55 protein-coding genes and 1 tRNA gene (2 of these 56 only partly in view) are annotated in these 55,586 nt (G+C 63.4%); 33 read left to right on the top strand and 23 right to left on the bottom strand.

Going from position 1 to position 55,586, the window contains the following annotated elements; translation table 11 throughout:
- The 3 genes in view from D6B98_RS10675 to D6B98_RS10665 are tightly spaced (each overlapping or abutting the next) and all read left to right on the top strand, a layout consistent with a single transcriptional unit that may run on beyond the window.
- Nucleotides 1-61: the final stretch of a TetR/AcrR family transcriptional regulator gene (locus D6B98_RS10675; protein WP_245481331.1), read on the top strand. 602 nt of this gene lie to the left of the window's left edge; only the last 61 of its 663 coding nucleotides appear in the window; its start codon lies beyond the left edge, outside the window; it ends in the stop codon at nt 59-61.
- Entirely contained in the window at nt 58-2,745 is a 2,688-nt protein-coding gene (locus tag D6B98_RS10670) for a molybdopterin-dependent oxidoreductase (RefSeq protein ID WP_126256956.1), read from the top strand. Before D6B98_RS10675 ends, D6B98_RS10670 begins: the two co-directional genes overlap by 4 nt.
- A complete protein-coding gene (locus D6B98_RS10665; RefSeq protein WP_126256955.1) occupies nt 2,742-3,662 on the top strand; it encodes an FAD binding domain-containing protein in 921 nt (306 codons plus the stop codon). The genes D6B98_RS10670 and D6B98_RS10665 overlap by 4 nt, the downstream gene beginning before the upstream one ends.
- Before the next feature lie 252 nt (nt 3,663-3,914).
- On the opposite strand, the gene ptsN is transcribed toward D6B98_RS10665, so the two are convergent.
- The 9 genes from ptsN to D6B98_RS10620 all read right to left on the bottom strand — a co-directional run bounded on the left by ptsN (nt 3,915) and on the right by D6B98_RS10620 (nt 12,848).
- Nucleotides 3,915-4,376 (bottom strand): PTS IIA-like nitrogen regulatory protein PtsN, encoded by a 462-nt coding sequence (gene ptsN / locus D6B98_RS10660; RefSeq protein ID WP_014438750.1) that lies wholly within the window; start codon nt 4,374-4,376, stop codon nt 3,915-3,917.
- A gap of 217 nt (nt 4,377-4,593) precedes the next feature.
- Nucleotides 4,594-5,211: a ribosome hibernation-promoting factor, HPF/YfiA family gene (gene hpf / locus D6B98_RS10655; protein WP_126256954.1), complete on the bottom strand. Its 618-nt coding sequence runs from the start codon at nt 5,209-5,211 to the stop codon at nt 4,594-4,596.
- 196 nt (nt 5,212-5,407) lie between these two features.
- The gene (gene rpoN / locus D6B98_RS10650) at nt 5,408-7,039 is read right to left on the bottom strand and encodes an RNA polymerase factor sigma-54 (RefSeq protein ID WP_126256953.1); all 1,632 of its coding nucleotides are present in this window, start codon (nt 7,037-7,039) and stop codon (nt 5,408-5,410) included.
- Nucleotides 7,040-7,130: 91 nt separating this feature from the next.
- A complete protein-coding gene (gene lptB / locus D6B98_RS10645) occupies nt 7,131-8,150 on the bottom strand; it encodes an LPS export ABC transporter ATP-binding protein (RefSeq protein WP_126256952.1) in 1,020 nt (339 codons plus the stop codon).
- Between the two features lie 219 nt (nt 8,151-8,369).
- Nucleotides 8,370-9,098, bottom strand: coding sequence for an LptA/OstA family protein (locus tag D6B98_RS10640; protein WP_164718515.1), 729 nt, complete (start codon nt 9,096-9,098; stop codon nt 8,370-8,372).
- A gap of 5 nt (nt 9,099-9,103) precedes the next feature.
- Entirely contained in the window at nt 9,104-9,832 is a 729-nt protein-coding gene (lptC, locus tag D6B98_RS10635) for an LPS export ABC transporter periplasmic protein LptC (RefSeq protein ID WP_126256950.1), read from the bottom strand.
- Nucleotides 9,833-10,018: 186 nt separating this feature from the next.
- On the bottom strand, nt 10,019-10,633 hold the full coding sequence (locus D6B98_RS10630) for a ribonuclease D (protein WP_126256949.1): 615 nt from the start codon (nt 10,631-10,633) through the stop codon (nt 10,019-10,021).
- A 174-nt stretch (nt 10,634-10,807) separates the two neighbouring features.
- Nucleotides 10,808-11,353, bottom strand: coding sequence for a hypothetical protein (locus D6B98_RS10625; protein ID WP_245481330.1), 546 nt, complete (start codon nt 11,351-11,353; stop codon nt 10,808-10,810).
- A 34-nt stretch (nt 11,354-11,387) separates the two neighbouring features.
- The gene (locus D6B98_RS10620) at nt 11,388-12,848 is read right to left on the bottom strand and encodes a beta strand repeat-containing protein (protein ID WP_245481328.1); all 1,461 of its coding nucleotides are present in this window, start codon (nt 12,846-12,848) and stop codon (nt 11,388-11,390) included.
- A 476-nt stretch (nt 12,849-13,324) separates the two neighbouring features.
- Between D6B98_RS10620 and D6B98_RS10615 the strand changes: the two genes are divergently transcribed.
- From D6B98_RS10615 to D6B98_RS10585, 7 genes are all read left to right on the top strand, one after another.
- Entirely contained in the window at nt 13,325-14,596 is a 1,272-nt protein-coding gene (locus D6B98_RS10615; protein ID WP_126256948.1) for an MFS transporter, read from the top strand.
- A gap of 87 nt (nt 14,597-14,683) precedes the next feature.
- Nucleotides 14,684-14,941: a type II toxin-antitoxin system ParD family antitoxin gene (locus tag D6B98_RS10610; protein WP_126256947.1), complete on the top strand. Its 258-nt coding sequence runs from the start codon at nt 14,684-14,686 to the stop codon at nt 14,939-14,941.
- A complete protein-coding gene (locus D6B98_RS10605; RefSeq protein ID WP_126256946.1) occupies nt 14,938-15,237 on the top strand; it encodes a type II toxin-antitoxin system RelE/ParE family toxin in 300 nt (99 codons plus the stop codon). The genes D6B98_RS10610 and D6B98_RS10605 overlap by 4 nt, the downstream gene beginning before the upstream one ends.
- A gap of 393 nt (nt 15,238-15,630) precedes the next feature.
- The gene (locus D6B98_RS10600) at nt 15,631-16,050 is read left to right on the top strand and encodes a very short patch repair endonuclease (protein WP_126256945.1); all 420 of its coding nucleotides are present in this window, start codon (nt 15,631-15,633) and stop codon (nt 16,048-16,050) included.
- A 61-nt stretch (nt 16,051-16,111) separates the two neighbouring features.
- The gene (locus tag D6B98_RS10595; protein WP_245481326.1) at nt 16,112-17,212 is read left to right on the top strand and encodes a DNA cytosine methyltransferase; all 1,101 of its coding nucleotides are present in this window, start codon (nt 16,112-16,114) and stop codon (nt 17,210-17,212) included.
- Nucleotides 17,209-19,371, top strand: a complete 2,163-nt coding sequence (locus tag D6B98_RS10590; protein ID WP_126256944.1) for an ATP-binding protein — start codon at nt 17,209-17,211, stop codon at nt 19,369-19,371. The genes D6B98_RS10595 and D6B98_RS10590 overlap by 4 nt, the downstream gene beginning before the upstream one ends.
- Nucleotides 19,368-20,567: a hypothetical protein gene (locus D6B98_RS10585; RefSeq protein WP_126256943.1), complete on the top strand. Its 1,200-nt coding sequence runs from the start codon at nt 19,368-19,370 to the stop codon at nt 20,565-20,567. The genes D6B98_RS10590 and D6B98_RS10585 overlap by 4 nt, the downstream gene beginning before the upstream one ends.
- A 989-nt stretch (nt 20,568-21,556) precedes the next feature.
- Here D6B98_RS10585 and D6B98_RS10580 read toward each other — a convergent pair.
- Nucleotides 21,557-22,387: a recombinase family protein gene (locus D6B98_RS10580; RefSeq protein WP_245481325.1), complete on the bottom strand. Its 831-nt coding sequence runs from the start codon at nt 22,385-22,387 to the stop codon at nt 21,557-21,559.
- Between the two features lie 18 nt (nt 22,388-22,405).
- On the opposite strand from D6B98_RS10580, the gene D6B98_RS10575 reads away from it, so the two are divergent.
- From D6B98_RS10575 to D6B98_RS41915, 6 genes are all read left to right on the top strand, one after another.
- Entirely contained in the window at nt 22,406-22,819 is a 414-nt protein-coding gene (locus D6B98_RS10575) for a hypothetical protein (protein WP_126256942.1), read from the top strand.
- 415 nt (nt 22,820-23,234) lie between these two features.
- Nucleotides 23,235-23,921, top strand: coding sequence for a hypothetical protein (locus D6B98_RS10570; protein WP_126256941.1), 687 nt, complete (start codon nt 23,235-23,237; stop codon nt 23,919-23,921).
- A 70-nt stretch (nt 23,922-23,991) separates the two neighbouring features.
- Complete coding sequence (locus D6B98_RS10565; RefSeq protein ID WP_245481324.1) at nt 23,992-24,732, top strand: hypothetical protein; 741 nt, start codon at nt 23,992-23,994, stop codon at nt 24,730-24,732.
- 112 nt (nt 24,733-24,844) lie between these two features.
- Nucleotides 24,845-26,134 carry a hypothetical protein gene (locus D6B98_RS10560; RefSeq protein ID WP_126256940.1) on the top strand — a complete coding sequence of 430 codons (1,290 nt, stop codon included), beginning with the start codon at nt 24,845-24,847 and terminating at the stop codon, nt 26,132-26,134.
- Between the two features lie 620 nt (nt 26,135-26,754).
- Nucleotides 26,755-27,012: a hypothetical protein gene (locus D6B98_RS10555; RefSeq protein ID WP_126256939.1), complete on the top strand. Its 258-nt coding sequence runs from the start codon at nt 26,755-26,757 to the stop codon at nt 27,010-27,012.
- A gap of 62 nt (nt 27,013-27,074) precedes the next feature.
- Entirely contained in the window at nt 27,075-27,416 is a 342-nt protein-coding gene (locus D6B98_RS41915; RefSeq protein ID WP_502699882.1) for a Rap1a/Tai family immunity protein, read from the top strand.
- Between the two features lie 17 nt (nt 27,417-27,433).
- On the opposite strand, the gene D6B98_RS10550 is transcribed toward D6B98_RS41915, so the two are convergent.
- On the bottom strand, nt 27,434-29,086 hold the full coding sequence (locus tag D6B98_RS10550) for a site-specific integrase (RefSeq protein WP_245481322.1): 1,653 nt from the start codon (nt 29,084-29,086) through the stop codon (nt 27,434-27,436).
- 88 nt (nt 29,087-29,174) lie between these two features.
- Nucleotides 29,175-29,261, bottom strand: a tRNA-Leu gene (locus D6B98_RS10545).
- 151 nt (nt 29,262-29,412) lie between these two features.
- Here D6B98_RS10545 and D6B98_RS10540 point away from each other — a divergent pair.
- Nucleotides 29,413-30,378 carry a complex I NDUFA9 subunit family protein gene (locus tag D6B98_RS10540; RefSeq protein WP_126256938.1) on the top strand — a complete coding sequence of 322 codons (966 nt, stop codon included), beginning with the start codon at nt 29,413-29,415 and terminating at the stop codon, nt 30,376-30,378.
- A gap of 181 nt (nt 30,379-30,559) precedes the next feature.
- Here D6B98_RS10540 and D6B98_RS10535 read toward each other — a convergent pair whose 3' ends face one another.
- Nucleotides 30,560-31,366, bottom strand: a complete 807-nt coding sequence (locus tag D6B98_RS10535) for an undecaprenyl-diphosphate phosphatase (protein ID WP_126256937.1) — start codon at nt 31,364-31,366, stop codon at nt 30,560-30,562.
- Nucleotides 31,367-31,535: 169 nt separating this feature from the next.
- Between D6B98_RS10535 and D6B98_RS10530 the strand changes: the two genes are divergently transcribed.
- The 3 genes from D6B98_RS10530 to D6B98_RS10520 all read left to right on the top strand — a co-directional run bounded on the left by D6B98_RS10530 (nt 31,536) and on the right by D6B98_RS10520 (nt 34,483).
- The gene (locus tag D6B98_RS10530; protein WP_126256936.1) at nt 31,536-32,228 is read left to right on the top strand and encodes a glutathione S-transferase family protein; all 693 of its coding nucleotides are present in this window, start codon (nt 31,536-31,538) and stop codon (nt 32,226-32,228) included.
- Nucleotides 32,229-32,325: 97 nt separating this feature from the next.
- The gene (queG, locus tag D6B98_RS10525; protein WP_164718514.1) at nt 32,326-33,483 is read left to right on the top strand and encodes a tRNA epoxyqueuosine(34) reductase QueG; all 1,158 of its coding nucleotides are present in this window, start codon (nt 32,326-32,328) and stop codon (nt 33,481-33,483) included.
- Nucleotides 33,484-33,685: 202 nt separating this feature from the next.
- Nucleotides 33,686-34,483: an acyl-CoA thioesterase domain-containing protein gene (locus D6B98_RS10520; RefSeq protein WP_126256934.1), complete on the top strand. Its 798-nt coding sequence runs from the start codon at nt 33,686-33,688 to the stop codon at nt 34,481-34,483.
- Nucleotides 34,484-34,612: 129 nt separating this feature from the next.
- Here the strand turns inward: D6B98_RS10520 and D6B98_RS10515 are convergent, their stop codons facing one another.
- Nucleotides 34,613-35,086 (bottom strand): nuclear transport factor 2 family protein, encoded by a 474-nt coding sequence (locus tag D6B98_RS10515; protein WP_126256933.1) that lies wholly within the window; start codon nt 35,084-35,086, stop codon nt 34,613-34,615.
- Nucleotides 35,087-35,304: 218 nt separating this feature from the next.
- Nucleotides 35,305-36,120 carry an alpha/beta hydrolase gene (locus D6B98_RS10510; RefSeq protein ID WP_126256932.1) on the bottom strand — a complete coding sequence of 272 codons (816 nt, stop codon included), beginning with the start codon at nt 36,118-36,120 and terminating at the stop codon, nt 35,305-35,307.
- A gap of 250 nt (nt 36,121-36,370) precedes the next feature.
- On the opposite strand from D6B98_RS10510, the gene infC reads away from it, so the two are divergent.
- Nucleotides 36,371-36,910 carry a translation initiation factor IF-3 gene (gene infC, locus D6B98_RS10505; protein WP_085969949.1) on the top strand — a complete coding sequence of 180 codons (540 nt, stop codon included), beginning with the start codon at nt 36,371-36,373 and terminating at the stop codon, nt 36,908-36,910.
- A 168-nt stretch (nt 36,911-37,078) separates the two neighbouring features.
- On the opposite strand, the gene D6B98_RS10500 is transcribed toward infC, so the two are convergent.
- On the bottom strand, nt 37,079-37,483 hold the full coding sequence (locus D6B98_RS10500; RefSeq protein WP_126256931.1) for a hypothetical protein: 405 nt from the start codon (nt 37,481-37,483) through the stop codon (nt 37,079-37,081).
- A gap of 272 nt (nt 37,484-37,755) precedes the next feature.
- On the opposite strand from D6B98_RS10500, the gene rpmI reads away from it, so the two are divergent.
- Both rpmI and rplT read left to right on the top strand, forming a co-directional pair.
- On the top strand, nt 37,756-37,956 hold the full coding sequence (rpmI, locus tag D6B98_RS10495; RefSeq protein ID WP_008539890.1) for a 50S ribosomal protein L35: 201 nt from the start codon (nt 37,756-37,758) through the stop codon (nt 37,954-37,956).
- 80 nt (nt 37,957-38,036) lie between these two features.
- Nucleotides 38,037-38,396 (top strand): 50S ribosomal protein L20, encoded by a 360-nt coding sequence (gene rplT / locus D6B98_RS10490; RefSeq protein WP_028179126.1) that lies wholly within the window; start codon nt 38,037-38,039, stop codon nt 38,394-38,396.
- Between the two features lie 8 nt (nt 38,397-38,404).
- Here rplT and D6B98_RS10485 read toward each other — a convergent pair whose 3' ends face one another.
- Complete coding sequence (locus tag D6B98_RS10485; RefSeq protein WP_126256930.1) at nt 38,405-38,818, bottom strand: hypothetical protein; 414 nt, start codon at nt 38,816-38,818, stop codon at nt 38,405-38,407.
- A gap of 152 nt (nt 38,819-38,970) precedes the next feature.
- On the opposite strand from D6B98_RS10485, the gene pheS reads away from it, so the two are divergent.
- The 4 genes from pheS to D6B98_RS10465 all read left to right on the top strand — a co-directional run bounded on the left by pheS (nt 38,971) and on the right by D6B98_RS10465 (nt 43,946).
- Complete coding sequence (gene pheS, locus D6B98_RS10480) at nt 38,971-40,053, top strand: phenylalanine--tRNA ligase subunit alpha (protein ID WP_126256929.1); 1,083 nt, start codon at nt 38,971-38,973, stop codon at nt 40,051-40,053.
- Between the two features lie 215 nt (nt 40,054-40,268).
- Nucleotides 40,269-40,715, top strand: coding sequence for an endonuclease domain-containing protein (locus D6B98_RS10475; RefSeq protein ID WP_126256928.1), 447 nt, complete (start codon nt 40,269-40,271; stop codon nt 40,713-40,715).
- Nucleotides 40,712-43,120, top strand: a complete 2,409-nt coding sequence (pheT, locus tag D6B98_RS10470; RefSeq protein WP_126256927.1) for a phenylalanine--tRNA ligase subunit beta — start codon at nt 40,712-40,714, stop codon at nt 43,118-43,120. Before D6B98_RS10475 ends, pheT begins: the two co-directional genes overlap by 4 nt.
- A gap of 55 nt (nt 43,121-43,175) precedes the next feature.
- On the top strand, nt 43,176-43,946 hold the full coding sequence (locus D6B98_RS10465) for a sulfite exporter TauE/SafE family protein (protein ID WP_126256926.1): 771 nt from the start codon (nt 43,176-43,178) through the stop codon (nt 43,944-43,946).
- A 232-nt stretch (nt 43,947-44,178) separates the two neighbouring features.
- On the opposite strand, the gene D6B98_RS10460 is transcribed toward D6B98_RS10465, so the two are convergent.
- On the bottom strand, nt 44,179-45,564 hold the full coding sequence (locus tag D6B98_RS10460; RefSeq protein ID WP_126256925.1) for a flavin monoamine oxidase family protein: 1,386 nt from the start codon (nt 45,562-45,564) through the stop codon (nt 44,179-44,181).
- A 192-nt stretch (nt 45,565-45,756) separates the two neighbouring features.
- Here D6B98_RS10460 and D6B98_RS10455 point away from each other — a divergent pair, with 192 nt between their 5' ends.
- The gene (locus D6B98_RS10455) at nt 45,757-46,731 is read left to right on the top strand and encodes a YiiX/YebB-like N1pC/P60 family cysteine hydrolase (protein WP_126256924.1); all 975 of its coding nucleotides are present in this window, start codon (nt 45,757-45,759) and stop codon (nt 46,729-46,731) included.
- Between the two features lie 261 nt (nt 46,732-46,992).
- Here D6B98_RS10455 and D6B98_RS10450 read toward each other — a convergent pair whose 3' ends face one another.
- The gene (locus D6B98_RS10450) at nt 46,993-47,268 is read right to left on the bottom strand and encodes a metal-sensitive transcriptional regulator (protein WP_126256923.1); all 276 of its coding nucleotides are present in this window, start codon (nt 47,266-47,268) and stop codon (nt 46,993-46,995) included.
- Between the two features lie 64 nt (nt 47,269-47,332).
- On the opposite strand from D6B98_RS10450, the gene D6B98_RS10445 reads away from it, so the two are divergent.
- The 3 genes from D6B98_RS10445 to D6B98_RS10435 all read left to right on the top strand — a co-directional run bounded on the left by D6B98_RS10445 (nt 47,333) and on the right by D6B98_RS10435 (nt 51,283).
- On the top strand, nt 47,333-49,786 hold the full coding sequence (locus D6B98_RS10445) for a heavy metal translocating P-type ATPase (RefSeq protein ID WP_126256922.1): 2,454 nt from the start codon (nt 47,333-47,335) through the stop codon (nt 49,784-49,786).
- Nucleotides 49,787-49,873: 87 nt separating this feature from the next.
- Nucleotides 49,874-50,320 (top strand): nickel-responsive transcriptional regulator NikR, encoded by a 447-nt coding sequence (gene nikR / locus D6B98_RS10440; RefSeq protein ID WP_126256921.1) that lies wholly within the window; start codon nt 49,874-49,876, stop codon nt 50,318-50,320.
- Nucleotides 50,321-50,542: 222 nt separating this feature from the next.
- A complete protein-coding gene (locus D6B98_RS10435) occupies nt 50,543-51,283 on the top strand; it encodes a sulfate transporter family protein (RefSeq protein ID WP_126256920.1) in 741 nt (246 codons plus the stop codon).
- A 24-nt stretch (nt 51,284-51,307) separates the two neighbouring features.
- Here D6B98_RS10435 and nth read toward each other — a convergent pair whose 3' ends face one another.
- The gene (nth, locus tag D6B98_RS10430) at nt 51,308-52,105 is read right to left on the bottom strand and encodes an endonuclease III (RefSeq protein WP_126256919.1); all 798 of its coding nucleotides are present in this window, start codon (nt 52,103-52,105) and stop codon (nt 51,308-51,310) included.
- Between the two features lie 22 nt (nt 52,106-52,127).
- Between nth and D6B98_RS10425 the strand changes: the two genes are divergently transcribed.
- Both D6B98_RS10425 and D6B98_RS10420 read left to right on the top strand, forming a co-directional pair.
- Nucleotides 52,128-52,658 (top strand): DUF2244 domain-containing protein, encoded by a 531-nt coding sequence (locus D6B98_RS10425; protein WP_126256918.1) that lies wholly within the window; start codon nt 52,128-52,130, stop codon nt 52,656-52,658.
- Between the two features lie 55 nt (nt 52,659-52,713).
- Nucleotides 52,714-53,610 carry a methylated-DNA--[protein]-cysteine S-methyltransferase gene (locus D6B98_RS10420; RefSeq protein ID WP_126256917.1) on the top strand — a complete coding sequence of 299 codons (897 nt, stop codon included), beginning with the start codon at nt 52,714-52,716 and terminating at the stop codon, nt 53,608-53,610.
- Nucleotides 53,611-53,764: 154 nt separating this feature from the next.
- Here D6B98_RS10420 and D6B98_RS10415 read toward each other — a convergent pair whose 3' ends face one another.
- The 3 genes from D6B98_RS10415 to D6B98_RS10405 all read right to left on the bottom strand — a co-directional run.
- Entirely contained in the window at nt 53,765-54,388 is a 624-nt protein-coding gene (locus tag D6B98_RS10415; protein ID WP_126256916.1) for a 2,3-bisphosphoglycerate-dependent phosphoglycerate mutase, read from the bottom strand.
- Nucleotides 54,389-54,408: 20 nt separating this feature from the next.
- The gene (dapB, locus tag D6B98_RS10410; protein WP_126256915.1) at nt 54,409-55,224 is read right to left on the bottom strand and encodes a 4-hydroxy-tetrahydrodipicolinate reductase; all 816 of its coding nucleotides are present in this window, start codon (nt 55,222-55,224) and stop codon (nt 54,409-54,411) included.
- A gap of 259 nt (nt 55,225-55,483) precedes the next feature.
- A protein-coding gene (locus D6B98_RS10405; protein ID WP_126256914.1) for a DUF1330 domain-containing protein crosses the window boundary here: on the bottom strand, nt 55,484-55,586 show its final stretch. Its footprint extends 209 nt past the window's final position; only the last 103 of its 312 coding nucleotides appear in the window; its start codon lies beyond the right edge, outside the window — the gene reads right to left on this strand; its stop codon occupies nt 55,484-55,486.

The raw sequence follows: 55,586 nt of genomic DNA, 5'->3' as shown, positions 1-55,586 counted from the left end.
CGCCGGCGCGATGGCGCCGTCTGCAAAGAAGTCCCTACGCAAAACGGGAGTTCGAAAATGACCACCACGACCATCAATGGACGGCCTCTGGTGCTACCCGACGATCCGGATGCGCTCCTGATCGACGTGATCCGCGATGGCGGCCTCACCGGCACCAAACTCGTCTGCGGCTCCGGCGTCTGCGGCGCCTGCACCGTGCTGCTCGACGGCACGCCCGTCGTGAGCTGCCTGTTGCCGGCACAGGCGGCCGCCGACAAATCGCTGACGACCATCGAGGGCGTCGGAGCAGCCGGATTGCATCCGGTGCAGAAGGCGTTCATGGCGCACGACGCCCTGCAATGCGGCTTCTGCACGCCGGGCTTTGTCGTCGAAGCCACCGCCTTCCATGACAGCTGGCGCGCGACCAAGGGCGCGGCGACACCCTCGCGCGAGGAGATCGCCGCCGCGCTATCGGGACATCTCTGCCGCTGCGGCGCCTATGAAGGCATCTATCGCGCCGTCGCCGAAGCATGCTCGGGCCGCTTCGACGGCAACGATCCCATCGCGCCGCGGCTGGAAGCCCGCGACAAGGTGACGGGACTGGCTCGCTACACTGTCGACATCCACCATGACGGCCAGCTCGAAGGCGTCATCCTGCGCGCGCACCTCGCGCATGCGAGGATCACCGGGCTTGATCTGGCGCCGGCGCGCGCCATTGCCGGTGTTGCCGCGGTCGTTCCGCTGCTCGACGATGACAACATGGTCCGCTTCGTCGGCGCGCCGATTGCAGCCGTCGCGGCCACGGATCGCCGCACCGCACTGAAGGCAATCGCCGCGATCAGCTTCAAGCCCGAGCCTTTGCCCGCGGTGATCGGACTCGATGCAGCGCGACGCGACGATGCGCCCGTCGTGTTCGAAAAGAAGGACCGCAAGCGTGCCGGCAACGTGTCCGAGGGCGCCGGCGGCGCTCCGGTGTCGTGGAAGGGCAATGTGCGCGGGCCTTCGGCACCGTTCTCGCAGAAGGCCAGGCAGGCCAAGAGCTGGCTTGACGAAGCGCGCCAGCAACGCAATCCGCTACTTGTCGAGGAGACCTTTCGCGTCTCGACGCAACAGCACGCAAGCCTCGAACCACATGCCGCCGTGGCTAGGTTCGATGGCGACCAGCTCACCGTGCACATCTCGACCCAGGCCATTCACGAGAGCATGGAGAAGATCGCCAAGCGTTATGGCCTTCCGCACGACAAGGTACGTGTGATCGCCGACCATGTCGGCGGCGGGTTCGGCTCCAAGGGCAGCGTTGGGCTGGAGACCATCGCCGCGATCGAGCTTGCGCGCGCCGCGAAGGCGCCAGTGCGCGTCACCTTCGATCGTGAAGAGGAGCTTTCCGTCGCCGGCTATCGTCCGGCCGCCGAGCTGAAGCTGTCCTTGCTGCCTTCGGCGGAAGGCCGCCTCAAGGCGCTGTCGCTCACCGCCCATGCCGATACCGGCGCCGCCGTGAACTCGCTGATCGCCGGCCTGGCGCGGCTGATCTATCCGGCCGAAGCAAAGGAACTCGTCGACTTCGACGTGCTCAGCAATTTGCCGCCCGGCGCGCCGTTCCGCGGCCCCGGCGGTCCGCCGATGTCGTTTGCGCTGGAGCAGGCGGTCGACGAAGCGGCGCTGCGCATGAAGGTCGATCCGATTCACCTGCGCAAGCTCTGGGACTCAGATCCCAACCGCCAGCGATTGTACGACTGGGCTGCCGGGCTCGACGTCTGGAAGAACCGCAAGCCGGCAGTCTCGCAAACTGGCCGCTACCGGCGCGGCGTCGGCGTTGCAACCGGCTACTGGCTCTATCTCTGGCAGACCGGCTCCTCGGTCGAACTTGCGATCAAGGGCGGCCGCATCGTCGCAAGCTGCGCGGTACAGGATATCGGCACGGGCACGCGCAGCGTGATCGCTAACACCGTCGCGAAGGCGTTCGATCTCGAGCCGCAGGACGTGGAAGTTCGCATCGGCCGCTCCAACCTGCCCCCCGGACCGGGCTCCGGCGGCAGCCGCGTCACCGCCTCGGTAGTGCCGCCGACCTTGCTTGCCATCGACAAGCTGAAAGCGGAAATCAGGCGCACTGCGTCTCGCACACCTGCTCCGGGCTCGAACGCGCCGTGGCGCGAGATGATCGCGGCTTCTCCCGACATCGCCGTGTCGGCAAGACGCCAGGAGGACGGCAAACCGCCGCCCGGCGTCAGGCCTGCGCTGCACGAGGCGGGCATCATGGGCCGGGTGTTCGGTTGGGTGCTGCGTCTGATGAACCACATGGTGGTCGGCGCCGGAGTGCCGAGCTCGGTGCAGGTGATGGAAGTCGAGGTCGATACCTGGCTCGGCCATGTGCGCGTGCTCAACGCCTATACGGGCCTCGCGATCGGCAAGCTCGCCGCGCCGGCGCTGGCGCGAAGCCAGGCCGCGGGCGCGGTGATCCAGGGCATCGGCTACGCACTCTATGAGTCGCGGGAGACCGATCCTTTGAGCGGCCACATCCTGAGCGGCAGCATGGAGGATTATCGCATTCCGGGGATTGGGGACATGCCAAGACTGGAAGTGCATTTCGACGAGGCCGGTTTCGAGCATGTGCCGGGCGGCAGCGTCGGCATCGGCGAAGTCGCCACCGTGCCGACCTCGCCCGCGATCGCCAACGCCATCCGCGATGCGATCGGCGTGAGACTGACCGAAATTCCGTTCCGGCCCGATCGTCTGATGGCCGCGCTGAAAGGGAGGGATGCAGCATGAGTGTCGCCGTCACGACCGCAAATCCCACGCCTGAATTCCGCGCCGGAGGCACCGACTTCAGCGAACGCCGCCGCAGCGGCGTGTCGCAGGGAACGCCGATCGATATTTCGGCCACCGGCGACAAGACGATCACCTGGGACGCCGACGGAGCAGCCCAGATCGGCGCGCTTACCACCATCGCCACGATCGCGACGGACGCGCGCATCGCCGCTGCCTATCCCGGTATTGCGGCGAGCGCGCATGGCCTCGCGACGCCACAGGTGCGCCAGGTTGCAACGCTCGGCGGCAATCTCGCGCAACGGTCGCGCTGCTGGTATTTCCGCCGGGCCGACATCGATTGCCTGAAGAAAAGCGGTAGCACCTGCCCTGCCCGGTCAGGCAATCATCTCTATGGCGTTGCCTTCGATCTCGGCGACTGCGTCGCGCCGCATCCCTCGACCATGGCGGCGGCGCTGCTCGCCTATGATGCGACCATCACCACGGACCGGCGCAGCGGATTGACGATTGCCGGCCTGCTCGGCGACGGCTCGGTCGCGCACGCCGATCATACACTCGCAGCAGGCGAGATGATCAAAAGCATCGCGCTTCCTGCTCCGATTGAGGGCGAGCGCGCTTCCTACAAGCGGGCGATCAGCCGGACCTATGCGGAATGGCCGCTGGTGGAACTCTGCGCCCGCACCGTGATCGCCGACGGCAAGTTCCAGCTCGTGCGTCTCGCTGCAGGCGGCGTCGCGCCCGTGCCGCTTCGCCTCACCGCCGCGGAAGTCGCGCTCGGTGGCAAGATTGTCAATGCGGCATCGATCGCAGAAGCGGCGAAAGCGGCGACCTTGGGCGCCCAACCATTGCCGATGACGGCCTACAAGCTCGATCTCCTGCAAGGGCTGATGCGCGACGTGCTGGAGCGGCTTTCGGATTAGCCGGTCGCGCACGCCGCGAAGCCGCTGCAGCCAAGGCCTGGAGCAATGAGCGATAAGCGTGCGCTGAGCACGCGCTTCGCAGGAAGCAATTCGATCGGGCATGACTTCGCAGGAAGGCGTGCCCGTTTTCGTTGTGAGCGGCTTCGAAAAGTTCGTCGTCATGCCCGGGCTTGCCCGTGCATGACGACGCTGAGAGTTCAACGCCTCAACAGAGAGTCTCGATCGTCACGGTGTGAGGCGGTGGAGTCGGCGCTACGCCGCAGTCGCCGGCGGCAGCGCCAGCACCGAATAGATCGCCTGGGCGTCGCGCGAGGCGCGGAGCTTCTTGGCGATGTCCTGGTCACGGAGCAGGCGGGCGATGCGGGCGAGGGCCTTGAGGTGATCGGCGCCGGCGCCTTCGGGGGCGAGCAGCAGGAAGACCAGATCGACCGGCTGGCCGTCCATCGCCTCGAAATCGATCGGGCGATCGAGCCGCGCGAACAGGCCAAAGATCTTTTCGAGCTTGGGCAGCTTGCCGTGCGGAATGGCGACGCCATAGCCGACCGCGGTGGTGCCGAGCTTCTCGCGCTGCAGCAGCACCTCGAACACCGAGCGCTCGTTCTGCCCGGTCAGCTCGGCGGCCCTGGCCGCGAGCTCCTGCAAGGCCTGCTTCTTGCTGTTGACCTTCAATGCCGGGAGAATCGCCTCGGGTGCGACCAGATCGGTAATCGGCATGGAGGCTTTCCGAGGTGAATTAAACCGTCAGGTTCCGATTTGGCCCGCTTGATAGACCAAGCTGGGCCGGCGTCAATAACATGAAGCAGGAGGTGGACTTAGCCCAATCCAGATGTGGGGGGCTTCTACTCCAACGCAATCCCGGTGCCAACTCCCGCGTGCGGCTTTGCCACGGTCATTGTTAAGGGCCGGGATCGTACGGACCCCCCGCCTCGGCCTAACCGCCCGCCTTGCCGTCGACCTTGCCGTCCGCCTTGGCCCCCGGCGGGTCGATCCAGCCGACATTGCCGTCCGCCCGGCGGTAAATGATGTTCACCCGGCCCGAAGAGCCATGCTGGAATACCAGGCAAGGTGCGCCGCTGAGGTCGAGTTCCATGACCGCCTCGCTGACCGAAAGCTGTTTCAACGACGTGGTTTGCTCCGCAATGATCACGGGGCTGTAGCCGGTGACTTCCTCTTCGCCCTCTCCGGGCGCCTCGAGCACGTAGGCCGTCGCGTCGAGCGCCGCCAGCGCTTCGGAGGCGACATGGGCCTTGCGGGCGGAGCGGTCCTTGAGCCGGTTCTTGTAGCGGCGCAGCCGCCTCTCGATCATCACCAGCGCCTGGTCGGCGCTGGCATAGGCATCCGGCGCGTTCGAATCGGCCTCCAGCGTGATCCCCGAATCGAGGTGCAGGGCGCAATCGGTGCGAAAGCCGAAGCCGTCCTTGCTGAGCGTGATGTGGCCGGAATAATTGCCGTCGAAATATTTGCGCAGCACCTCGTCGGTGCGATCGGCAACGCGGCCCCGCAGGGCCTCCCCGACGCTGATGCTCTTGCCCGAAATCCGAAGAGTCATGGATGCCTCGCTTGGTTTTGCTCATCAGCTGCGACGACGTCATCGCAGCTGAAGTCGTTCCCTGCGCGTGATCTCCCCACGAGCTCTTTCCGCGTTGGTGGGGAGAGGAAACCGCTGTGCACTTTTCCGGATCATGCGCGTGCCTGGATCGGTTGCAAAGGGGAGCCGAGAGTAGCGCGATTTCGCGCCAGCGCAATCAGGCCGGTTCGGGGTTGCGCGAGCGATCGGACAAGGCGGTGGAGAGGACGTTACCAAGGGCGCTCTGCTTGTCGCGGCGGCGTTGCACCGAGGAAGGAATGCGCATGGCTTCGCGGTATTTCGCGACCGTGCGGCGGGCAATATCAATGCCCGAGGCGCGCAAGCGTTCCACGATGGTGTCGTCCGACAGGATCGCGCTGGGCTCTTCCGAATCGATCAGCTGCTTGATGTGATGGCGCACGGCTTCGGCGGAATGCGCCTCGCCGCCGTCGGCCGAGGCGATCGAGGCCGTGAAGAAATATTTCAGCTCGAACGTGCCGCGATTGGTTGCCATGTACTTGTTGGCGGTGACGCGCGACACCGTGGATTCATGCATCTGAATGGCATCAGCGACGGCCTTCAGATTCAGCGGGCGCAGATGCGCCACGCCGTGGGTGAAGAAGCCGTCCTGCTGGCGCACGATCTCAGTTGCAACTTTCAGGATGGTGCGGGCGCGCTGGTCGAGCGCGCGCACCAGCCACGTCGCGTTCTGCAGCGCGTCGGTGAAATAGGACTTGTCGCCGTCCTTGCCGACCTTCTTCGACAGCTCGGAATAGTAGGTCTGGTTGACCAGCACGCGCGGCAAGGTGTCGCTGTTGAGCTCGACATGCCAGCCGCCGTCGGGACCGGGGCGGACATAGACGTCGGGCACCATGGTCTGCAAACGCGCCGAGCCGAACTTCATGCCCGGCTTGGGATTGAGGCGGCGGATCTCGCCGATCATGTCGGCGATGTCCTCGTCGTCGACGCCGCAGATCTTGCGCAAGGCCACGATGTCGCGCTTGGCGAGCAGATCGAGATGCTCGACGAGAGCCTGCATCGCGGGGTCGTAGCGGTCGAGCTCGCGGAGCTGGATCGCGAGGCATTCGCTCAAGGATCGCGCGCAGATGCCGGGAGGATCGAATTTCTGCAGCACGGCGAGGACGCCCTCGACGTCGGCTTGCGATGCGCCAAGACGCTCGGCGGCCTGGCCGAGATCGGGCGGCAGATAGCCGGCCTCGTCGACGAGGTCGATCAGGTACTGGCCGATCATGCGCTGCGCAGGCGCGGTGAAGGCCACCGAGAGCTGCTCGGCAAGATGGTCCGAGAGCGTCAACTCCGCGGCCACGAAGGCTTCGAGATTGTAGTCCTCGTCGCCGGAGGCGCCGCCGCCCCATTCGGTGTAGGTGGTCGGCGCGGCGTCCTGGGCGTTGCGCGCGGCCGCCTCGGCCGGCTCCTCGGAGAAGACGTTGTCCAGGCCCGTGTCCAGGGTCTGCTCGATCTCGGCGCGGGTGCCGAGATCCTTGCTCATCCATTCGTCCTGGCCCGGCTCGAAGCCGTCCGCGCTGCCGCCAAAGCCATCGTCACCCTGGCCTTCGCCCTGGCCACCGGCCTCGTCGCCATGGCCGTACGGGCCGGCATCAGTGGGGGTCTCGCCCGCGGGGGCCTCGTCATTGGCCCGTTCCAGCAGAGGGTTCCGCTCAAGCTCCTCTTCCACGAACGTCGTGAGATCGAGATTGGACAATTGCAGCAGCTTGATCGCCTGCATCAGCTGCGGCGTCATCACCAGCGACTGCGATTGCCGGAACTCTAATCTCTGCGTGAGCGCCATGAAGCAAGAACCGTTCCCAAAAAATTGGTCCGATTTTTGCTTATCTTAGTCCAAGCCCGATGTACATGTCTTGACGAAACGCAAAAACGGGCTAGAGGCGGAATTCCTCGCCAAGGTAAAGGCGGCGCACGTCCGGATCGGCGACGATCTCATCCGGGCTCCCCTCGGTCAGGATTTCCCCGGCATAGACGATATAGGCGCGATCGGTGAGGCCGAGCGTCTCGCGCACATTGTGGTCGGTGATGAGCACGCCGATGCCGCGATTGGTGAGATGGCGGACGAGGTCCTGGATGTCGCCGACGGCGATCGGGTCGATGCCGGCGAAGGGCTCGTCGAGCAGCATGTAGTTCGGCCGCGTCGCCAGCGCACGCGCGATCTCGACGCGGCGGCGCTCGCCGCCCGACAGCGCGATCGACGGCGATTTGCGCAGCCGCGTGATGTTGAATTCGTCGAGCAGGGAGTCGAGCTGCTGCTCGCGCTTCTTGCGCGAGGGCTCGACCACTTCGAGCACGGCGCGGATATTCTGCTCGACGGTGAGGCCGCGGAAGATCGAGGCTTCCTGCGGCAGATAGCCGATGCCGAGCCGCGCGCGCTGATACATCGGCAGTCTGGTGACGTCGTGGCCGTCGAGCTCGATCGCGCCGCGATCGGCCTTGATCAGGCCGGTGATCATGTAGAACACGGTGGTCTTGCCGGCGCCGTTCGGGCCGAGAAGGCCGACCGCTTCGCCGCGGCGCACATAGATGCTGACGCCGCGTACCACCTGCCGGCTGCCGAAGGCCTTTTCCACGCTATGCACAGCCAGGAAACCCGGCCGCTTCAGGAGCTGAGGTCCGCCGGTGCCATTGGACTTGCCGGCAGCCCTGACGGGGTGAACCGGCTGCGGACGCGGCTCGGGTTGATAATCGTGCTGGTAGTCGCCTTGATAGTCGCCCTGGAACTGGCCGGGCGCATGCATCGCCTGGTCACGGGCGATCGGCGGCGCGTCGCGGATCGGGCTGGTCACGAGCCCGCCGACACCGTCACCGAGCGTGGTGATGTCCTGACGGGCAAATCCTGGCCGGCCGCGCTTGGCGGGGCGCCGACGGAACATGCTGAAGAGATCGACCATCCCCGCCTTCCAGCCTTTCGCGACGATCCTGCGCGAATTCGCGCGATCTGCCGCAGCGGCCTTCGATTCGCCGATGCGGCATGAGTGAAGGGATGTCTCATGCCCAGTGAAACACGCCCGAAAAGCGGCGAACCCCGCTTCGAAGCCTTGTGCGCTAGATACAGTCTCGCCGGCCAAGCTTCAACCTCGGTTCGGCCGCATCCGAACCAAGCCGTTGAATTATTTCGGTTTACTTGCGCCGGGCAATTGCAGTGGCGGCGCCCCGCCGGCCTTGCCGCCCTGGCCCCCCTGGCCGCAATCGCTGCCGCCGCCCTGCGGCAGCAGGGCCTGAACCCGGCCATTGTCGGATTCCACCCGCGACACGCCTGTCGTCATGTCGACCATCAAACGGTCGCCGCGCAGCACGTTCTTGCACTGCGTCAGGACCACCTGACCGGAGCCGCCGAGCATGGTGATGAGATTGGTCTTGGTGTCGAACACGGCGGTATCGCCTGTGACCACCTGGTCCTTCTGGGTGACCACGACATTGCCGCGCGCCTCCAGCCGCTTGATCGAGGAGCTGCCGCCCGGACCCGGCTGCGCCGACTGCATCGGCGCAGATTTGGCGCCTTTTGCGGGTGCGGGCTGCGGCGTGGCGGGCTTGTCGCCGCCGGATTCGTAGAACACCACCAGCGTCTTCGAGGTCATGGTGGTGTCGCCCTGGATGACCTTCACGTTGCCGGCGAAGGTCGCCTCCTTCTTCTTGTCGCGCATCTCGAGCGAGGCGGCCTCGATCTGGATCGGCTGGTCGCGGTTCTGCGAAAAGCCCTGCATCGCGTTGGGCACGCCCTGCATCGCGCTCTGCGCGATGGCCGCGCTACCCGCGACCAGCGCGATGCCGACCGCAAATGCAGCCGCGCTGATGATGGCGCACCGCTTGTCGTCGCTGCGCGAAAAGATCCCGGTCATCAAAATCATCTTGTGTTGGCAGACTTGTTCTGAGGCGTACGTGTCTTTGCCGGCGGCGCGGGCTCGACCGGCGCAGGCTGTGCGGCGGCAGGGTCGTCCAGCTTGTCCAGATGCATCACCACATTGCCTTCGAAACGGATGACGTCGCCGCCTTCCGTAATTCGCAAGCGATCGGCGGTCAGCGTGCCGTTGGTCAGCTTGACGTCGACACGCTCGTCCGAGGAGACCGTGCCCTTGTTCATGTCGACGAAGGCGGAGTTCAGCCGCGCCTCATAGCCGGTGGAGGTGCGCAGAAAGATGTCCTTGTGCAGGTCGAGCTGCTGCTGCTTGTTGTCGAAGCGGCCGGTGCGGGCATCGAGGAACAGGGTGGATTGATCCTCCATCAGCACTTTCGCGCGCAGGTCGTTGAGATCGACATGATCGGGATCGGTGATGTCCTGCGTCGCGGTCTTGGCCCAGAGCTCGTAGGGCCGCCGATCCGGCGTGAAGCCGGACAGATGCGGCGATTCCATCGTGATCTTGGTGCCCGACACCACCATGTTTTCGACCGTGAGCGGCAGCTCCGGAATCCTGAACTTGTTGAAGAACGCGATGTAGATAATCACGGCCATGGCCACGACCACTGTCGCGGGGACCCCGACCCGCAGAATCCGCACCAGACGGCTGTGGCGCGCCGCGCTGGCAAACTTCGCCGCGAGCGCGGCGTCGTAGGTGGGATTGTGGGCCGAATTCACCTGAGCTCCTGAGGTGTCGCTCGCCAAGCCGGGTCGAGGGCGCCCCCATTGTACCCGCCGCCGCCGCAATATGCAGCCTTGGACGTATGCCTGGACGTGTCAGGCTTGGACGTACCAGGCTTGGACAGGCCGCAGGAAAGTGTCCGAAACGGGGCGCAGACCCGAGTCTACCCGGCGGCCGAGGGCTCAGGAATGCGCGAAAATGTCCTCTTCCGCCCAGCCCTGGAGGTCGAGCAGGGCCCGGGTCGGCAGGAAGTCGAAACAGGACCTGGCCAGCTGCGTGCGGCCTTCCCGGACCAGCATGGCATCCAGCCGCTCGCGCAAGGCATGCAGGTGCAGCACGTCGGAGGCGGCGTAGGCGAGCTGCGGCTCGGTCAGGCTGTCCGAACCCCAGTCGCTGGATTGCTGCTGCTTGGAAAGGTCGACATTGAGCACCTCGCGCACGAGGTCTTTCAGGCCGTGGCGGTCGGTGTAGGTACGGGTCAGGCGCGAGGCAATCTTGGTGCAATAAATCGGCCCGGTCATGACGCCGAAGGTCTGGTACAGCACCGCGACGTCGAACCGCGCGAAGTGGAAGATCTTGGTGATGGCGGGATTGGCCAGCAGCGCCTTCAGGTTCGGCGCGTCGGTGTGACCCTTGGGGATCTGCACCACGTCGGCGCTGCCGTCGCCGGGCGAGAGCTGCACCACGCAGAGCCGGTCGCGGTGCGGATTCAGCCCCATGGTCTCGGTGTCGATGGCCACCGCATTGGTGTAGCGCGTGAGGTCGGGCAGGTCGCCGCGGTGCAGGCGTACGGTCATGGCGTTTCAAAGCCTCGGGTCGAATCGGTTGCGTCGGCACAATAGCTAATTCGGATCGCCCGCGATGTAGCCATTGCCGGCGGGCCGCGCAAGCACGCGGTTCGGTCAGATCGCCGCCGACATGATGCAGACCATCGCCGCGACCGTGATGCGGCTGGCGCCCGCGCAAACCCCTCAGGGCGTCTTCTTCTGCGCGGGCGTGGCCGGCCTCACGGGCGTCACCTGGGCTTGCGGCTGTGCCGATGCAGCTCCCGGCGTCGCGATCGCGATCGCGAACAGGCGCCATTGCCCTGCTACGATCTGAAACGTCAGATCGAACTGGATCTGCTGCGGCCGGGTTGGAATGTAACCTGCGAGGCGCAGCATTCCGCGCTGGTCGAGCGCGGGCGCTTCGCTGAATTGCGGCGCCAGCAATGCCGCAGCATAGAGATCGAAATTGCGGCGCCGCAGGTCGAGAAAATTCAGCCCGAGATCTGCGGCGGTGTTGCGCGCCTGGAAGTCGGGCGCCGCAAGATCGCGCAGCACCGTGTAATTGCCCGTGCGGTTAGCATCATTGAGCGTGAGCAGCGTCGAGCGGATCAGATAGAGCGCCTTCTCCAACGTGACGGGCAGCGACGGCTGCGCCGGGGCCGGCTCGGGCGTCTTTTGCTGCGCCATCGCCCCGCTGCCACAGGACAGCAGCAACGCCAGTGCAATCACGGCTCGCACAATCAATCGCATGGCACGGCCCTTTGCATGAAGTGGCCTGCTGCCTTCACCAGCCGACGCGCATGCCGACGCGGCCGCCCAAGCCGCCGCCATTCGTGCCATAGGTCAGCCCGCCACTGGCCTGCACGTGCTCGCTGACGCGCAGCGCCGCACTCATCGAGAGCGCATTGGTGTTCTGAAACGTGCCCCAGTTCATGCTCATCGCCATCTTCTCGGACGGCATCAGCCAGGGCGAGCCGGACATCGCGAAGGCCATCGCGACACCGTTGACCGCCTTGCCGGTCCTGCCGTCGAGGTCGTTGAGCCGGGCATTGATGCCTGCGAGCTGGCTGTTGATGCCTGCGATATCCGCGGGGCTCGCAAACCCGAGCGCGCTGAGCGAGGTGGATGCGAGATTGCCGGCCGCGTCGGTGGTGACGAGCTGCACGGGTCCGGACTGCGCGGCTGTGCTCGCGGCCGAGGTGACGCCTGACATCGTGTAGGTATTGCTCGCCGTCCCGTAAACCTGCTGGTTCGCGCGCGTCGCGGTGGCGCCATTGCCAATCGCGGCCGAGTTCGCGAAAGTTGCCGATGTGCCATTACCGAAGGCCGACGAATTCGCGCCGGTGGCGTTGGCGCCGTTGCCCACGGCAGTGTTTGCCACACCGTTTCCGCTCGCATTAGCGCCGTTTCCGATGGCGGTGTTGAAGCTGCCGGTGCCGCTGGCATCAGATTGCGCACCGTTCGCGACGTTCCCAGAATTGGTGCCATGGGCATGCGCCAGATAGCCGGTCGCCGTGTTGAAGCTGTTGGTGCCAAGCGCGACGGCGGCGTTGCCGGTGGCGACGTTGTTGCTTCCGGACCCGCTCGCGTTGGTATTCAGGCCGGTCGCGATATTGTAGCTGTTGTCGCCGGTCGCGTTGGAGTTGACGCCGGTCGCAATGTTGCTGCTGCCGTTGCCGAAGGCGTTGGCGTTGGTCCCCGTCGCGGTGTTGGCGCTGGCGTCCCCGTAAGCCCTGGCGACAAACCCGGTCGCAAGATTTCTGCTGTTGTTGCCGGAGGCATTGGAACTGCGCCCTGTCGCAACGTTCCTGCTGTTGTCTCCGTTGGCCAGGGCGGTGAGCCCGGACGCAAGATTGCCGCTGTTGTTGCCGCTGGCGTTGGCGCCGGCGCCGGCCGCGATATTGGTACTGTTGTCACCGCTGGCTTGCGCGTTGTTTCCGGACGCCATGTTTTTGCTGCCTTCACCGCTGGCAATGGCTCCCGCTCCGGTCGCGCTGTTGAAACTGTTGTTGCCGCTGGCGTTGGCATTGTTTCCCGTGGCCCCATTGGAGCTGCTATCGCCGCTGGCGTTAGCGCCGGCCCCGACCGCGGAGTTGTTGCTGCCGTTGCCGGCAGCGGAAGCGGAGGGCCCGCAGGCAAAATTGCCCCCTGAGCCGGCCGCACTGGCGCCTTGATCGGACAAGGCACCATCCACGCAGATGAACTGGGCCCGGGCTTGCGGCGCGCCGGCGCAGGCCGCGATCACGGCAAGCAGCGCCGTTGCGAGACAGGCGGCGATTCGCGCGCGCAACGAAATCATCATGTTGGTCCCCACCCCGTCCTCCAACCTTGCGACCGGCAAGTGGCGCAGGAGGATCGAAGACCGCCGTCACTTCCAGCCCCCAGGCCGCCACCGCGTCAAACGATTGACGCTTGCGCGGCACGGCGACACTCAAAGCATGCAGTCCATGGCTTTGGAAGACGCCGGATGCGCGAGGGACCGCGCGGCATTGCGTCCTCCCATATTCATGGGGTGCGGGGCCGGCGCCCGGCTTCTCAGCCCGCGCACGCCTTTCGCGAAGCCGCCGGACGGTTGGTCGGATCGCGGGCTGTTGCACGGATCCCACAACCCGGCGCGTGCTTCGGATTCCGTCAGGAATGAGGGCCGTGCGCCCGTGAAAATCATGCGGGCCCACCCCATCTTCCGCTTTCTCTCCCCGCCACCCGACGAAATCGAGATCCATGACCGAACAGACGCTCGCTGCGCCTATCGAGGCCCCATCGGAACGCCCGCGCGGCTTTTCGCGCTATCAGGCGTTTCTCATCGCGCTGCTCGCGTTCACGCAGTTCACCATCATCCTCGACTTCATCATCATGTCGCCGCTCGGCGCCATCCTGATGCCAGCGCTCGACATCACGGCCACCCAGTTCGGCGTCGCGGTGTCGGCCTATGCGTTCAGTGCCGGCATTTCGGGCGTGCTGGCCGCCGGCTTTGCCGACCGCTTCGATCGCAAGCGCCTGCTGTTGTTCTTCTATGTCGGCTTCACGCTCGGTACCGCGCTCTGCGCGGCTGCGCCGAACTACCATGTGCTGCTGCTCGGCCGGGTCGTGACCGGATTGTTCGGCGGCGTGATCGGCGCGGTCGTGCTCGCCATCATCACCGACCTGTTCCCGCTGCACATGCGCGGCCGCGCGATGGGAACCATCCAGACGGCGTTCGCGGCGAGCCAGGTGCTCGGCATTCCCGCCGGGCTGTTTCTCGCCAATCGCTGGAGCTGGCATGTCTGCTTCATCGCGATCGTCGTGGTGTCGGTCGCTGCGATCGCCATCATCGCCTTCGCCATGAAGCCGGTCGATGCGCATCTGAAGCTGAAGCAGGACAGAAACCCGTTCCACCATCTGATCGCCACGCTTGCGCAGCCACGCTATACGCTGGCGTTCGCGGTCACGACGCTGCTGGCGACCGGCGGATACATGCTGATGCCGTTCTCCAGCGCCTTCACCGTGAACAATCTCGGCATCGACATCACGCATCTGCCGACGATCTATCTCGTCTCCGGCCTGTTCAGTATCGTCACGGGACCGCTGGTCGGCCGCGCCAGCGACGCGTTCGGCAAATACCCGACCTTCGTGTTCGGCTGCGTGATGACCGTGATCATGGTGCTGGTCTACACCCATCTCGGCCACGTCACGCTCGCGACCGCGATCCTCGTCAACGTGCTGATGTTCGTCGGCATCTTCTCGCGCATGATCCCGTCGCAGGCGCTGATGTCGGCGATCCCCGATTCCGACCAGCGCGGCTCGTTCAGCGCGATCAGCGCCTCGCTGCAGCAGCTCTCCGGCGGCCTCGGCTCGGTGCTCGCCGGCGCGATCATCGCGCAGGCGCCCGACGGCGCGCTGCTGCATTTCGACCGGATCGGCTACGTCGTCGTCGCCACAACGATCATCACGCTGGTGATGATGTATTTTGTGCAGAAGGCGGTGGCGGAGCGGGCGGGGAAGCGGGTGGTGTGAGGGGAGAGCGGACGGAGCTGGCCGAGGCTTGATGCAATGACCGTCCAATAATAGTTATTAGAGGGCATATTGGTGGAGCAAATCGGCATGGCCGTCAGCGCAGACCTTGGCGAAGCCCTTGAAAATTTTGTGAAAAAGCTGGTTGCATCGGGCCGGTACCACTCCAAGAGCGAGGTATTGCGGGAGGGCGTGCGGCTGATTCAGGAGCGTGAAGCTCGTCTGGCCGCTTTGGACGCTGCGATCGCACGCGGGATTGAGGATGCCGATGCGGGGCGGGTCAAATCGAGTTCCGAGGTGTTTGACCGGCTGGAAGCGAGATTGAGCACCAAGGCCGACCGCAAGTGATCGTCGTCATTACCGCCGAAGCGGAGGCCGACATCGAGGAGATCGCGTCATACGTCGCCGAGCAGAGTCCGCAGAGCGCACTCAAGCTGATCCGCGGGCTGCGCGAGAAGTGCGAATCCCTCGCTGACGCGCCGCGCGGCTATCCCTTGGTCCCGCGCTACGAAGACAAAGGCATTCGCCGGCGACCGTTCGGGAGCTTTTTGATTTTCTATCGTGTCGGCATCGATGCGATCGAGGTGATCCACATCCTCCACGGCGCACGAGACTACGAGCCTCTGCTTTTCCCGGAGGATTAGATTTCAGGATCGACCGCAATGTGCCGCTCGCACACGCCATAAAATGGTGCCCAGGAAAGGATTGCCTGAGGTTGCGTGAACCTCCTTGATTTTACAACGCAATTTTTATTCCGACTAGAGTTTGTTACACACCTTTATTGCGCAGTGACTATTCAATTCTGCATCGTTTCGAGGCTTCCGAGCTTCTCGACCCTATTCGCGCTCGCGCCAAGCCTGCTCAATGGCCCGTCCGGGACTTGCACATTTGGCGCTTGGCCAATCGAAACTCACGATGTGGCCGGAGGAGATTTCGCCCGCTCCTCTTAGCTCCAGCTCGCTAGAAACTTCTTGGGGCGGTTGGCAATCCCGCACGCCTCACTTATCTGAACGCTTCTAATTCTTAGTGGACAGCTCATGGCCGATACGCTCGATAAGCAACAGCGTAGTGCACTTATGTCTCGAATCGGGCCGAGCAACTCGAAGCCTGAAATGGCCGTTCGGAGTTGTCTGCATGGTCTGGGCTTTCGATTCGGGCTTCACAATTCAAGACTTTTAGGAACTCCAGACATAGTACTCCGAAAGCACAAGACCTTGGTCTTCGTCCATGGCTGTTTCTGGCACCGCCATACGGGATGTCGCAAGGCGACCTCACCGAAAACACGAGTAGAATTTTGGCAAGATAAGTTCCTTGCCAACGTCAGGCGAGATCGGCGCGTACGCCGAAAGCTCAGGGCTGACGGGTGGCGCGTAATCACGGTGTGGGAATGTCAAACCGTTGAACGAGATCGTCTCATCAAGCTTCTAGCGCGCCACCTTTCGTTCAACCGCAATTAGAAGAAGAATAACCAATTGACAATTATGCTAAGCCCTTGAATCTTAAGTGATGGGGGCGACCTTGGGGAAGACAGTGAGGGGAAGAACGCCGGCAATTGAGGCGGTTGACCTCTTTTGCGGAGCAGGCGGTCTTTCTTACGGTCTTACGCTCGAAGGCATCTCTGTACGTGCTGGATACGATCTTGACCCCGCTTGCGAATGGCCCTTTGAAAAGAATGTTAGGGCCGGCTTCCATAGACGAGATGTCGAAACGCTGAGTGGAAAAGAGGTGGCGGCTCACTTCTCAGCCGCATCGATCCGGCTGCTCGCCGGCTGCGCCCCTTGTCAAAAATTCTCAAGCTACACCCAGAAGGCTTCTAAAGCCGACAATCGGCGTTGGCGACTATTGGACTCTTTTAGCCGGATAGCGACCGAGGTCTCTCCGGACGTAATCACAATGGAAAATGTCCCAGGATTGGCTCGCCATCGCAGGTTCGAGCAGTTTGTAAAAGACCTCGAGTCCAATGGGTACACAGTATGGCACGACATTGTGGAGTGTTCGCACTACGGAATGCCCCAGCGTCGCAAGCGAGTAGTCGTGCTCGCGTCGAAGTACGGTCGTATCCAGCTTATGGCTCCTACTCAATTTGCAGCAAAGGACCTAACCGTTAAGGACGCGATAGCCGCTCTTCCAAAAATCAGCGCAGGGGAGGTTCATGAAACAGATCCCCTGCATCGATCTCCTGAATTATCGCCAGCAAACATGAAGCGGATCAAAGCGTCACGGCAGGCTGGAACGTGGCGCGACTGGCCCAAAAGCCTGATTTTGCCATGCCACCAGCGTGCAAGTGGGAAAGGATATCCCAGTATCTACGGAAGAATGGCTTGGAACGACAAGTCCCCCACGATCACCACGTTAGCCTATAACTATGGGAGCGGACGGTTCGGTCACCCTGTTCAGGATCGAGCTATCAGCCTGAGGGAGGCTGCCATTCTCCAGACCTTCCCTCGACGATATTCATTCGTTGCGCCCGGCCAAGGCGTCAATATCCGAGCTTTGGGCCGTTTGATCGGCAATGCTGTTCCTGTAACCTTGGCTCGAGTCATTGGCCGATCTATTTCAGTTCACTTGCAAGCCCAGGGTCGAATCCCCGTTGATTCGGGCAAACCAGCACGCTCATGAGTCCGACCGAGCGAATACCGTTCGATGTAGATGCCGCGCTGCTCCGCGAGCTTGGGGAGCGGCTTGTCGGTAGAGCCGACATCGCGGTCGCCGAATTGGTTAAGAACTCGTACGACGCAGATGCTTCCTTGGTTTCCATCGAAATAGGTCGTGATGAGATCGTTGTTGAGGACAACGGTCACGGTATGAGCGACGTGGAGTTTCGCACTTTTTGGATGCGCATAGGCTCTCCGCACAAGTTTCAACAGCGGCATTCAAAGAAGAAGCGACGCCCGCTGACCGGCTCGAAAGGGGTTGGCCGCTTAGCGGTTCAATTTCTTGGGTCCAGTGTCGAAGTGACCACCACGTCCGCCGAGCCACGATCGGTCGAACTCAAGGCCACCGTCGATTGGACGCAAGCGGAGACGAAAAAGGACCTCACGAAGGTCGTTGCTGTACTTGAGACCTCTGCAGCACCAGGACGATATTGCGACGGGTCCAGGCATGGAACGCGAATCACTATAAAGCGCCTTGCTCATGATTGGACCGACCCCGAACGGGCTCGAAGCCTTGCTTCCGAAATTTGGCAATTGCGCTCTCCAGAGCCAGCTTCGGCACGCCGAACGGATGAAACCTTCGATATCCAGCTTTCGTCCGTCATTCCCAAGGCACAGGAAGAATTTCAGAAGCAGTTACTTGCCCCCCTCGATATTTGGCACGCGATACTGCAGGGGGAGCTGACACCTCCCCGAAAAGGCGGCGACCAAGGCGAGCTGCAAGTTAACCTGCGCTTTAGAGAGCAGTCACGGCCACAGCAACACACCTTCTCGGTGCCTCGATGCTTTCTGCGAAATCTTCGATTTGAGATTCGCGTCTACTCCCTATTCGGCAGGCAGCCCGCGGCAATCGCTGTAAGCAATGCGCGAGAATATATCACGCAGCACGGTGGCATTAAAATCTATGACAGCGGATTTCGACTCCCGTATTACGGGCTTGAGCACGATTGGCTCGATATCGAAGTCGACCATTCTCATCGTAAGAGCGAATCGCAACTCCTGCCCTCTAATCTCCAGGTGCCCGGTGGCCTTTCCAACGTTCCAACACAAACAAGGTTGTTGGGATACGTCTATGTAAACACCGGCCAGGAAGCGGCCACTGCAGCTCCAGGCGAAGACTACCTACAAATCCAGGTGACTCGCGATCGGCTGGTCGATAATGCCGCTTATCAGAACTTAAAAAGCTGCGTACGCACCGCGATCGACTGGTATGCAATGCGGGAAACCCTTCGGCGTCTTCAAGAGGTCGAAGAGGAGGTCGCCATACGGCCGCGACGCGAAGAACAAGTCAGAAGCGTTGCACAGATTCTTGCCCGGCATGCGCCTGAGTTGCCGAAGCGACAAGCAGATGAGATAAAGCGCGAAATCGAGGCCGTTGTAGACCATCAAGCCGCAACACAAGAGCTGCTGGGACAAAATCTAAATCTCCTGGGAGCACTCGCGACCGCAGGAATGTTTGCATTAGCTTTCGAGCACGAGATCGCTCGGCAGCTTACAGCTTTGGAGGTACTCTCCGGACGAATTAGATCGTCGTCCAAAATGTCGGCCGAACTATCCGACGAGCTAGATCGGTGGATAAGGCGCGTTCGACAAACACGGAGCATCTTCAGTTCCCTTTCTGACGAGGAAAGCAGGCGCAAGCGGCAGCGGTTCAACGCAAAGTCGGCAGTCGAGCAGTTCGTTGCGCAGGCGGAGCCTTTCCTCGGAGGAATAGAGGTTAACTTCGAAGCTATCGACGACGAGCTGAAACTCCCCGCCGGCACCTTTGCAGACTGGTCCGCCGTTTTTCAGAACGCCCTTGCGAATGCAGCGAATGCCATGATCGATAAGCGAGTGCGCAAGATCGGCATTTCATCAGAGCAAAGCGGCGGTAGGGCTTTCATCCTAATTCAAGACACGGGCTCTGGGGTGGACCTCCAAGATTCCGAGAAGCTGTTCGAGCCGTTCGCTCGCAAGACCGTCATTTCCCAGGAACGAAGATCGCTGTCGATCGGAGGAACAGGCCTCGGGCTTACAATCGTGCGCATGATATCCAAAAATCTTGGCTTCGATGTCTCTTTCGTCAAGCCTGGTCGAGCTTTTGCGACGTGCCTGAAGATCGCTTGGCAGGAAAATACCCGATGAGCTCAGCAAGAACAAAACTAAACGTCGTAATCCTGGACGACGAACAGAGAATTGAGGAGGCTATCGCCTCCAAACTTCCGGCGTCTATCGGCCGGTCCTCCGTCGCGATCAAGCCTGACGCGATAACTGATCTGGTGAAGGAGCTAGGCAGCAGAGCTGCAGCAGCTCGCTTGTCCAACAACCGCAAGCCGAAAGAAGTGCCCCTCGATGATGCTGATCTCTTCATCGTCGACTATGACTTGGTCAAAGCGAAGGGCGAGGATTATCTAACAGGAGAGACGGTTGCCTATTTGGCCAGATGTTATTCAAGCTGTGGCGTGGTCATCGCTCTGAATCAATTCGCAAGAAGTCCAACTTTCGATTTGACCCTGAGGCCTCAATTAGACTCGTTCGCCGATCTGAATATTGCCGCGGACGATCTAAAAAATTCTGGATTGTGGTCAAAATCTTCATGGAAGGGATATCGGGCTTGGTCGTGGCCGATCATCACCGATGCTATATCGCTTCTTGAGCAGCGCGTCGCTGACGTGCAGAAGACGAATCACAAGACAAGGATTATCGATTTCCTCGAACTCCCGCCTTCGGTAGTCGAAAGGTTAGCCACTTCGGCTCTCGAACTGCTCGGCAGTCAAGGATCGAAAGCAGAGTCGGCTACGCTGGATGATTTAATTCGGTCTCCAATCTTGGGCCTTCGCGGAAGAGAAGCGACCGACCGGAAACGACAGCCCGCTCAAGACGCCAGAATTGTGGCTGCACGTTTATCTGCGTGGCTAAACCTGATCCTTGCTCCTCAAGATGTCTTGGTCGATGCGCCGCACCTGGCGCAGCGGTGCCCGAGCTTGCTAGGAAAAACCGTTTCGATCGCTTCGCTGAAGAAGACCAATTTGCTGGACCCGACAAAGACTATCTTCGGGAGCTCTTCATTGGCAAAGGCGAAGTTCAAGAAGCCTTTTTGGTTCGATCGCCCTGTATGGTTTTGGACTGAAATCGAGCGTCTCAAGCTCACTTCCGAAATAAGGGAGCCCTGGAACAGTGTCGATGACCGGTTCGTTTTCTGCGAGGATACATCGGTCTTTAAACAGCGCTCGGCTGCAAAGCGTTTTCAAAGCGACTTAGTCTCACCGTACCGGACGCGCCATGTCGAGCGGGTCGCTGGGGTGGACTATCAGCCGGCTCATCGCCTAGCGCTTGGTTGAGGCTCTTGTGTCCGTCGATATACTCCCTTTGCTGACGGAGCTTACAGTCGCTGGACAAGCCTATGCTCAGTCCATCCGCGGGAAGACCTCGGAGGCACGCGTCCACGAGACGCTTGCTGGGAAAGCCGGGCAGGCAGTAACCAGCGAAGCCGAGCTAAAAACTCTTTTTCGAAACGATGGCGCATTCTCTACGCTGGCCACAAGGCGCTTTATACGCCTGCCTGACACAAGAGATGGACCGAACGTTATTTGCCCCATCGTTTTTCTGGATGGAGATTTGTCAACCCAACATCCTTACCTTCGGGTCCAGCTGGTTATTGTCACACATTCCCCTCACGACAACACAGCCCCCCAATGTCTCCTGATTCGATTTGAAACGCCCGAGAATGGAAACCCCGCAGGTACGGGTATGCATGACTATTATCATTCGCAGTTGTGCCAAGAGCTGCGAGTTGATCGTTCAACGAAGACTTTCCCAATTCCGAGCAGCATCGCCTGGGGGGCTCTGTCGTGCCCCGCTTGGCCAATCGATGCGTCTACGCCACTTGAACTTCTAACCTGCGTAATCTTCGCCCTGTATGGGAAAGCTGACGGTTTGCGCATCCTAAGAAGTGCATACGGCAATCGTCTCGACGAACTTATAGCCGACATGCATTTTGTTATCCCAGGGAAGGCCATAGCCACCGCGCCCCAGAAGAAGCCGTCGGCATCACGAAAGCGCAGGCGAGCTCGTTGAAGACCTAGCCATAGTTCGAAAAGGCTTCCGGTCGCAATTTGATTTGAGGTGGAAAACCTGAGACGTCACCTCGTGACGGCGGCCGCAGATTTCCCCCCCTATGTCATCATTTCATTCAAAACGTTGTTCCTTCGGCGCCGTCCTCAGTCGAACGCTAAGCAGACCTCGTTGGTGCCGCCGCGAGCTTTTCCCTCGTACCCCTCGTGCCGCCGACCACGTGGCACGTTCAGCCGGCCTCTTTGGAAACGCAATGCTAACGAGCGGCCTCCGGAGATAGGCGCTTCAACAGATTCGCCACGGAGGACGGATGCCAACGGCCACCGCGCGGGGTCATCATCTCCCGGCCATTCAGCTCATTGGCGATGGCCTCCAGCGTGACTGCACCGCTGGCCCGAATATCCCTCACGACCTCCGCAAGGTCACGCGCGCGTTGGTCCGCGTTGGCTGAGACCGTGGCGATGGCCGCTACGTTACCCTTCCCCGCCCGCCTCAGCGCCGCTGCTCCGTTCGGGTTGCCAAGGCGTTTGACCTTGCGGTGAGCCTTCTGGCCAGTCTCTGCAATGCGCTTGCGGGCCACCCTGAGCGCGTCTGTCGTTCGTCTGGAGATGGCTTGAGCCTCTGCCTGTGCGACCACCGCCAGCACACCGATAGTGAGGTCATTAGCCTCGGGCATATCGCAGCACACAAATTTCACACCGCTGTCCCTCAAGGCGAGGGTGAATGAGGCTGAGCGAGAAAGGCGGTCTAGCTTGGCAATGACCAGCGTGGCGCCCGTGACCTTGGCGTGGTGCAGTGCCGCCGCGAGTTGAGGCCGCTTGTTGGTCTTGCCGCTCTCCACCTCTGTGCATTCACGGATGATCCGTGCACCTCGGCTTCGTGCAAATTCCTGAATGGCAGCCTCTTGAGCTTCTAAGCCCAGGCCGCTCTTGCCTTGCTTCTGCGTGGAAACGCGCCGGTAAGCCACGATCTTCATGCTATTGGCTCTATACAAAACCGCCCAATGCTCATTGCGCGGATTTGTAACTGAGCTAAGAGCGGGTGCAGTTGCGGCATTCTGACTCACCGTGATCTTGATGATGACCATCCCGAGAGGCATCTATGCGTGATGCCAGCCACCCCGACCGAGAGCGATCCCGCAGGCCTCCCGCGCCGAACACGGACCAAGAAGCCGCGTGTTATCGAAGGAGCGTTGACCTCCGGGGAGAGGAAGAAGAAGCAGCGCGAGGTGCTAAACAGAAAACGGAAGCTGGAGGGAAAGCCGCCAATTGGTGAGCTAGGGAAAAAGCGAAAGCTCAACAGGCGTAAAAACCAGAAGCGGCGCAAGCGGCTCAACATCGGACCGGAACGCCAGCGGCTCTCTGGAATCCGACTCACGAGGCGAGGCGACGGGCGTACATTGTGGGTCAAGCGCCGTAAGGCTGCCGGGAAGTGGAAGACCAAGGCAGAACTGCGGTACGAGCGCGAAATGAAAGAGCTTGCCGCGCTAGAAAAGCTTTTCTTCGATCCGGAAGTGTAATGATTTCAATAGCTTGTCCGACGATTTTCCTTATGTGACATAAGGAAGGCTTAAAAATCCTTTAGTTTCAAGGCGATGCTAATCCCCCCTCTCTAATGAGAGAGAAGCACAGCGGCTCGCTTCGCGCTGACCTATGTGGCATCGCCGCCGGCTGCACGCACGGCTCTCCTCCATACCTCCATCACCAACATCAGGACGAACAACGGATGGCACAGCCTAACCGAACGAACACGTACGCCTCCTCGAAGGCCTCATGCACCCAACCACCTGACCCGCGCTGCCATCAACATCGAATGCGCTTCATAGGCCGAAGGCCATCACTGCAGGCAACGATTCGGCCTCAGCGCTCCACGTGAACTGCCGCCTTCGCCAGCGTCGCTAGACATGCACCAACTAAACAACGGGAGTAGGACCAGTGTCAGATAACAACACACTCAAGAACTTCATGCTCATCATCCCCGAACTGCTGGATGCCGCCACGAACAAGCGAGCCGCCGAGGTTTACAGCTTTGCGCCGCGCCTTTGCGAGTTTGACGGTGAAGGAGCCTCAATCATATCGGCAGTGCCCGCGCACGAAAGCGACGGTACTACGAGCATCGGGGCGTTCTTCAAGCCGCCGGGAGATGCTGAGCGCTATCCCCCGCCGACGCGCCCGAGAAGCTTTGAAATCCTAGACTTCGCGGCATTGCGGCTGATGGCTTCGGTCTGTGCGCCGAACACTGGACAAGGCTTCTTTTATCAGACGCTACCCGCCGAAGTGGATGGCACGCCGAAGTATTACCTGCGCTGGGGCAATGGCGGCCGGGAGGCTGGCGCCAGGGTCTATGTAACGCGCATCCTCATTGACGCCAGTGCGGGCGAAGCTGCGCGATTTGCGGAGGAGCACCATAGCTACCGACGTAGCGACCTCCTAAGCGTTGCTCAGCGCAATCCGCGCTTGGCCGAAGGCGAGCATGGAAGAGAGCAGGCGATCAGGCTCGCGGTCCAATTGTTCACGAGCAACGCAGCGATCACCGAAGGAGTGTCAGCTGCCGGATATGAAGAATTCCTTCGTGGACTCCTCACTGCTGCCGATGCCTTCCACACAGTGATAGGTCCGTGATCCCCACCGAGGGCGTCGCCTCGCAGGGTGGCGCCCCGCTCTACCTATGGGAAAGACTTGCGGAGGGAAGATGAAGACCAAAGCACGAGCGTGGCTTGCAGCCCGCGCGGGTGAGCATCAGGCTACCTGTGCGATTCTCGGCTGTGGCAGGCCGACGATGAGGGCACGGGGCGCTGGACTCGCGGCCTTCCACTGCCGCAAACACGTCGAGCACAAGGCCCGGCACGGATCGCACTGGCACGGGACATACAGCGCCGCAGAGTTAAAGCCCTACTTGGCGGCTGCTACTTCGTATCTCCGGCCCCGAGCCGAATCCGATCGGTTCATCAAGGCAGCCCTTAGCGCCATCGCCGTGCTCCTCGAAGAAGCGGGCCCAACGGAGATCGCCACGCGGCTGCGCGGCATGTCGCCCCGCCGACGGGCGCGGATCGCTTTGGCGCGGCTTCGTATCGCAGGCATCAAGCCGGATCGCTTTGTTGCCATTGTGCTGGCCGTCACCGCGCTAATCGAGGAAGACCCCGGCTCGCACCGGACCAAGGAGTTTCGTACGGTGCAGATTGCAAAGGCCCTGCATCGCCTTGCGAGCGGCACCCATCGCGTTTGGGAGCTTCCCGACGAGAGGGGCCGCCTCAGAAAGGTCTCGGAACTCCACGCCTTCCCCAGGTCGTCTGGGCAGGTTCTGCGCATCATGGGTCGCGCGGTGGAAGAGCACTGCGAATGGGTCGTTGAGAAGCATCTCCCCGGCGTCCTCGCCCTCAAGAAGAAGCGCTATGGGCAGCACCCGCGATGCGCCGCTGCGGCCGCGCGATGATTTCGTGCCATCCCCTCTCGCGAGAGATCAGGTGCCACGGAGATCGTACGCGCATGTTGAGCACTGAGGCCGGTCACTTCGCGCACCGGACGCAAGGCGGGAATGCCAGACAATGACGAAAGAATTCCGACCGCTTTGGTTCGATCCCCAATACCGGGCGAGATCGGCAGAGCTTAGCGAGGCCATCAAGAATTTCGCTAATCGCCTCTCCGACCTTGAGCTTTCGGGGGGCCTGAGACAAAGAGCCCGTCACGATGCGGCACGGGCGAAGTTCGTCGCTAGCGTTGAGGCGCTCGCCTGCAACCTGATGCTTCTGACACTGATGGACGATGATGTGGCCCTCGCCGTCCCAAGAGCGCACGGTTCGATGTGGGGTAGGGGCCGCTACTCCAATCCGGTCTATGGCGAGCACTTCCTCAGCAGCATCGATGTCATGACAACCCTGGGAGTGCTGCGGAAAGTAAGCACAGGCTACCGATACTCAGAGAAGGCAAAGGCTCCCTCTCTCGTCATTCCAACAGAAGGGCTCGCCAGGTCTCTGCCGGTCGCGGGTTTCAGCGTGAAGTCGCTCAAACGGCTCGATGAGCCAGAGGTGCTTATCCTCAAGACCGGCAAGGACGCCAACGATCAGTCTGAACCCATTAATTATAAGGACAGCCGCAGAATGAACCTCATGCGGGACCAGATTAGGCGGCTCAACACAAGGCTCGGAGACGCCAACATTGAGATCACAGAGGCTGGAACGGCCCTGCAACTCGGGACTGATGGCGGCCTTATAGTGCTGCATCGGCGGGCATTGCGGCGCATATTCAACAACGGCAGTTGGCAAGATGGTGGACGTCTAGCGGGCGGCTTCTGGATGTCGATGCCCCGTGCAGAACGCTTTGAACGCATCCGGCTGGATGGCGAGCAAATCGCTGATGTGGACTACCGTCAGCTCTTTCCCCGGCTAGCGTATGTCCGATCACAGGCTAAGCAGCCCGAAGACGATATTTACGATGTAGCAGGCGACAAGACCGGACGGGATGGGTGGAAGGTGCTGCTCAACGCCATGCTGTTCGCAGACGACCGCCTCGGGAATTGGCCCAAAGGTGCGCGTGAGCATTTCCCCGAAGGGACCAAGCTCCGCGATGCCATCGAAATGCTGGAGCGGAAGCACGCCCCGATCGCTCACCTCTTCGGAAAGGGCCTTGGATATCAACTGATGAAGGCCGAAAGCGATATCCTCATTAGGGTGGTCTCACACCTGTTCGAGCAACGCATTACAGCACTGCCGCTGCACGATGCCGTCCTCGTGGCCCGCTCCCATGCGGAGACAGCCAGGAAGGCCATGCAGGACGAATTTACGCACCGTACGGGGTCGCGCTGCGCGATTGTTTCAGTCGATTTCGGTGTGATTTAACAACCACTTAACTCCTTGCGCCTCCGCTAATGGAGGAGCAACATAGAGGGGGGAGCTTAGGGGGAAAACTTGGAGCCGAAAGCTTCTAGCTCTCCTCTCTTGGGTTGCCCTTCAGGTGAGGGTGAGTGATCACCACCCCACCTTAGAGGCTGTCCCTCATGAGCCACTGAGCATAGCGGACCTACAAGGGAGTTTTATTCAGACGCATCATGGCACCAGGCAAAGCCGCCATTCGCGCAGCTGCCGCCGGGTACGGTGTTGAAAGTGGCCTGCCTGACACCGGACGAGATTCAGGGTTAGCAGCGGGCCCTCTTCTGTGGGACGAGCAGCCGGTCGGGGTTCGTCTTCAAGGCGCACTTGCCTCAAGAACGAATTGAAGCCACAATTTCAAGTGCTTCAGTGCGAATTACTCAACTAGCGAAATCGCTATGCTATCTCGGGGGCAATTGCTCGGTTTGGGTTTTTTGGCGGCAGTGGCCGTTTACGCCACGTGGCCCGGCACCGACACTTTAGACTACCGATCTTGCGAGCCTAAAAGCGGCCTCTCGCAGCTTAGTGCCCAGATATACGGGCGATTCTTCTGGGAGCAGGCGCTGACGCGTGCGCGTGAGTTGGCGAACATGAAAACCACTGAAACTTTCTTGGCAGAAGCCGAACAGAAAGCGCGAACGAACAATCAACGACTTGAAGGATTTTACGCCAAGAATCCTTCGATCGCTCCATCCAATGCCGAGCGCACCGCGCAACGCCTTCGCGAACAGGCAGATCAGATCGAAGCACAAGACGGCTTGAACCGCATTTTCTCCATGGAGCGCCAGATCAAAGCGAGAGCGCTAGATTGCGTGCAAGCCATCACTGAAAAATTACGCGTCATGTGAATTAGACGCTGGGAAGTGGAGGAAGCTGCAACGTGCGAACCGCAATAAGCACATTCCTCTTGATGCTTTTGCTCTCTTTGCCGGCGAAAGCAGCGGACACAGACAACGTTAAATTCTGGCTCCCGCACTGCAAGGCCCTCCTTTCAAGCGCGGGACAAGCCGATAGGAAGGGCGCCTATTTCGCTGGGCAGTGCCTTGGGATGATCAAGGCGTCGGCATTCATAGTACAAGCGGCACGACCGGGCGGTTTGCCATTTCGCGCGTGTTTGCCGGACAATGCAGTCACAAGCGATCAGCTCGTTAGTACCGTCCTTCAGTGGATGGAGAAGAATCCAAACCTTCTTGGCGAGGATTTCATTGTTGTCACGATGTTAGCAATGGCCGCCGCTTGGCCGTGCAAATGAATGGTTCGTTGCCGCCTCTATAGGATCATCGGGAACTGCTCTATCGCATTGGCTTTTGCCTTGATGGTGACGTCTCCGTAGCCCTCCGAGACATTGCGCGGCGCGTGCCCCTGAATGGCATCCAGCACCCGCATCTCAACGCCCTGATCAATACCGACAGTCTTGAAGCGATGCCGCCAGCCGTGGCTTGGATCAACGTTCTTATCCTTCACGACCTCACGCACGAATGCATTGACCTTGTTACGCGCCGTCTTCACCGCATTGCGCACCCCTAGCTCACCGGCCTTAGGGTCAATGAACAGATAGCCGTCCTTCGACTTTTCAAAGAAAGCCAAGAAGCCTTCCTCGATGATTTGCCGATGGAGCACGACATCACGAGCTTCATCCGTCTTCACCGGCCCCGCTTCGGGCGTCACGTGCAGCACCCAGAGCTTGCCTTCGCGCCGGATGTCCTCCTTGCGAATCTGGATCATCTCACCCACGCGAGCACCCGTGAAGGCACACAGCCACGGCACCCACCGCTTGGCCGCCGCGAGTTTCGGGGCTTCCCGGCCGGGCACGAACTCGCGGGCGTGCTTCAGGATGGCGATGGCCTCCGAATCATAGAACCCCTTGGACCGTAGCTTGCGCGACTTGCCAACCTTGATGGTGATCCCTTCGGCCGGATTGCTGGGCAGCCGACGATTGACCACCGCCCAACCAAACACCGTCTTCATCCCCGCGAGGTCGCTATCCTTCACAGTCTTGGGACTCACCCCGCTCTGCACGCGATAGTCCTTGAAGCGAACGATGTCCTCGGGCGTCACCCGGCTCGCCGTGTCGTGCTTCAGGAATGTCACGAGACGCGCCATCGAGTTGCGATAGCTCTCATAGGTGCTCTGCTTGCGGCCGGCCCGCTTGGCTTCCTTCCACCAATCCTCGACCAGGTCGATGAGGGAATTTTTGGAGGCGCCTTGCTTTGGTTTTTTCTTCGGCGCATCTGCTGGCGGTTGCCACTCGGGAAAGCGAGCGGCCTTGGGGTCGAGCGAATAGTCTCCCCCAGCATTCCGCTGGCGGCTCGCGAAGGCGTCACGCAGCGCCATCCAAAAGGCGGTGAGCAAGAGCGCGCGCGATTCGCTGTCCACGCGGCGGATGCCCTTGGTCAGCAAGAGGCGGTCCACGATGGGCCCGAGCGCCTTCTCTAGTTTCTTGGCCTCGCCGTCACCGCCAATCCTCTCCCACATCTCCGTTACGGCCGCCCAATGGGCCTCCTGCTCCTCATGGCTTTCCGTGTCGGGCGCCCAGCCGACACCGGGCGTGTGGACCATGGCGACACTCCGGGCGCGGTCCTCGCTGTCCACCCAGACGCGATAGAGTTCGCCCGCCAAGGCCGTCGCCTGCCGGTGGGAGAGATGCACGGGGGCGTCATTGCGGAGCGCCGCCCAGACGGTTTCCAGATAGGCCGCAGCGAGCGCCTGACGCGTCTTGACCTCGCTAGGTTCCGTGGTGCGAAGGGAGAACCGGACGGCCTGAGCACCCTCGCTAAGCGTCACAAAGACGAAGACATCACCGAGCGGAATCGCCAGTTCGATGCCGACCACTTTGGGCCGGACGTCAGCCGGAATGCGCTGCACGAAAAGAGGAAAACGAGACCCAACCCGGCGCATCGGCCGAACAACCCTGAACAGCAATGTTACACCCCATTGTTACACAGTCGGGGTCAACGCAACACTCTGATCGGGCTTATCTATCTGGATTTGTTCGATATCCAGAATCGTATGGTGCCCAGGAAAGGACTCGAACCTTCACGGCCGTTAAGCCACTGGCACCTGAAGCCAGCGCGTCTACCAATTCCACCACCTGGGCATGCCGTTTGGGGCACGGAGGCGGTTACTACGGTTCGGTGACGCCGTTGTCAATTCATGCTTGAAGCCCGGTTCGGGATGCCGATTGCGCATCGCAAATCGGCCCGATACAAGCCTGACAAGACGCACTCTTTTCCGCAGGAATGGCTCCCATGGCATCGAATCTGGACACGCTGGTCACGGTTTTCGGCGGTTCGGGATTTTTGGGCCGGAATGTCGTCCGTGCCCTGTGCAAGCGCGATTACCGGGTCCGGGTCGCGGTGCGGCGGCCGGAACTCGCCGGATACCTCCAGCCCTCCGGCCGGGTCGGGCAGGTCCACACCGTGCAGGCGAACCTGCGCTATCCGGCCTCGGTCGAGGCGGCGCTGCGTGATTCGCATGTCGTGATCAATCTGGTCGGCATCCTCGCCGAGGGCGGCGAGCAGACCTTCGACGCGGTCCAGGCCAGGGGCGCCGAAACGGTCGCCAAGGCAGCGGCCGCGGCGGGGGCTGGCCTCGTGCATGTCTCCGCGATCGGAGCCGATGCCGAATCGCCGTCGCATTATGCCAGGGCCAAGGCGGCCGGCGAGGCGGCGGTCCTGGCCGCGGTGCCCTCGGCCACGATCTTCCGCCCCTCCGTGATGTTCGGCCCCGAGGACCAGTTCACCAACCGCTTTGCCGCGCTGGCCCGGATGTCGCCGGTGCTGCCGCTGATCGGCGGCGAGACGAGGATGCAGCCGGTCTATGTCGGCGACGTCGCCACCGCGATCGCGGACGCCGTCGACGGCAAGGCCAAGGCGGGCGCTCGTTACGAGCTCGGCGGTCCGGAAGTGCTGACCATGCGCGAGATCCTCGCGGTCATCCTCGAGATCACCGACCGCAAGCGGATGCTGGTGCCGCTGCCGTTCGGCCTCGCCCGCTTCCAGGCCGCGTTCCTGCAATTCGCGCCGGGCGCGTTCAAGCTGACGCCGGACCAGGTCACGCTGCTCGAGCGCGACAATGTCGTGTCGGAGGCGGCAAAGGCCGCCGGCCTGACGCTGGAAGGGCTCGGCATCGCCGCCGATTCGCTGGAAGCGATCGCCCCGCAATATCTCTGGCGCTTCCGCGCGGCCGGCCAGTTCCAGCGCATGAGCGTGTGAGGGGTCGTTCTCTCCGTCGTCATGGCCGGGCATAGCCGTCCATAGGACGGCGTCGCTGCCGCTCGCCTATGACCCGGCCATCCACGTCTTTCTCGCGCAGCCGCCAAGAACGTGGATGCCCGGCACAAGGCCGGGCATGACGAGCTTCAGCGATGAGACTGCTGTTACCTGAACTTCGAGCCTATCGCCCCAGCGCGAGCGCGATCAGGCCGAGCGTGCCGACGATGACGCGCCACCAGGCGAACACCACGAAGCCGTGCCGGGTGACGTATTCCAGGAACGTCTTGACCACGATGATCGCGGTGATGAACGACACCACGAAACCGATCGCGACCACCCCCATATGGTCCGTCGTCATCTCGGCGCGGCTCTTGTAGAAGTCGTAGGCGAACGCGCCGATCATGGTGGGGATGGCGAGGAAGAACGAGAACTCCGCCGCCGAGCGCTTGTCTGCACCGAGCAGCATCGCGGCGACGATGCTGGCGCCGGAACGCGACACGCCCGGGATCATCGCCACGCATTGCGCGATGCCGATATAGAGATACATCAACAGCGGAAACCGGGTGGCGTCGTGCTCGCGCGGCTTGAGATCGAGCTTGTCGACCCAGAGCAGGACGGCGCCGCCGACGATCAGCGTGAAGCAGACGACCCACGGGTTGAACAGCAGGATCTTTATGTATTTGCCGGCGACGAGGCCGACGATCACGGCGGGCAGGAACGCCACCAGCACGCCGATCACGAAGCGCGGCGCATAGGCATCGCCCGTGAACAGGCCGATCACGACGTCCCAAAGCCTCCTGAAGTAGAGGCCGACGATCGCGAGGATCGCGCCGAGCTGGATCAGAACCGTAAACGAATCCCAGAACGCGCCTTCGCCGAGATGGAAGAAGCGCTCGGCGAGCAGCAAATGGCCGGTCGAGGATACGGGAAGGAACTCGGTCACACCCTCGATGATGCCGAGGATCACTGCCCGTATCGCGTCTGACATATTTACGGTCCATTTCGGCTTGAAAAGCGGGGCTCTTCTCGCCTATTCGCCCCCATGCCGCAATCGCAAAATGCGACATCACGCCCTTGCCTCGCGGTTATGAAGGACTAGTGTGGCGCCGCACAAACATTGATGGATTCTTAAGCACCATCAAATAGTCAAAGGCTTCATGTTTACGCTGTTTCATCATCCGTTCTGTCCGCATTCGCGCTTCATCCGCCTGATCGCGGGCGAATACGGGCTCGACCTCAAGCTGGTCGAAGAACGCAGCTGGGAACGGCGCGAGGCATTTCTGCTGCTCAACGCCGCCGGCACGACGCCGGTCATGGTGGACGACGAGCAGCCGCCTGTACCGGGCGCGGCGATCATCGCCGAGTATGTCGACGAGGCCTATGGCGCCGAGATGGGACCCAAGCGCCTGATGCCGGAGGCGATTTCCGAGCGCGTCGAGGTGCGCCGGTTGATGGCCTGGTTCAACGAAAAGTTCTTCGAGGAGGTCTCGCATCCCCTCGTCACCGAGCGCATCTACAAGCGCTTCATGAGCGAGGAGAACGGTGGCGGGGCGCCTTCGGCCGACGTGATGCGCGCCGCCAAGGCCAATGTGCGCTATCATCTGGCCTATATCGGCTGGCTGGCGCAGACGCGTAATTTCCTCGCCGGCGACCGGCTCACCTACGCGGACCTCGCCGCCGCGGCGCATCTCTCGGCGATCGACTATCTGGGCGACGTGCCATGGAGCGAGGACGACGCAGCAAAGGCGTGGTACGCGCGGGTGAAGTCCCGCCCGTCGTTCCGTCCGCTGCTCAGCGAATGGCTGGCCGGCGTGCCGGCATCGCGGACCTACGTGGACCTGGATTTCTGATGACGTCCGTCATGCCCGGGCTTGTCCCGGGCATCCACGTGCTTCCCTTTCTTATGAGCGCGACGCAAAGACGTGGATGGCCGGGACGGGCCCGGCCATGACGAGCGTGGAAACGACAGCGATCAAACCTCCCGCCGATATGGATCGGCTGCGGGCTGCACTTGAGGAACAGGCGCATGCGCTCGGCTTCGATTGCATCGGCGTCACCGCACCCGGCACGATCGAGCACGCCGGAAAATACTTCCTCGAATTCATTGCCGCAGGCGGCCATGGCGACATGGACTGGCTGGCCGCGCAACCGGAGCGCCGTGTCGATCCGCGCGGGCTGTGGAGCGACGTGCGCAGCGTCATCATGCTCGGCGTCAATTACGGTCCTGACTCCGATCCGCTCGCGATCCTGAAGCAGCGCACGCGCGCGGCGATCTCGGTCTATGCGCAGGGCGACGATTATCACGACCTCATCAAGAAGCGGCTGAAGGTGCTGGCGCGCTGGCTGGTCGCAACCGCGCCGTCGGATGTGAAGGTGTTCGTCGACACCGCAGCGGTGATGGAGAAGCCGTTGGCGCAGGCCGCGCGTCTCGGCTGGCAGGGCAAGCACACCAATCTCGTCTCGCGCGAATTCGGTTCCTGGCTGTTCCTCGGCGCGATCTACACCACGCTGGAGCTGCCGCGCGACGTCGCCGAGATCGATCATTGCGGCTCGTGCCAGGCCTGCCTCGAGATCTGCCCGACCGCGGCATTCCCGGCGCCCTACAAGCTCGATGCGCGGCGCTGCATCTCCTATCTCACCATCGAGAACAAGGGACCGATCCCGCGCGAATTCCGCAAAGCCATCGGCAACCGCATCTACGGCTGCGACGATTGCCTCGCCGCCTGCCCCTGGAACAAGTTCGCGCAGGAGGGCCGCGAAGCCAGGCTCGCCGCGCGTGACGAATTGCGCGCGCCTGCGCTCGCCGAACTGGCACGGCTCGACGACGCGGCGTTTCGTACGCTGTTCACGAAGTCGCCGGTCAAGCGCATCGGCCGCGACCGCTTTTTGCGGAACGTGCTGATTGCGATCGGCAACTCCGGTGATGCAACGTTGGCGGACGAGGCGCGGCGATTGCTCGATGATGCAAGCCCGCTGGTGCGCGGGGCGGCGGTGTGGGCGCTGGGGCAATTGCTACCGCGCAGCGAGTTCGATGCGATGAAGTCTGTCGCGATGAGCGCAGAATGCGACGAAGGTGTCAGTCAGGAGTGGCACGCCGCCTTCTAACCCACCGCCGTCATGCCCCGCGAAGGCGGGGCATCCAGTACGCCGCGGCCTATCGGTTCAATCACAACCGCCTCTGGAATACTGGATCGCCCGCCTTCGCGGGCGATGACACCTGTTGTTTAGGCGAGAGCTTTGCACTCCTAACCTCGCTCCGAGGACACCCACACTTGATTTCCCCACCCATTCCCGCAATCTCGCGCGCATGACAAGCATGCCTTTCTTCACCCGCGACGGCGATACATTCCATCCGACGGAAGTGGCCAATGGTCCCTGGGATCCGAAATCGCTGCACGGTCGCGTCATCGTCGGCCTGCTCGGCTTTGCCATCGAGGAGCGCCATTCCGGCCCCGACTTCGTGCCGGCGCGGCTCACCGTCGACATGTTTCGGCTGCCGACCATCGACAAGCCGATCGAAGTGACGACGCGCCTCGTGCGCGATGGTCTGCGCATCCGCGTGGTGGAAGCGGAATTCGTCTCCGGCGGCGTCGGCATGGCGCGCGCCTCATGCCAGCTGCTGCGGCGGACGCAAAATCCTGAAGGCAACGTCTGGTCGCCGCCGAACTGGGACGCGCCGAAGCCGGCCGATATTCCGAAGCCCACCGATCCGAGGCTCGGCATGAACGGCAAATGGACGACGCGCCCGATCGTCGGCCACATGGGCTCGCTCGGGCCGCGCCGGCTGTGGATGAGCGAGGTGCGCGAGCTCGTTGCCGGCGTGCCGATGACGCCGTTCGTCCATGTCGCCACCGGCGCCGATTTCGCCAGCCCCTTTGCCAATGCCGGCGACAACGGCCTCGGCTACATCAACAGCGACGTCACGATCTATCTGCACCGCCTGCCGGTGACGGAATGGATCGGTTTCGAAGTGGTGAACCATCAGGCCACCGATGGCGTCGCGATCGGCGAATGCTGGCTCTATGACGAGCAGGGCCCGATCGGCACTGCGACGGTCGCCGCGCTGGCGCAGCGCAAGCCGATGGCGAATCCGTCGAAGCGGTAGGGCTTTCCCTGTCATTCCGGGATGCGCCGTCAGGCGCAGACCCGGAATCCATCGGGCCGCAGGCCCAGAGGGGAAATGGATTCCGGGTTCGCGCCAAGTGGCGCGCCCCGGAATGACTGGAGGAGAGACCTACGCCAGATGCCGCTGCATCTCCGGCCGCGACCTCAGCTCGGCGCCTTGCTTGGCGACGATCTTCGCGATCCGCTCAGGCGCGAAATTCAGATCGACGAACGCTGGCGCGGTGTTGGCGACCTCGCGATAGCCAGCGATCTTGCCATCCTTCAGCGTCATGATCGCCACGCCCTCGAACATCGCCCGCGCGCCGTTCGCTTCCGGCAGCGTCGAGCGATAACTGAAGGTGTAGCGTGCATAGAGCGTGGTGCCGTCCGAGACGGGATCATGCATGTCCCAGCGGAAATCGGTCGCCGTGCGATAGAACCAGTCATCGATCATCGCGGCGATTTTCTCGCGGCCCGCGAAGGCGCCGTAGAAGACGTCGTGATAGACGCCGTCCGCGGTGAACAGCTCGGCGAAGGCGCGGCCGTCGCGCTGCTCGACGGCATCGCAGAACGCACGCAGCATGGCGGTGGTGATGTCTGTCATTGGCGCTTCTCCCTCACCGACCTCCGTCATGCCCCGGCTTGCCGCCTTCGCTGAAGCTCCGGCGTGCCGAGCAACCCTGCGGGCCTCGGCGTAGCCTTGGCGGAGCCGGGACCGGGGCATCCAGTACGCCGCGGCTTTTCGGTTCAAGCACGGCGGCCTCTGGAATACTGGATCGCCCGATCAAGTCGGGCGATGACACCGCGTGTTGAACAACAGTTTCACCCGATCTCGGCGACCGCGGCAAGGATGCGCGCGATGTCCTGCGGGCGGGAGAGGCGGTGGTCGCCGTCCTGGATCATGGTCAGCACGACGTCGTCGGCCGGCAGACGGTGCGTCAGCGCGAAGGCGTGCTGCCAGGGCACATCAGGATCTTTCGCGCCTTGCAGGATGCGGACGGGGCAGCCGAGATCGATGGCGCTGCCGAGCACGAGATGGTTGCGGCCCTCCACGATCAGGTTCCGCGTGATTGGATAGGGCGAGCCGTCGCCATAGTCCGACGGCCTCATCCAGACCCCCTTGGTCTCGATTTCCTGCTTCACCGCCGGCGAAAAATTCTTCCACATCAGCTCTTCAGTGAAATCGGGTGCCGGCGCGATCAGCACGAGCCCCGCAAGCGAAGCCTTGGCTTGTTGCTTCTCTTCTTGCCGCTTCTTGATCTCGCGCGCGAGCAGCAGCGCCATCCAGCCGCCCATGGAGGAGCCGACCAGAACCTGCGGGCCGTCGCAGAAGCGTTCGAATACCGCAACGCTGTCCTCGAGCCAGCGGCCGATGGTTCCATCGGCGAAATCGCCGCCGGATTCGCCATGACCGGAATAGTCGAACCGGACCATGGCGCGGCCGTGATCCCGGGCCCAGCCGTCCAGCGCCACGGCCTTGCCGCCCTGCATGTCTGACTTGAAGCCGCCCAGCCAGACCAGGCCAGGCCCCGAAACAGCACCGTTCCCCGCACGGTGGCGTACCGCGATCCTGCGTGCGGACGGACCCTCGCCCACATCGATGAAGTCGAGCACGGCATCGGGAATTGGATCGGTCATGGAACGTTTACTCTGGCTGTGCGGTTTGAGCTGTTCGGGGCGCCTTCCTGCGGCGCAATCTGATGCGGCATTGGCCCTTTGGGACGCTTGCGGAACAGAAGCAAGGTGTCTATGTCGATCAACGTGCCCAGGCGTGGCCAAAATGCCTCGCATTTGAGGGTTTTTCGCTTCCCGCACGAGCGACTTGCTTGCCGGCAACCGCATCTTCCTTCAAGATAGCCGCTTCTTTCACAACTTTGGAGAACCACCCATTCGCCGTCCTAATAAAGCTCCGCCCGCTGCCAGCAAAGACGGGCCGCGCATCAATGATGATATCCGCAATGCGCAGATCCAGCTGATCGATCAGACCGGTGACAATAAGGGCACGGTCGAGACGGTCCTCGCCATCAAGATGGCCCAGGAAGCTGGCATGGATCTGGTCGAGATTTCGCCGAATGTCAGCCCTCCCGTCTGCAAGATCATGGACTACGGGAAGTACAAGTATTCGGCACAGAAGAAAGCCGCGGAAGCCCGCAAGCGGCAGAAGACCGTCGAGATCAAGGAGATCAAGCTCCGCCCGATGATCGACGATCATGATTACGACGTGAAGATGCGCGCGATGCAGCGGTTCTTCGAAGAAGGCGACAAGGTCAAGATCACGCTGCGCTATCGCGGCCGCGAAATGGCGCACCAGGAGATCGGCACCAAGCTTCTGGACAAGATCAAGACCGACGTGGCCGAGCTCGCCAAGGTCGAGCAGGACGCGCGCTTCGAGGGCCGCCAGGTCGTCATGGTGCTGGCGCCGCGCTGATCGCGGCTCGCTAGGACGATAGGAAGTTCAACGGCCCGTCCGGATCTCCGGCGGGCCGTTTCGTTTTGGTCGAGGTGTAGGCCACGAGCGCTGCTGCACCCTCGCCCGCTTGCGGGGCGCGGGCGGGGGAGGGAGCTCACCGCCGTCGTGGCGATGGTTTGCCCCTATTCAGCTCCGCGTCGCCTGCCAGGTGCCGCTGCACCGGTCGCCGGAAATGACGCCCTTCCACGAGCCGGCGCCGCTTACGCCGGCGAGCCGGCCGCCGCCGCTGGCATGGGACGCGCCGACCGAGACATGGACCGCGACCGCGCCGCCGCGCTTGACCCTGCCGGAGACCCGGCCCCCGCCGGCGGACGAGACCCGGCTACCGGTGACGGTGAAGGGCACGCTGTAGCCGGAGCCGCAATTGCCTCTTGTGGTGGCGAAAGTGACGTTCCAGATGCCGTCATAGCGGCCGCCGCGGGCCTCCGCGGTCGAAGGCAACGCGGCTGCGGCGAGCACGGTAAGGAGCGCCAGGCGGCGCGCGCGGGCGAAACCGGTCGAAGCCGAAAGCGATTGGGAAAAGCGAGCCATTTTGGTCCTGCTCCGGGCAACACGGCTGGGGCGGCGGGGGTGGCAACATCGGATAGTCGCCGGCCAAGTTCCAACGGTTCATCGTTGCCAATTGGCTTGTCCTCTGCCATAAGCCCAGCCTTCATCGCCCGGCTGATTAAGGGCTGCCGTGGCGGTGTTTCGTGCGGGTTTCGCGCTTGTTCGTAAAACCTGAGCACAATCAACGCTCTAACGAGCATTTTGACGGCCAGCCGCCTTCGCGGGCGGATCTCTGTGGCCATTAGGAGAGCCAAATGCCCAAGCTGAAGACCAAATCGGGCGCTAAAAAGCGCTTCAAGGTGACTGCCACCGGCAAAGTGATGCACGCCCAGCGCGGCAAGCGTCACGGCATGATCAAGCGGACGAAGAAGCAGATCCGTCAGCTCCGCGGCACCCGCGTGCTGTTCAAGACCGACGGCGACAACGTCAAGAAGTACTTCTTGCCGAACGCCTGATCGCGTCCACGATCATTGCCAACCGTGCCGCGTCATGCGCGGCAATCCGATAACCAAAGTCATCTCTGAAGGATTTCGTCATGTCTCGCGTCAAACGCGGTGTGACCGCCCATGCCAAGCACAAGAAAGTCTACAAGGCCGCCAAGGGTTTCTACGGCCGCCGCAAGAACACCATCCGCGCCGCCAAGCCGGCGGTCGAGAAGGCGATGCAATACGCCTTCCGCGATCGCAAGCGCAAGAAGCGGACGTTCCGCGCGCTCTGGATCCAGCGCATCAACGCAGCCGTCCGTCCGTTCGGCCTGACCTACAGCCGATTTATCGACGGCATGGCCAAGTCCGGGATCACCGTGGACCGCAAGGTGCTGTCGGATCTCGCGATCAGCGAGCCCGCCGCGTTCCAGGCCATTGCCGAGAAGGCCAAGGCCGCGCTGGCAGCGTAAGGCTTGCGCTAGCGGGCCTTCTGGCCCGCAGCCTGCAGCGCGCGTTGCGAGTAACGCTGGGCGACCTCCGCCCGGCAGAATGCCGTAAACGACTGATACATGGTGCCGGACTTGTTCCGGTACTTGACGTCGCACGCGCGCATCTCGCGCTTGTAGGCCTGCGCCTGCGCGGCGCTGAGGCCGGGCTTGAAGTCCGCCTCGCACTTCGTCTCGACGGCGGCGCCGAGCTCGACATCGCCGCTCGCGGTCAGCTGGCAATCCCTGAAGACCTTCATCGCGCTTTGGCAGCTCTTCTCGCTGCTGATGGCGGCCGCGACCTCGTCCAGCGTCATGGATTGCTCCATGCAGACCATGGCGCGCGCCGGGGTACCGGCAATGGACAGAACAGCGGCCAGAACGGCCCAACAGCATTTCGAAGGCATCGCGAAGGTCTCCTCGTATCCTTCCTTGGTGGCCCGCGCTCTCGCGAGGTTCACCCCGGCCGGGCGGGAGCCCGAAAACACCGGCTTTTCGCTTGACGTTACGCCCTTCCGGCGGCGACAACCCAGCCGAATTTGGAGCCAAGGATTTGACTGTGTCCGACCTCGCAACGCTCGAAACATCCATCCTCGACCAGATCGCCGCCGCCGGCGATGAAGCCGCGCTCGAAGCGGTGCGCGTCGCAGCCCTCGGCAAGAAGGGCTCGATCTCGGCGCTGCTTGCCACGCTCGGCAAGATGTCGCCCGACGAGCGCAAGACGCAAGGTGCGGCGATCAACCAGGCCAAGGACAAGGTCGCCGAGGCGCTCGCGGCACGACGCGATGTGCTGAAGTCCGCGGCGCTCGATGCGCGGCTGGCATCCGAGACCGTCGACGTCACGCTGCCGCTGCGCGAGGCTCAGGCCGAGGCCGGCCGCATCCATCCGCTGAGCCAGGTCTGGGACGAGCTGACCACGATCTTCGCCGACATGGGCTTCTCGGTGGCCGAAGGTCCCGACATCGAGACCGACGACTACAACTTCACCAAGCTGAACTTCCCGGAAGGTCATCCGGCGCGCGAGATGCACGACACGTTCTTCTTCCATCCGAAGGAGGACGGCTCGCGCATGCTGCTGCGGACCCACACCTCGCCGGTGCAGGTGCGCACCATGCTGAGCCAGAAGCCGCCGATCCGCGTCATCTGCCCGGGCCGTACCTACCGCATCGATTCGGACGCGACCCATACGCCGCAATTCCACCAGGTCGAAGGCCTCGTCATCGACAAGACCTCGCATCTCGGCCACCTCAAATGGATCCTGCACGAGTTCTGCAAGGCGTTCTTCGAGGTCGACCACATCAACATGCGCTTCCGCCCCTCGTTCTTCCCGTTCACGGAGCCGTCGCTGGAAGTCGATATCCAGTGCCGCCGCGACAAGGGCGAGATCCGCTTCGGCGAGGGTGAGGACTGGCTCGAGATTCTCGGCTGCGGCATGGTGCATCCGAACGTGCTGCGCGCCTGCGGCATCGATCCCGACGAGTACCAGGGCTTCGCCTGGGGCATGGGCATCGACCGCATCGCCATGCTGAAATACGGCATCGCCGATCTGCGCCAGCTGTTCGACAGCGACGTCCGCTGGCTGTCCCATTACGGCTTCAAGCCGCTTGAGGTGCCGACGCTGGCGGGGGGGCTGAGTTCGTGATGGCGGCGATCGGCCATACGAAGACTCTCTCCGTTCCCTCTGCGGAGACAGCCCTCTCCCCAGCCCTCCCCCGCAGGCGGGGGAGGGAGTGGATGGTGCGTGCGCGTGACGTTCGTCAAATGGGTACGTATTCCCTGCCTGCTCGACAGGTCGGACTCCCTCCCCCGCTCGCGGGGGAGGGCTGGGGAGAGGGTTTCTCCGCAATGGGGCTGCCGATGGTCGATCCCAAGCATCCGGACTGGAAAGTCTCGGCCAAGCAGCGTGCCAATGCACGCGCGCTCAGGCGGAATTCAACCGACGCGGAACGTATCCTGTGGTCGGAGCTGCGCGCAGGCCGATTGAACGGCGCGAGCTTCCGCCGCCAGGTGCCAATCGGGCGCTACATCGCCGATTTCATCTGCCACGCCGCCAAGCTCGTGATCGAGCTCGATGGCGGTCAGCATTTCTCCGACGAAGGCGAGCGCGCGGATGCGCGTCGCTCGACCATCATCGAAGCGAAGGGCTTCAAGGTCCTGCGCTTCAACAATCACGACGTGATCACCAACCGTTCCGGTGTTCTTGAAACAATAGTCACTGCCATTGCGGAGAGAACCCTCTCCCCAGCCCTCCCCCGCAAGCGGGGGAGGGAGCAGACCGTCTCCGTGGAGAAGAAGCAGCCATGAAATTCACCCTCTCCTGGCTGAAGGATCATCTCGAGACCGACGAGCCGCTGGACAAGCTCGCCGAGAAGCTCACCATGATCGGGCTCGAGGTCGAGAACATCGAGGACAAGGCGAAGGCGCTCAAGCCGTTCACCATCGCGAGGGTGATCTCGGCCGAGCAGCATCCGAATGCGGATCGCCTGCGCGTCTGCATGGTCGACACCGGCGACGGTGGCGCGCCGGTGCAGGTCGTGTGCGGCGCGCCGAATGCGCGTGCGGGCCTCGTCAGCGTGTTCTCGCCGCCCGGCACCTACATTCCCGGCAAGGATATCACGCTCGGCATCGGCACCATCCGCGGCGTCGAGAGCCGCGGCATGCTGTGCTCGGCGGCCGAATTGCAGATCTCCAACGACCACGACGGCATCATGGAATTGCCGGCGGATGCGCCGGTCGGCGCAGGTTATGCCGAATGGGCTGCGCTCGGCGATCCCGTGGTCGAGATCAATCTGACCCCGAACCGGCAGGATTGCACCGGCGTGCACGGCATCGCGCGCGACCTCGCCGCCGCCGACATGGGCAAGTTCAAGGACCCGACCATCAAGCCGGTCAAGGGCGAATTCCCGTGCCCGGTGAAGGTCACGGTCGAGGATTCCACGCTCTGTCCAGGCTTCGCGCTTCGCCTCGTGCGCGGCGTCAAGAACGGCCCGTCGCCGGAATGGCTGCAGAAGCGGCTGACCGCGATCGGCCTGCGACCGATCAATGCGCTGGTCGACATCACCAACTTCATGACCTTCGATCGCGCGCGGCCGCTGCATGTGTTCGACGCCAGGAAGGTGAAGGGCAATCTCGTCGTGCGCCGCGCCCGCGACGGCGAGACGCTGCTCGCGCTCGACGGCCGCACCTACAATCTCGATCCCGCCACTTGCGTCATCGCCGACGAGCACGGCGTCGAATCGCTGGCCGGCATCATGGGCGGCGAAGCCTCGGGCTGCGACGAGACCACCACCGACGTGCTGATCGAATCGGCGCTGTGGAACGAGATCAACATCGCGCAGACCGGCCGCAAGCTCGGCGTCAATTCGGACGCGCGCTACCGCTTCGAGCGCGGCGTCGATCCGGCCTTCATGGTGCCGGGGCTGGAGCTCGCGACCAAGCTGGTGATGGAGATGTGCGGCGGCACGCCGTCCGAGAACGTCGTAGTCGGCAGATCCTTTGGCGACGACCGCGTGATCGAGTTTCCGATCACCGAGGTCAAGCGACTCTCGGGCATCGAGGTGCCGCAAGCCGAGATGAAGCGCATCCTGACCCATCTCGGCTTCATGATGGCGGGCCCGGGACCGGTCGTGAAGGTGGCCGTGCCGTCGTGGCGCTCGGACGTCCACGGCAAGGCCGACATCGTCGAGGAGATCGTCCGCATCTTCGGCGTCGACAAGGTGCCGATGACGCCGTTCGAGCGCGGCGAGGACGCGCGCAAGCCGGTGCTGACGCCGCTTCAGCTGCGCACCCGCCGGGTCAAGCGCGCACTTGCAAGCCGCGGCATCATCGAAGCGGTGACCTGGTCCTTCATCACGAAGTCCGCGGCAGAATTGTTCGGCGGCGGCCAGCGCGAGCTCGAGGTTGCCAACCCGATCGCGTCGGATCTCTCCGACATGCGTCCGACGCTGCTCGCGGGCCTGATCGCTGCGGCACAGGCCAACGCCAATCGCGGCATGAGCGATGTCGCGCTGTTCGAGGTCGGCCAGATCTTCAGGGGCGATCGCCCGCAGGACCAGTTCACGGCGGCAAGCGGCGTTCGCCGCGGTTTTGCTTCGTCCGAAGGTCTGGGGCGGCACTGGTCGGGCGCGGCGCAGGCCGATGTGTTCGACGTCAAGGCGGACGCGCTGGCGGTTCTGGCCGCGGCCGGTGCGCCGATGCAGGCGCTGCAGATCGTCGCCGGTGGACCGTCCTGGCTGCATCCGGGCCGTTCCGGAACGATCCAGATCGGGCCGCAGAACGTGCTTGGATATTTCGGCGAAGTGCATCCCCGCGCGCTCGAGGCGCTCGGCGCCGACGGCCCGCTGCTGGTGTTCGAGGTGATCCTCGACCGTATCCCCGAGGCGAAGAAGAAGCCGACCCGCGCCAAGCCGGTGATCGAGCTGTCGGCGTTCCAGCCTGTGTCGCGCGATTTCGCCTTCATCGTCGATCGCACCGTGAAGACGGGCGATATCGTGCGCGCCGCGCAGGGCGTCGACAAGAAGCTGATCACCGGCGTGAACGTTTTCGACGTCTACGAGGGCAAGGGCATCGATGACGGCAAGAAATCAATCGCGATCGCGGTGACGATCCAGCCGCGCGAGAAGACCCTGACCGACCAGGAGATCGAGGCCGTCGGCGCCAAGATCGTGGCCGAAGTCACGAAGAAGACCGGCGGTACTCTGAGAGCATGATGCCGAGAAGTGTGAAGCGGTTTTCGGACGACATCATGCTCCAGAATCGACAAGCATGAGTCTCGCCGACTTTCTCCCAAAGGACGTCAACCTCACGATTGCGATGGCGCTCTGCGCCGTCGCTTTCGTTTCAGGCACCGCGCGCGGCTTCTCCGGCTTCGGTTCGGCGCTGATCTTCATGCCGCTGGCGAGCAGCATCGCAGCGCCGCGGCTCGTTGCGGCCCTGCTGCTCGTCATCGATTTCGTCGCGGCCGCGCCGCTGCTCCCCGACGCATGGCGGAAGGCCGACCGCAGGGCCACTGCAGTGATCGTGCTGGGCGCGCTGGTCGGCGTGCCCGTCGGCACCTATTTCCTCAGCGTGCTCGAGCCCGTCACCACGCGCTGGATCATCTCCTGCTTCGTCGCCGCCCTCCTGCTTCTGCTGCTGTCGGGCTGGCGCTATCGCGGCAAGGACCACGCCTGGCTCTCGGTCGGCATCGGCGGTCTCTCGGGCTTCTGCAGCGGCCTCGCGCAGACCGGCGGCCCGCCGATCGTCGGCTATTGGCTCGGCCGCCCGATCGCACCGATCGTCGCACGCGCCAACATCGTGCTGTTCTTCGGCGCGTCGGATTTCTTCTCGATGGTCAGTTATGCGACGACAGGCCTGATCAGCCGCGAATCGCTGGTGCTCTCGCTGGTCGTCGGGCCGGTCTATGCGATCGGCGTCGCGTTCGGCGCCTCGCTGTTCGGCCGCGCCAGCGAAGAAGTATTTCGCGGCATCTGCTACGCGCTGATCGCGATGGCGGTGATTGCCGGGCTGCCGGTGCTGGACGGGGTGTTGCGGTAAGCCTCACGGGATGAGACCCAGCTGGCGCGCGGACGTAGGTGCGTTCCCTCCCCCCTTGTGGGGGAGGGCTAGGGAGAGGGGTAGGCCAGGAAAAGGTGCCCGTCGTTGGGCATCAAAAGCCGTTCGTGATGGAAAGAATCCCCGTGTGGCCCCCCTCCCTGACCCTCCCCTACAAGGGGGGAGGGAACGGAGAGAGCGTGGGATCGGCTGAGTGGAGTTGGACGAATCCCTACTACCGCGGCACGCGCCGCTTCTTCGTCGATTGCGTCGGCACGTCGGCGGGGTCGTCCTTGAGCGCGCCGATCTTGCGCAAGGCCGCGTCCGCGGCGCGCTCGCCGCTGTCCCAGGCGCCGTCGACGGTGCCCCACAGCGTCTCATGGGTGGCCTCGCCGGCGAGGAACACATTGCCGATCGGCTCCGCCAAAACCTTTCGCGAGAGCTGGCCCCCGGGGGACGCCGCCGACATCGCGCCCATCACGTAAGGCGAGGCGTTCCAGCGTGTGGCGCTGGTCTTCTGCACCGCGGCTGCAGCTTCGCTGCCGAACAGCTTTGTGATCCATTCCCTGGCAAAGGCCACCATCGCCTTCTCGCCCTGCTCGGAAAGTTCGCGGCCGAATGCGCCGCCGACATCGATGGAGCAGAGCGAGGAGCCGCCGATATTGGCGAACATCAGCCCCGTGCGCGTCGAGTTGCTCTGCTCGATCAGGATATCGTCGCGCGACAGGCCGAGCGGGTTGCCCGGCAATTGCAGCATGATGCGATCGTAGCTGCCGAGGCCGAGCTTTGCCGCCGCGTCTAGCGTGCGCTTGGGGATGTCGGGCGTGAACTTGATCGCGCCCGACGTCAGCACGTTGGTCGAGACCGTGACGATGACGGCGCGCGCGGCGATCTTGCCGGCTGGCGTCTCCACGCTGACGTCGCGGTTGCTCCAGGCGATTCGGCTCGCCGGCGTCGACAACGCCACCGGCGCCTGCTCGCCGAGCTTGGCGATCAGCGTGCCGAGGCCCTGACGGCAGGCGATTGCCGCGTTGCGGTCCTGCGCGCGTCCCTTGTCGATCGCCGACAGCTCCTTCAGGTCTTTGCCGGCAAAGCCCGCGCCCAGCAAGAACTCGGCCGCGCCCGCCCAGTCGCCGAGATCCTTCGGCAGCACCGACGCGCAGGAGGTATCCAGCTTGGCCCGCCCCGCCTCGTCGATGGCGCGGTTGGCGCGCACCAGCGCCGCCAGGAACTGCTCGGTTTCGCCTGCACGCGCGTTGCGGCGGCCGATCCGCATCTTCTGGCCGGACGGCGCCGGCAGCACGTCAAGCCCGGCACTGCGCGCCAGCCGGATCATCGGATTGGTATCTGGATTGTGCATCCAGCGTGCACCGCGGTCGAACGGCGTATCGAAGGTCGTGCTGTCGGTGAGACAGCGGCCGCCGATCCGTGACGCCGCTTCGACCACGACCACCTTGCGGCCCGTCGCCATGATGCGCCGCGCCGCCGCGATTCCCGCGGCCCCTGCCCCGACCACGACGATGTCGGCCTCGCGCGGCAGGTTGGCCGCGTTGGCGCGCAGGACCGGCACCGCGGCAAGAGCCCCCGACGCGACAAGGAAACCGCGGCGTGTGATTGTCATGTCATGGTTTCCGAGGACTTGCGGCGGACGGGAACAGTCAGCGAACCTTGCCGCATCTGATGTTGCACGGCAACCATCACGGTGAATCAATCGTGTTTGACCTCACGGAGCGATGAACCGAATTGCAACACGTTCGGACCATGATAGAGAAGGGAAAAAGACGGCCGGAAAAGGCCGTGGGGGGAGTTTGAGATGGGGACGGTCCTGGATTCAGTCGGCAAGCTGATTGCCGCGTACCTCTCCAAGGAGGTGCCGGGCTACGAGCCGTTCACGCCGAGCGACCCGGAGCACCTGCGCGGCGTCATTGAGCCCGGCGACGTGCTGCTGGTCGAGGGCAACAATCGCATCTCCGGCATCATCAAATATCTGACCCAGTCGACCTGGTCGCACGCCGCGCTCTATGTCGGCCCGGTCGAAGGCGCCGCGGAGCCCGATGGCGAGCCGCATGTGCTGATCGAGGCCAATATCGGCGAAGGCGTCACCTCCGCGCCGCTGTCCAAATATTTCCCGTATCACACCCGCGTCTGCCGCCCGGTCGGGCTGTCCTATGAGGATCGCACCACGGTCTGCCGCTATGCGATCAACCGCATCGGCTTCGGCTACGACACCAAGAACATCGTCGACTTGATGCGCTATCTGTTCCCGATGCCGATACCGCAGCGCTGGCGCCGGCGCATGATCGCGATCGGCTCGGGCGATCCGACCAAGATCATCTGCTCGGCGCTGATCGCGCAGGCGTTCGATGCCGTGCGCTACCCGATCCTGCCCAAGATCACCAAGGCCGGCAGCCGCGCAGCGCGCCGCGAGATCCTGCACATCCGCGATTCCTCGCTCTACATGCCCCGCGACTTCGACATCTCGCCCTATTTCGAAGTCGTCAAACCCACCATCGTGCACGGGTTCGACTACACCGCGCTGCACTGGGCCGACATGCAGAAGCCGCTCGAGGAGGTAGCGGGCACATTCAGTGTGTTTCCAGAAACGATCAGTGCGCCGCCGCTCGTTCCTGAGGCGATTGACCAGGAGGCGCCGGATGAGATTCCGGCTGAAGAAGTGAGCGTGCAGGCTGCGGTGGCCGAAAGCGTCTCCGGACATGTCGCGCTGCTGAAGAAGCTGGCGATGTACGGCCCGAGGCGGCGTAGCCGTGCGCGCGAGAGAGCGGCGTAGCCACCGTCGTCCCTGCGAACGCAGGGACCCATACCGCGTGATCTATCGAGAGCGGCGGTGGCAGTACCGAACGACAAGTCTTCGCCAAACCTCTCCCTGGGGTTATGGGTCCCTGCGTTCGCAGTGACGACACCTGAGTTTGGAGTGCGATCTCGCCTCAACAGCCGTCATTGCGAGCGTAGCGAAGCAATCCAGACTGCTTTCCCCGGTGGCAGTCTGGATTGCTTCGTCGCAAGAGTTCCTCGCAAAGACGGTGAAGACCTACCGCTCCGCTCGTCCGATCACCGCCATCAGCTCCGCGATCTTCGCGCGTTGATCGACCTTGTCGCCGCTCGCGATGGCGTGCTCGACGCAATGGGCGACGTGATCCTTCAGGATTTCCTCCTCGACCCGGCGCAGCGCGGCCCGCACCGCCGAGATCTGCGTCACGATGTCGATGCAGTAGCGGTCCTCCTCTACCATTTTCGAGAGGCCGCGAACCTGACCCTCGATCCGGCCGAGGCGTTTTCCGACAGATGCCTTGATGTCCTTGCGCATGCGGTCTATATACCCCTACCGGGTATGGGTTGCAAGACCCGGGTACAGGCGCCGGAGCAGGGCTATGAACGAACACGGGCATCATCACGACGCGGGCGGACATTCCGGATGCGGGTGCTCAGCCAAAACGGAAGTGACCAAGGCGGCAGCGGCCAAGCCGGCGGCGTCCTCCTGCTGCGGCGGACACGGCGACCACGCCGGCCACGCGCACGACCATGGTGAGGGCGCGACGAAGGTCAAAGACCCTGTCTGCGGCATGAGCGTCGATCCCGCGACCTCGAAGCACCACCTCGCCCATCACGGCGAGACCTTCCATTTCTGCTCGGCCGGCTGCCGCACCAAGTTCGCGGCCGATCCCGCCAAATATCTCGCCAAGGAAAAGGCCCCCGAGCCCGAGATGCCCGCGGGCACGATCTACACCTGCCCGATGCATCCGGAGATCCGCCAGGTCGGTCCCGGCAGCTGCCCGATCTGCGGCATGGCGCTGGAGCCGGAGGTCGCGAGCCTGGAGACCGGACCCAATCCCGAGCTCGCCGACATGACACGGCGGTTCTGGATCGGCGGCGTGCTGTCACTGCCGGCGGTGGTGCTCGAGATGGGCGGCCATCTCGCGGGTCCGCACAATTGGATCGACCCGACGCTGTCGAACTGGATCCAGCTCGCCTTCGCCACACCGGTGGTGCTGTGGGCCGGCTGGCCGTTCTTCGTCCGCGGTTGGCAGTCGCTGCTGACGCGCAACCTCAACATGTTCACGCTGATCGCTATGGGCACGGGCGTTGCCTATGTCTACAGCGTCCTCGGCACCGTCACGCCGCAGATCTTCCCCGCTACGTTCCGCGCCCATGAAGGTGCGGTCGCGGTCTATTTCGAAGCCGCCGCCGTCATCACCGTGCTGGTGCTGCTCGGTCAGGTGCTGGAGCTGCGCGCACGTGACGCCACCTCGGGCGCGATCAAGGCGCTGCTTCAACTGGCGCCGAAGACCGCGCGCCGCGTCGACGCCGATGGCAGCGAGCATGAGGTGGAGATCGATACGCTTCATGCCGGCGACCGCTTGCGCGTTCGTCCCGGCGAGAAGGTGCCGGTCGACGGCATCATCCTCGAGGGACGCTCCTCGCTCGACGAATCCCTGGTGACGGGGGAATCCATGCCCGTCACCAAGGAAACCGGCGCAAAGGTCATTGCCGGCACGCTGAACCAGTCGGGCAGCTTCGTGATGCGCGCCGACAAGGTCGGCCGCGAGACGCTGCTGTCGCAGATCGTGCAGATGGTCGCAGACGCGCAGCGCTCGCGCGCGCCGATCCAGCGCCTGGCCGATCAGGTCGCCGGCTGGTTCGTGCCCGCCGTGATCGTCGTCGCCCTGGCGGCCTTCGCCGCCTGGGCCTGGTTCGGACCGGAGCCGCGGCTCGCCTTCGGTCTCGTCGCCGCCGTCAGCGTGCTGATCATCGCCTGCCCCTGTGCGCTGGGCCTGGCGACCCCGATGTCGATCATGGTCGGCGTCGGCCGCGGTGCGCAAGGCGGCGTGCTGATCAAGAACGCCGAGGCGCTGGAGCGGATGGAGAAGATCGACACGCTGGTGGTCGACAAGACCGGCACGCTGACCGAGGGCAAGCCCAAGGTGGTCGCGATCGTGCCGGCTTCCGGCTTTGCCGAAGACGACATCCTGCGGCTTGCGGCCAGCGTCGAGCGCGCCAGCGAGCATCCTTTGGCTGACGCGATCATGCGTGCCGCCAAGGAGAAGCAGCTTGCGCTCGGCCAGGTCGAGCACTTCGACTCGCCGACCGGCAAGGGCGCCACCGGCAAGGTCGACGGCAAGACCATCGCGCTCGGCAACGCCAGATATCTCGCCTCGATCGGCGTCGACACGACGGCACTCGACGCCGAGGCCGAGCGGCTGCGCCAGGACGGAGCCACCGTGATCAACATGGCCGTCGACGGCCGGCTGGCCGGCCTGTTCGCGATTGCCGATCCGGTCAAGGCCTCGACCCCGGAGGCATTGAAGGCGTTGGCTGCCGAAGGCATCAAGGTGATCATGCTGACCGGCGACAACCGCACCACGGCGGAAGCGGTGGCGCGCCGGCTCGGCATCGCCGAGGTCGAGGCCGAGGTGCTGCCGGACCAGAAAAGCGCGGTGGTGACCAGGCTGCAAAAGGCCGGCCGCATCGTCGCGATGGCCGGCGACGGCGTCAACGACGCGCCGGCGCTGGCCGCCGCCGAGGTCGGCATTGCCATGGGCACCGGCACGGATGTCGCGATGGAGAGCGCGGGCGTGACCCTGCTCAAGGGCGATCTCGTCGGCATCGTCCGCGCCCGAAAATTGTCGCAGGCGACTATGAGCAACATCCGACAAAACCTGTTCTTCGCCTTCATCTACAATGCCGCCGGCATTCCGATCGCAGCCGGCATCCTTTACCCGACCTTCGGCCTGCTGCTCTCGCCGATCATCGCCGCGGCGGCGATGGCGCTGTCCTCGGTCAGCGTGGTCGGCAATGCGCTGCGCTTGCGCGCAACGCAGCTGTGACGCAAGCTCGCCAAATCGCCCCGGATGGCGCTACGCCCCATCCGGGCTGCGCAGGAGCGGTTTGAGCGAGACGCGCAAGAGGGGCCGATGCAGCGGATAACGATCACGATCGAGGACGACCTCCTGGCGGAGATCGACGCCGCAGCCGAGGCGCGCGGCTACCAGAACCGCTCCGAGATCATCCGCGACCTCGCCCGTGCCGGCCTGCAGCAGAGCTCCGAGGACACCGCGCAGACCGGCCAATGCGTTGCCGGTCTCGTCTATGTCTACGACCACGCCGCCCGCGATCTGTCGAAACGACTGGTGCAGGAATTCCACGGCCATCACGACCTCGCGCTGGCGACCCTGCACGTCCATCTCGACGACAACAATTGCATGGAGATGACGGCGCTGAAGGGGTCGGCGGATGAGGTCAAGCATTTCGCCGACCACATCATCGCCGAACGCGGGGTCCGCTACGGCCGCGTGGTGATGATCCCGACCGGGGATGGCAAGCCGGCGAAAGGGCGGAAGCACGGGCACCGGCACGACTAGGCTTGCGGCTTGCGTGCCCCGGACGCGGCGCAGCGCTTCTTCAGCGGTGCGCTGCAGAGCCGGGGCCCATCTCGCGGCAAGCTAATGGGTCCCGGCTCTGCGGAGCAGCGTTGCACGCTGCACCGCGTCCGGGACACGGCCGTATCTTGGGCAACCAGCCTCCCTTGCCGAAACCGCATTGGGTGTCTACCTCTCGCGGGTCGTTTAGTGAAAGGGTGCCCCATGCTGGATGCCGCCGTGAAGGCGCTGTCGCAAATGATCTCGCCGCCGATGCGCTCGATCCTGTGGCGATCGATCGGGCTGGCGCTCGTGCTGATCATCGTGCTGGCGATCGGCTTGCAGCGGCTGCTCAGCTGGTTCGCAACCTCCGGGGCGGTCTGGCTGGAGGAGTTGCTCGGACCCGGCTGGCATTCGTCCATCGATATTCTCTCCTGGATCGTTTCGATCGCGGCGGGCCTCGGCGTCGTGTTCGGCGGCATCTTCCTGATGCCCGCGATCACCTCCCTGGTGGCGAGCCTGTTCGTCGACGACGTTGCCGACATCGTCGAGCGCGAGCATTACCCCGCCGAGCAGCCGGGCGTCGCGCTGCCCTTCAGCCAGGCCATCCTCGAGGGCATCAAGACCGCGCTGCTGACGATCTTGATCTATCTCGCCGCGCTGCCGCTGGTGCTGTTCGCCGGCGCCGGCTTCCTGATCTTCTTCCTCGCCACGGCCTGGCTGCTGGGCCGCGAATATTTCGAGCTGGCGGCGATGCGCTTCCGCCCGCCGGAGGAAGCCAAGGCGATGCGGCGCGACAATGCCGCGACCATCTTCACCGCGGGCCTGTTCATCGCCGCCTTTGTCTCGATCCCGATCGTCAATCTGGCGACGCCGATCTTCGCCATGGCCTTCATGGTCCACATGCACAAGCGGCTGTCGGGCCCGCGGCCGGAGCTGATCGCGCCGGCGCGGCAGATGCGGTAACGGCGCCCGGCGCGGAGCCGTCGCTCAGACCGTCTTCTCCGGCCACCGGCAGAGATCGTTGATCAGGCAGACCTCGCAGCGCGGCTTGCGTGCGAGGCACGTGTAACGGCCGTGCAAGATCAACCAATGATGCGCGTGCAGCATGAACGCGGCCGGGATCACCTTTTCCAGACCAAGCTCGACCTCCAGCGGCGTCTTGCCGGGCGCCAGCCCCGTGCGGTTGCCGACGCGGAAGACGTGCGTGTCGACCGCCATGGTGTGCTCGCCGAAGGCCATGTTGAGCACGACGTTGGCGGTCTTGCGGCCGGCGCCGGGCAGCGACTCGATCCCGGCGCGCGTGCGCGGCACCTCGCCGCCGAACTCGCTGAGCAGCTTTGCCGACAACGCGATCACGTTCCTCGCCTTGGTTCGGTAGAGGCCGATGGTCTTGATGTAGTCGCGCAAGCGCTCCTCGCCGAGGTCGAGCATCTTCTGCGGGGTGTCGGCGACCTCGAACAAGGCGCGCGTGGCCTTGTTGACGCCCGCATCGGTCGCCTGCGCCGACAGCACCACGGCAACCAGCAGCGTGAACGGATTGACGTGCTCGAGCTCCCCTTTCGGTTCCGGATTGGCTTTGTGGAAGCGGCTGAAGGCGTCGTAGACCTCGGCCGGCGTCCAAGGTCTTGAGAAATTGGGCTTGGTGGCCTTGAGCGATTTTTTCGCCGGAGCCGGTGTCTTGAGGGGCTTGGTCTTGACGGGCCTGGGCTTCGCAACGACAGCCTTTGCCTTCTTGTTCGGCACGGGCGCTTTGCGCGGCGCCGGCTTGCGGGTGATTTTCGCCATGATCGGGATATACTGACGGACGATGAGCGCAGGCAACGAAATTGAGCGCGGCGATCCCGAACAGCGCGAAGTGCAGATCTTCTCCGCGCTGCTGACGCCGCACCGCTCGCTGAACCGCACCGGCTTCCTCGCCGTGATGCTGTTCCTGAGCGTGGTCAGCTTTGCCACGGGTCTCGCCTTCCTGATCAAGGGCGCCTGGCCGGTGCTCGGCTTCTTCGGCCTCGACGTGCTCGTGGTGTGGTGGGCCTTCAAGGCCAATTTCCGCACCGCCCGAGCCCGCGAGGAGATTACGGTCACCGCCTCCGAACTGCGCGTGAGACGCATCAGCCATCGCGGCCAGGTCGCCGAATGGACGTTCAATCCGCTCTGGGTCCGGCTCGACATGGAGGTCGACGAGGACTTTGGCATCGAGCACCTCTATCTGATCTCGCGCGGCCGCCAGATCCAGATCGCGAGGTTCCTGGGGCCGGAGGAAAAAGCAAGCTTTTACAAAGGCTTGGTTGAGGCGCTCAATGCCGCCAAGCGGGGGCCGACCTACAATCCGATCAGCTGATGTCGCATCGGAAATCGGGTGGTTTCCCAGCCGCCCCTCTCCTACATTTCCGGTCATGATGACACTCGCCATACACGACCAGCGCCTGACCAAGCCGGGCCCCCAGAACGCCGCGCTGCGCGACTATGATTCGGTGCGCCGGGCGATCGCCTTCATCTCGGCGAACTGGCGCGCGCAGCCGACCATCGAGGCGATGGCCGACGCGGCCGGCGTCACCCCGGATGAGCTGCATCATCTGTTCCGCCGCTGGGCCTCGATCACGCCAAAGGCCTTCATGCAGGCGCTGACGCTCGACCACGCCAAGGGCCTGCTGCGGGACTCCGCGAGCATTCTCGACGCCGCGCTCGATTCCGGCCTGTCGGGCCCGGGGAGGCTGCACGATCTCTTCGTCACGCACGAAGCGATGTCGCCGGGCGAATGGAAGAACGGCGGCGCCGGCCTCACCTTGCGCTACGGCTTTCATCCCTCCCCGTTCGGCACCGCGATCGTGATTGCGACCGATCGCGGCTTGTCAGGGCTTGCCTTCGCCGACCACGGCGAGGAGAAGGTCGCGCTCGCCGACATGACGCGGCGCTGGCCGAACGCCACCTATGTCGAAGACCACGAGGGCACGGCGCCGCTGGCTGCGCGCATCTTCGACACCAGGCTGTGGCGGCCGGACCAGCCGCTGCGCGTGGTGATGATCGGCACCGATTTCGAGGTGCGGGTGTGGGAGACGCTGCTGAAAATCCCGATGGGCCGCGCGGTGTCCTATTCCGACATCGCCTGCAACATCAACAGCCCGAAGGCCTCGCGCGCCGTCGGCGCGGCGGTCGGCAAGAACCCGGTCTCGTTCGTCGTGCCCTGCCACCGCGCGCTCGGCAAGAGCGGCACCCTCACCGGCTATCATTGGGGCATCACCCGCAAGCAGGCGATGCTCGGCTGGGAAGCCGGACAGCTGGGGATGCAGTAGCCGAGATGCCGTAGGGTGGGCAAAGGCGCATAGCGCCGTGCCCACGATCTTTCTCGAACCACTGACGCAACGTGGGCACGCTTCCGCCGTCGCTCTTCGAGCTATGGCGGACAAGTCGCTTTGCCCGCCCTACGGCACCGCGTTTGCCGCGAGTCTAACCCGCCAGATCCAGCTTCGAGGCTACGGTCGAATCCGCATTGAGGCGGTAGATGATCGGCACGCCGGTGGCGAGTTCGCGCTTCAGGATGCCTTCGGGCGAGAGCTTTTCCAGCACCATGATCAGCGCGCGCAGCGAATTGCCGTGGGCGGCGACCAGCGTGCGCTTGCCGTTGAGCACGCCGGGCAGAATCTCCTGCACGTAGTACGGCAGCGCGCGCGCCAGCGTGTCCTTCAGGCTTTCGCCGCCGGGCGGCGGCACGTCGTAGGAGCGGCGCCAGATCAGCACCTGCTCCTCGCCCCATTTCTTGCGGGCGTCGTCCTTGTTGAGGCCGGAGAGATCGCCATAATCGCGCTCGTTCAGCGCGAGGTTCTTCGAGGTCGGCAAGCCTTCTTGGCCGAGCTCACCGAGGATGATGTCGAGCGTATGTTGCGCGCGCGTGAGCACCGAGGTGAAGGCCACGTCGAACACGAGGCCCTGTGCCTTCAGCTTGCGGCCGGCTTCCGTGGCTTCCTTAACGCCGAGCTCGGTGAGATCGGGATCCTTCCAGCCGGTGAACAGGTTCTTCAGATTCCATTCGCTCTGGCCGTGGCGCACGAGCACGAGAAGACGTTCGCTCATTGACTGCTTTTCCGTGTTGTTCAGATGTCGGACAGGCCGAGCACGTCGGCCATGGAGTAGTGCCCCGGCGCCTTGCCATGCGCCCATAGCGCCGCCTTGAGCGCGCCGTGGGCGAACAGCATGCGGTCCTCAGCCTGATGCGACAGCGTCAGGCGCTCGAACGGGCCGAGGAAAGTCACGCTGTGGTCGCCGGCGACGGTGCCGCCGCGCAACGAGGCAAAGCCGATATTGCCCGGCCTGCGCGCGCCGGTGATGCCGTCGCGGCCACGCTCGGAATGGTCGTCGAGGGTGACGCCGCGTCCGGCCGCCGCGGCCTGGCCCAGCATCAGCGCGGTGCCCGAGGGTGCATCGACCTTCATGCGGTGATGGGTCTCGACGATCTCGATGTCAAAATTCTGGTCGAGCGCCTTGGCGACGCGCTTGACCACGGCGGCAAGCAGGTTGACGCCGAGGCTCATATTGCCCGACTGCACCACGATGGCGCGGTTGGTGACGCTCTTGATCACGGCGTTGTCGGACATCGAGAGCCCGGTGGTGCCGACCACATGGACGATTCCCCGCTCGGCCGCGATCGCGACATTGGCGATGGTCGCGGCCGGGACGGTGAAGTCGAGGATCCCGTCGGCCTCCTTCGACATCGCCCAGAGATCGGCCGAGAGCTTGATCTCGTTGGCCGGCAGGCCGGCGAGCACGCCGGCATCCTTGCCGAGCAGCTCCGAGCCGGGGGCCTCCAGCGCGCCCGCCAGCACCGCGCCTTTGCTCTCGGCAATCGCCCGCACCAGCGCGCGGCCCATCCGGCCGCCGGCCCCAGCAACAATCAAGCGCATGTCGGACATGGTGTGATCCTCTTCGCCGCCGTTGTAGCGGGGGGAGGCAGTTCCGGCAACCGAGGGGGATCGGGGGGACGAATGCGCTCTTACCCTCCCCTGGAGGGGGAGGGTCGATCGCGCGCAGCGCGAGCGGGGTGGGGTGACGGTACCTCCGCGACGAACAGTGCCCGAGTGGAGAGATCACCCCACCCCGTCACGCAATCTCGCTTCGCTCGATTACGTGCCGACCCTCCCCCTCCAGGGGAGGGTAAGACGAGAGGGCGCCTCAGCCGTCCTGCGGCTGCGGGCCGTCATAGCCCTCGATGATGATGAGATCGGCGACCGAGTGCGGCTGGCGCACCTTGATGTTGGCCTGGTATTCCGGCGAG

This window comes from Bradyrhizobium sp. LVM 105 (assembly GCF_003957705.1).
GTDB lineage: Bacteria > Pseudomonadota > Alphaproteobacteria > Rhizobiales > Xanthobacteraceae > Bradyrhizobium > Bradyrhizobium frederickii.
Note: the sequence above shows the minus strand (reverse complement) of the source record. Positions and strands in the feature narration are given on the sequence as shown.

What these genes read in the sequence shown, in the direction of transcription:
- D6B98_RS10535 (WP_126256937.1), bottom strand. Translation starts at nt 31,366, where the DNA reads ATGTCAGACGCGATACGGGCAGTGATCCTCGGCATCATCGAGGGTGTG.
- D6B98_RS10615 (WP_126256948.1), top strand. Translation starts at nt 13,325, where the DNA reads ATGACCGAACAGACGCTCGCTGCGCCTATCGAGGCCCCATCGGAACGC.
- D6B98_RS10600 (WP_126256945.1), top strand. Translation starts at nt 15,631, where the DNA reads ATGGCCGATACGCTCGATAAGCAACAGCGTAGTGCACTTATGTCTCGA.
- D6B98_RS10485 (WP_126256930.1), bottom strand. Translation starts at nt 38,818, where the DNA reads ATGCCTTCGAAATGCTGTTGGGCCGTTCTGGCCGCTGTTCTGTCCATT.
- D6B98_RS10540 (WP_126256938.1), top strand. Translation starts at nt 29,413, where the DNA reads ATGGCATCGAATCTGGACACGCTGGTCACGGTTTTCGGCGGTTCGGGA.
- D6B98_RS10425 (WP_126256918.1), top strand. Translation starts at nt 52,128, where the DNA reads ATGAGCGCAGGCAACGAAATTGAGCGCGGCGATCCCGAACAGCGCGAA.
- D6B98_RS10630 (WP_126256949.1), bottom strand. Translation starts at nt 10,633, where the DNA reads ATGACCGTACGCCTGCACCGCGGCGACCTGCCCGACCTCACGCGCTAC.
- D6B98_RS10420 (WP_126256917.1), top strand. Translation starts at nt 52,714, where the DNA reads ATGATGACACTCGCCATACACGACCAGCGCCTGACCAAGCCGGGCCCC.
- D6B98_RS10665 (WP_126256955.1), top strand. Translation starts at nt 2,742, where the DNA reads ATGAGTGTCGCCGTCACGACCGCAAATCCCACGCCTGAATTCCGCGCC.
- D6B98_RS10560 (WP_126256940.1), top strand. Translation starts at nt 24,845, where the DNA reads ATGACGAAAGAATTCCGACCGCTTTGGTTCGATCCCCAATACCGGGCG.
- D6B98_RS10475 (WP_126256928.1), top strand. Translation starts at nt 40,269, where the DNA reads ATGGTCGATCCCAAGCATCCGGACTGGAAAGTCTCGGCCAAGCAGCGT.
- lptB (WP_126256952.1), bottom strand. Translation starts at nt 8,150, where the DNA reads ATGGTCGATCTCTTCAGCATGTTCCGTCGGCGCCCCGCCAAGCGCGGC.
- nth (WP_126256919.1), bottom strand. Translation starts at nt 52,105, where the DNA reads ATGGCGAAAATCACCCGCAAGCCGGCGCCGCGCAAAGCGCCCGTGCCG.
- D6B98_RS10585 (WP_126256943.1), top strand. Translation starts at nt 19,368, where the DNA reads ATGAGCTCAGCAAGAACAAAACTAAACGTCGTAATCCTGGACGACGAA.
- dapB (WP_126256915.1), bottom strand. Translation starts at nt 55,224, where the DNA reads ATGTCCGACATGCGCTTGATTGTTGCTGGGGCCGGCGGCCGGATGGGC.
- D6B98_RS10450 (WP_126256923.1), bottom strand. Translation starts at nt 47,268, where the DNA reads ATGCGCAAGGACATCAAGGCATCTGTCGGAAAACGCCTCGGCCGGATC.
- pheT (WP_126256927.1), top strand. Translation starts at nt 40,712, where the DNA reads ATGAAATTCACCCTCTCCTGGCTGAAGGATCATCTCGAGACCGACGAG.
- D6B98_RS10530 (WP_126256936.1), top strand. Translation starts at nt 31,536, where the DNA reads ATGTTTACGCTGTTTCATCATCCGTTCTGTCCGCATTCGCGCTTCATC.
- D6B98_RS10460 (WP_126256925.1), bottom strand. Translation starts at nt 45,564, where the DNA reads ATGACAATCACACGCCGCGGTTTCCTTGTCGCGTCGGGGGCTCTTGCC.
- D6B98_RS10555 (WP_126256939.1), top strand. Translation starts at nt 26,755, where the DNA reads ATGAAAACCACTGAAACTTTCTTGGCAGAAGCCGAACAGAAAGCGCGA.
- nikR (WP_126256921.1), top strand. Translation starts at nt 49,874, where the DNA reads ATGCAGCGGATAACGATCACGATCGAGGACGACCTCCTGGCGGAGATC.
- D6B98_RS10670 (WP_126256956.1), top strand. Translation starts at nt 58, where the DNA reads ATGACCACCACGACCATCAATGGACGGCCTCTGGTGCTACCCGACGAT.
- D6B98_RS10435 (WP_126256920.1), top strand. Translation starts at nt 50,543, where the DNA reads ATGCTGGATGCCGCCGTGAAGGCGCTGTCGCAAATGATCTCGCCGCCG.
- rpmI (WP_008539890.1), top strand. Translation starts at nt 37,756, where the DNA reads ATGCCCAAGCTGAAGACCAAATCGGGCGCTAAAAAGCGCTTCAAGGTG.
- queG (WP_164718514.1), top strand. Translation starts at nt 32,326, where the DNA reads ATGACGAGCGTGGAAACGACAGCGATCAAACCTCCCGCCGATATGGAT.
- D6B98_RS10500 (WP_126256931.1), bottom strand. Translation starts at nt 37,483, where the DNA reads ATGGCTCGCTTTTCCCAATCGCTTTCGGCTTCGACCGGTTTCGCCCGC.
- D6B98_RS10625 (WP_245481330.1), bottom strand. Translation starts at nt 11,353, where the DNA reads ATGCGATTGATTGTGCGAGCCGTGATTGCACTGGCGTTGCTGCTGTCC.
- D6B98_RS10445 (WP_126256922.1), top strand. Translation starts at nt 47,333, where the DNA reads ATGAACGAACACGGGCATCATCACGACGCGGGCGGACATTCCGGATGC.
- D6B98_RS10465 (WP_126256926.1), top strand. Translation starts at nt 43,176, where the DNA reads ATGAGTCTCGCCGACTTTCTCCCAAAGGACGTCAACCTCACGATTGCG.
- D6B98_RS10565 (WP_245481324.1), top strand. Translation starts at nt 23,992, where the DNA reads ATGAAGACCAAAGCACGAGCGTGGCTTGCAGCCCGCGCGGGTGAGCAT.
- D6B98_RS10520 (WP_126256934.1), top strand. Translation starts at nt 33,686, where the DNA reads ATGACAAGCATGCCTTTCTTCACCCGCGACGGCGATACATTCCATCCG.
- D6B98_RS10515 (WP_126256933.1), bottom strand. Translation starts at nt 35,086, where the DNA reads ATGACAGACATCACCACCGCCATGCTGCGTGCGTTCTGCGATGCCGTC.
- hpf (WP_126256954.1), bottom strand. Translation starts at nt 5,211, where the DNA reads ATGACTCTTCGGATTTCGGGCAAGAGCATCAGCGTCGGGGAGGCCCTG.
- D6B98_RS10415 (WP_126256916.1), bottom strand. Translation starts at nt 54,388, where the DNA reads ATGAGCGAACGTCTTCTCGTGCTCGTGCGCCACGGCCAGAGCGAATGG.
- rplT (WP_028179126.1), top strand. Translation starts at nt 38,037, where the DNA reads ATGTCTCGCGTCAAACGCGGTGTGACCGCCCATGCCAAGCACAAGAAA.
- ptsN (WP_014438750.1), bottom strand. Translation starts at nt 4,376, where the DNA reads ATGCCGATTACCGATCTGGTCGCACCCGAGGCGATTCTCCCGGCATTG.
- D6B98_RS10455 (WP_126256924.1), top strand. Translation starts at nt 45,757, where the DNA reads ATGGGGACGGTCCTGGATTCAGTCGGCAAGCTGATTGCCGCGTACCTC.
- D6B98_RS10590 (WP_126256944.1), top strand. Translation starts at nt 17,209, where the DNA reads ATGAGTCCGACCGAGCGAATACCGTTCGATGTAGATGCCGCGCTGCTC.
- D6B98_RS41915 (WP_502699882.1), top strand. Translation starts at nt 27,075, where the DNA reads ATGCTTTTGCTCTCTTTGCCGGCGAAAGCAGCGGACACAGACAACGTT.
- D6B98_RS10580 (WP_245481325.1), bottom strand. Translation starts at nt 22,387, where the DNA reads ATGGTCATCATCAAGATCACGGTGAGTCAGAATGCCGCAACTGCACCC.
- D6B98_RS10610 (WP_126256947.1), top strand. Translation starts at nt 14,684, where the DNA reads ATGGCCGTCAGCGCAGACCTTGGCGAAGCCCTTGAAAATTTTGTGAAA.
- D6B98_RS10640 (WP_164718515.1), bottom strand. Translation starts at nt 9,098, where the DNA reads ATGACCGGGATCTTTTCGCGCAGCGACGACAAGCGGTGCGCCATCATC.
- D6B98_RS10510 (WP_126256932.1), bottom strand. Translation starts at nt 36,120, where the DNA reads ATGACCGATCCAATTCCCGATGCCGTGCTCGACTTCATCGATGTGGGC.
- rpoN (WP_126256953.1), bottom strand. Translation starts at nt 7,039, where the DNA reads ATGGCGCTCACGCAGAGATTAGAGTTCCGGCAATCGCAGTCGCTGGTG.